Origin of the sequence: Bradyrhizobium sp. 2TAF36 (assembly GCF_052114925.1) — a bacterium.
Lineage (GTDB): Bacteria > Pseudomonadota > Alphaproteobacteria > Rhizobiales > Xanthobacteraceae > Bradyrhizobium > Bradyrhizobium barranii.
Window position 1 is genome coordinate 1 of record NZ_JBFRFR010000084.1, and the last position, 57,671, is coordinate 57,671.

The window sequence follows — 57,671 nt, forward strand, 5'->3', positions numbered from 1 at the left end:
GTGACGGTGAGATCGTCGGCCGGYAGCGTCGGGTTGATCAGCCGGCAGCCGTCGAGATCGAGCAGCACCAGCGCGGAGATTTCGTCGCGGTTGATGCCGGCGATGACGACGTCGCGCACCAGCGGCGCGCAGGCCGCGACGAAGCGCGCACGCAGCGGGCCGACACTGACCCAGGTGCCGCTGCCGAGCTTGAAGTCTTCGCTGACGCGGCCGTCGAAATCGAAGCCGGCGTTGAGGTCATCGGGATCGACKGGCTTGAGCGCGTYGCCCATCTTGTAGAATCCTTCCTCGTCGAAGGATTTTGCGGTGATGTCGGGCTGGCGCCAATAGCCGGGCATCACGTTCGGCCCCTTGGCGCGCACTTCCATCTTGCCGTTGTTCGGCACCAGCTTGGCGTCATTGCCCGACACGGGCAGCCCGACATGGCCGGAGCGGCTGGTGCGCGGATTGACCGACATGAAGAACGGCGCGGTCTCGGTGGCGCCAAGGCCCGTCAGCATCGGCACGCGGTAGCCCTTCTCCTTCACCGCGAGCTCGTCGAGGCTGTTCCAGACGAACGGCGACAGCGCGGCGCCCGAGAAGAACATCGCGTGCAGCCGGTCGAAGAATTTTGCGCGCAGGCCCTGGTCGTCGCGCAAATACGGCAGCAGCGATTCATAGCCCTTGGGCACGTTGAAATAGACCGTCGGCGAAATCTCCTGGAGATTGCGCACGGTCTCCTCGATGCCGCCCGGCACCGGCTTGCCGGCGTCGAGATACATCGAGCCGCCATTGTAGAGCGTCAGCCCGATATTGTGGTTGCCGCCAAAGGTGTGATTCCAGGGCAGCCAGTCGATGATGACCGGGGGCTCGTCCTTGAGGAAGGCGAGCGTCTCGCGCAGCATCACCTGGTTGGCGCAGATCATGCGCTGGGTGTTGATGACGGCCTTGGGATTGCCGGTCGAGCCCGACGTCAGCAAGAACTTTGCGATCGTGTCGGGGCCGATTTTGTCGTGTATCGCGTCGAGATCGCTGCGAAGCGGCGTCGCCATGAGGTCGGCGAGCAGGGTGACGTCGCGATCGGGCACGCTGCCCCAGGACGCGGCGATCTCGGTGCCGAGCGAGACGTTGGCGGCGAGCGCATTCGCGAATTTGTCGGCGTCCTCGGCGAAAACGAGGCCGGGCGTCAACAGCTTCATCAGGTAAGACAGCTTGCCGTAATCCTTCGACACCAGCGAATAGGCCGGCGACACCGGGCAGAACGGAATTCCGGCATAGAACGCGCCGAACGCGAGCAGCGCGTGGTCGATCGAATTGCCTGACAGGATGACGACCGGCCGCTCCGCCGACAGGCCGCGCGCAATCAGGCCGGAGGCAATGTGCCGGCTGGCGGCGAGCAGCTCGGCGTAAGTGATCTTGCGCCAGCCGCGGCCGCCTTCGCGCTCGGCCATGAAGACGCGGTCCGGCGTCGTCGTCGCCCAATGATGCAGGCGGTCGGTGAGGCGGACCGGATAGTCGCCGAGCGGCTGCTTTGGCCGCAGGTAAATCGTGCCGTCGTCGCGCCGCTCGATGTTGACGACGGGATCGCCGAACGAAATGGGCCGCAGCGGGGAAGTGCTCGCGCCGCGCTCCATGCTGGAAGAGGACGGCTGTCCGCTCATGACTTCGGCTTCACCTTTGCGGTCTTGTGTTCGAGGAATTCGCGGATCCTGCGTTTTGCCTCTTTGTCGCTCTGCGCAACTGTTGCCATCAGCGATTCCATCAGCAGACCGGCCTGCGGATTGGCCTCCGCGATCATCGGCAGCGCCTGGAGCACGGCGAAGTTCGTCAGCGGCGCGTTGGAGGCGACCTTGGTCGCAAGCTCCAGCGCCTTGCCGAGCCCGTTGCCGGCCTCCGTCACATATTGCGTAAAGCCGTAGGAGGCGCCTTCGGTCGCGCTGTAGACGCGGCCGGTCAGCATCATGTCCATCATCCTGGCAACGCCGATCAGCCGYGGCAGCCGCACCGAGCCGCCGCCGCCGACGAAGATGCCGCGCTGCCCTTCCGGCAGGGCGAAATAGGTCGAGGGCTCGGCGACGCGGATATGGGCGGCGCAGGCGAGCTCCAACCCGCCGCCGATCACGGCGCCCCGGAGTGCGGCGATCACGGGCACGCGGCTGTACTGGATGCGGTCGAACACACGGTGCCACATCTGGGAATGGAGGAGGCCGCCGGTCGCATCGTGGTCCTGAAGTTCGGAGAGGTCGAGGCCGGAGGAGAAATGATCGCCGATGCCGTGGATGACGACCGCGCCGATATCCTCGGGCAGGGAGGCAAAGCACTCGCCGATTTCGAGGATAATGCCGTCATTGAGCGCATTGCGCTTGGCCGGCCGGTTCAGGCCCACGGTCAGAACCCGGTCCGCCCGCTCGATCCTCAAAAGCCCGGAGGCGCCCGCGTTAGCGGTCTCGGCGTTTCCCTGTGTCATTTGCGTCCTTGTCAGAATAGTTATGTTGTATAACGAATTCTGGGGGAGTCAAGGAGGGCGGGAGGATATCACCCCTGGCGGGGATTGAATTGCCTGGGTCTCATCCGGCGGTCAGGGGTCTCTACGGTCCTGCAATACGCTGCTGTTGCCGCACCCTCCGTCATTGCGAGCGCAGCGAAGCAATCCAGAGTCTCTCCGCGGAAAGATGCTGGATTGCTTCGCTGCGCTCGCAATGACGAGGTGGCAGCTTTCTCACAGCACCTGATGCACGTCGATCACCACGCGGTCCGCATGGCGTGCGGCTGAGCCGACAAAAATGTACTGCATCAGCCAGCGATATTTTTCGTGCCCCGTCTCGAACTTCGGGACCGTGCGGAAATAGATCAGCTTCGGATCGACCGGCTCACCGCGCTTGAGCTTTTGCAGCAGCTCGACCGGGCCGAAGCGCATGCCCTTGTTCTCGACGTAGACGATAGCGCCGTCATCCGTCTCGAAGGCGTATTTCGCTTCGAGATCGATCAGCTCGTTGGGACGGATGGTCTGGAAGTCGGCGCCGAACGGCAGCACCTTGCCGGTGATCGCGCCCGTGACCTCGCCGCCGATAATCGGGATGATGCGGCGGACCCCAATGCCGGTCTCGCCGGCGGTGACGACGTCGCCGATCTTTGCGGTGACGGTGAAGACGTATTTGGTCTCGAGCGCCGGTGTGGTCATCGTTTCACCTCGTCAGTGCGCCATCATCCGTGTCGGCAGCCAGGTCGCCAGCAGCGGGAACGCGATCAAAATCACCAGCCGCACCAGATCCGTCGCCACGAACGGGATCACGCCCTTGAAGATGGTGGAGAAGGAAACGTCCTTCACCACGCTCTTGATGACAAAGACGTTCATCCCGACCGGCGGATGGATCAGGCCGAGCTCGACGGTCATCACGATGATGACGCCGAACCAGATCGGGTCAAACCCGAGATGCGTGATGACGGGAAAAATGATCGGCACGGTGAGGATGATCATCGCCATGGCGTCCATCAGGCAGCCGAGCACGAGATACATCACCATGATCAGCGCCAGCACGCCGTAGGGGCCGAGGCCGAGACCGGTGAGGAATTCGGTGACCTTCTGCGGCGTCTGCGTCACCGTGAGGAAATAGCCGAAGATCAGCGCGCCGATCAGCACGGTGAACACGGCGGCTGCGGTGCGCGTCGCCTGCAGCAGCGAGGCCAAAATCTTCTCGCGGTCGAGCCGCCCGGTGACAACGCCGATGATGAAGGCGCCCGCGGCGCCGACGCCGCCGGCTTCGGTCGGCGTGAAGCGCGGCAGGAACGGCAGGCCGTAGAGGCCGCCGATGACGAAGACGAACAGCAAGACCGGCGCCCAGATGTCCTTCAGGCCCGCGAAGCGCTCGCGCCACGGCAGCACCTTGCCCTTGGGCAGGAAGTCCGGGCGGAAATGACCGATCAGGAAGATCGTGATCATGTACATGGTCATTGCCAGCAGGCCCGGAATGATGCCGGCGATGAAAAGCTTTCCGATGTCCTGCTCGGTGATGATGCCGTAGACCGCGAGCACGGTGGACGGCGGCAGCATCGCGCCCAGCGTGCCGCCGGCGGCGATCACGCCGGTGGCGAACGACTGCGGATAGCCGAAGCGGCGCATCTCGGGGTAGGCGACGGCGGAGAAGGTCGCGGCGGTCGCGACGGAGGAGCCGCAGATCGCGGCAAAGCCGCCGCAGGCGCCGACGGTGGCGATGCCGAGCCCGCCGCGCAGATGCCCGACGAAACCGTTGGCGGCGCGGAACAGCTCGCGGCTCATGCCGGAATTGCTGACGAAGGAGCCCATCAGCAGGAACATCGGGATGACGCCGAACGTGTAGTCGGTGACCGTGCGCATCGAGGTCTGGCCGACCAGCTTCAGCGCCGCAGTGCCGTTGACGAGATAGGCGAAGCCGGTCACGCCGACGAGGCCCATGGCCATGCCGACGGGCACGCGCAGCAGCATCAGGACGAACAGGGAAACGAAGCCGATTAAGGCGACGGCATCGGTGCTCATGATTACTCCGTCGCCTTCAATTTGGGATCGTGCATGTCTTCGGGATGGAAGATCAGGCGGTAGGTGCGGATCGCGATCAGCAGCACGGCCGCGGCATCACCGATCCACGCGACCGCGAAGAACGGCCAGGTCGGCATGTGCATGTCGAAGGTCTGGACGTTGTCGTTGTAGGTGCCGCGCACCTTGTCGAACAGCGTCCAGGTCTGCACGGTGACGACGAACAGCAGCACCAGCGTTGCGAACACGTCGATCCAGCGCTGGTAGCGCGGCCCGACATTGCCCCAGACGAGGTCGACCGTGATGTGCGTGCCGCGATAGGACGTCGCCGCGATGCCCCAGAAAATGAGGATGCCGAGCAGCATGCGGCCGATATCGAACGAATCGGGGATCGAGTAATTCAGTGTGTTGCGCAGCAGCACCGACAGGAAGATGTCGAGCGCGACGATGCCGACGAAGCCGGCCGCGATCCATTCGATCGTGTCGATGATGCGGTCCATCCAGGAGCGCTTCATGGGAGTTTCCTGTGTGATGTCATTCCTATTCTCGCCCCGGCTGCGGCTCTTCGCCTCTCCCCGCGTGCGGGGAGAGGCCGCATCGCATCGGAGATGCGATGCGGGTGAGGGGGAGTCTCCGCGAGTCCGTCTGTCACCGTCTCTGCGGAAGCAGCCCCTCACCCCAACCCTCCCCCCGTAAGAACGGGGAGAGGGGGAAGAAGAGAGCCGGCCGCGGCCGCAGCTTGGCGCTACTCCGCCAGCGCGTTGTACTTCTTCAGCGACGCCTTCAGCTCACTAAGCGCCGCGTCCGGATCGGCGCCGGCCTTCTTGGCGCCGTCGCCCCAGGTCTTGACCAAGGGATCGGCGGCTTTCTTCCAGGCGGCGGTCTGTTCCGGCGTCAGTTTGTAGACCTCGTGGCCGGCTTCCGCCTTGACCTTGTCGATGCCGGCGTCCTCGAACTTGCCCCAGTGCTCGCCGACCACGCCGGCCATCTCGGTCGAGCAGTTCTTGTCGATCGCGGCCTTCTGCTTGTCGGACATCGCGTTGTACTTGTCCTTGTTGATCACGAACACGAAGGYCGTGGTGTAGAGCGGCGCCTCCATGTCGTACTTGGTCACCTTGTCGATGCCGAACAGCACCAGCGAGCCCCAGGGGAAGGTGACGCCGTCGGCAACGCCGCGCTCGATGATGTCGCGGACCTCAGGCGCAGAGGATTGCACATTGGTGCCGCCGAGCGAGGTGACAAAATTCGCCATGGTGGCGTGCGCGGGACGGATCTTCAGGCCCTTCACGTCCTCCGGCATCACGATCTTCTTCGTCTTGGAATGGAACGACGAAGGCGAGTGGACGAAGGCGAGGCAGTATTTGACGTCCTTCATCTCCTTCTCGGCATATTTGCGGTACCAGGCGTCCAGGCCCATCGAGCCGCCCTTGGCGTCCGAGATCAGGAACGGCAATTCGCCGGCGCCGACGATCGGGAAGCGGCCGGGCTGATAGCCGGGATTGACGTAGGTGACGTCGGCGATGCCGTCGCGTGCCATGTCGTAATGGTCAAACGCCTTGCCGAGCTGCTGGGCGGGAAACACCCTGCCCGTGATGGTGCCGCCGGAATCCTTATTCACCGCGGCCAGCCAGTCTTCCAGGGACTTCTGCAGCGGATGCGAGGCCGGCACCCAGTGCGAGATCTTCAAATCGAAGGTCTTGTCCTGCGCGAACGCGGGGCTCACGCTTGCTGCCAGCAGCAACGCCAGACAGGCTTTCCTCATCGGTCGTCTCTCCCTGTTTCGACGGCGGGCTTCGATGGCCCGGTCTCATTAATTAACATGTTATCTAATTTGTCGGCGCGTTCAAGCCGGAACTGGCGCGGCGCGCCGCCGCGTCATCTACGTCAGCCATGTTGCATGGATTTGTCGCTGCTCGGGCGCACTCCCCTTTTGCCCAACGATTATATGATATAATTATCTTGCGCGGACCGACGCGACAAGCGAGCCGCGGCGAAAACCTACAGGATCGGGAGGAGCAAGTATTGCGGACAAAAGTCGCAATCATCGGGGCCGGGCCGGCCGGATTGTTGCTTGGGCAACTGCTGCACCAATACGGCATCGACAATGTGATTCTGGAGCGGCAGAGCCCGGACTACGTGCTCGGCCGCATCCGTGCCGGCCTCCTGGAGGAGGGAACCGTCGCGCTGCTCGACCGGATCGGCGCCAGCGCGCGGGCGCATGCCGAAGGCCTGGTGCATGAAGGCATCGAGCTCGCCTTTTCCGGGCGCCGTCACCGCATCGACATGAAGGCCGCGACCGGCAAGACGGTCATGATCTATGGCCAGACCGAGGTCACGCTCGACCTGATGAATGCGCGCAAGGCCGCGGGTCTCACCTCGGTCTACGAGGCCAAGGACGTGCAGCCGCACGATTTCGACGGCAGTCGGCCGCGCGTCACCTATGTCAAGGCCGGGGTCACCCACACGATCGATTGCGACTTCATCGCCGGCTGCGATGGCTTTCACGGCGTCAGCCGCGCCAGCGTCCCGGCCACGGCGATTGAGGAGTTCGAGCGGATCTACCCGTTCGGCTGGCTCGGCATCCTCTCGGAGACGCCCCCTGTCAGCCACGAGCTGATCTATTCCAACCATGCCCGCGGCTTTGCGTTGTGCACCATGCGCTCGACCAAGCGCAGCCGCTACTACGTGCAGTGCGCGCTCGACGACCATGTCGACCAATGGYCGGACGACCGCTTCTGGGACGAATTGAAGCGCCGGCTCGACCAGGAGGCGGCCGACAGTCTGGTCACGGGCCCCTCGATCGAGAAGAGCATTGCGCCGCTGCGCAGCTTCGTCGCCGAGCCGATGCGGTTCGGCAGGATGTTCCTGTGCGGCGACGCCGCCCACATCGTGCCGCCGACCGGCGCGAAGGGGCTGAACTTAGCTGCCAGCGATGCGCATTATCTGTCGAACGCACTCCGCGAATTCTACGACGAGAAATCCAACGCTGGCATCGATGCCTATTCCGCCACGGCGCTGGCGCGGGTCTGGAAAGCGGTGCGCTTCTCCTGGTGGATGACCTCGATGCTGCACAAATTCCCCGACACCGGCACCATCGGCGGGCGCATCCAGCTCGCCGAGCTCGACTACGTCACGCAGTCGCAGGCCGCGATGACGTCGCTGTCGGAGAACTATGTGGGGCTGCCGTTTTGACAATAGCTGTCATGCCCCGCGGAGGCGGGGCATCCAGTACGCCGCGGCTTCTCCGTATCACGTCACCGTCTCTGGGATACTGGATCACCCGCTTTCGCGGGTGATGACAATCTTCGTGAGGTAACGAAGGAGGTCATTTCAAACACCCGCGCAAATTCCGTTTAAAACTTTGTAGGCGGTGAAACCGTCATCCACATCGCATTCAATGGCGCCAGCCAGCAACGCGAGACACGCTATGACCGACACCGACATCCCCGACGGCTTCGAGCCGCTTTCCCGCAAGAGTCCGCTCACCGAGCCGTGGGAGCCGCTCTACGCGAAAAAAACCGACAAGGCCGTGATCATCGGCCTACGTCTCGCCAGGCCGCACACCAACGGCCGCGGCCTGATCCATGGCGGCCTCATCGCCGCACTCGCGGACAACGCCATGGGCTATAGCTGCGCGCAGATGACGAACTGGACCACCTCGTTCGTCACGATCTCGCTCACGGTCGATTTCGTCGGCTCCGCCGAGATCGGCCAGTGGCTTGCGATCGAGAGCGACGTGATCAGGACCGGCAAGACGATCTGTTTCGCGCAGAGTCTCGCAAAGGCCGACGACGCCGTGATTGCGCGCGCGAGCGGGACGTTCCGCGTGGTGCCGAAGAAGGGGTGAGCCCCCGCCCTTTCCGTCGTCATGCCCGGGCTTGTCCCGGGCTCGGCGTCCACTCGATATCGCGGCCGTCCTGCACGAAGTGCCAATTGGCGTAGGGGCCGAACGCGATGGTCTGGTGCGCGAGCAATTCCTGTGGCGTCTTCGGCTCGCCGTGGCGCTTCAGGTAGCCCGGCGTCGCCACCGTGATCCGCCGCATCTCGCCGACCTGGCGTGCGACCAGCGAAGAATCGGCGAGATGGCCGATCCGCACCGCGGCATCGACCGCGTCCTCGACGAGATTGACGAGGTTGTCCGAGAGCCTGAGCTCGGCCGTGACCTCCGGATAGCGCTTGAGATAATCGGTCATGACCGGCGAGACATGCAGCCGCCCGAAGCCGAGGGGCGCCGACACCACCAGACGGCCGCTCGGCCGGTTGCGCTCCTCGCGCGCGGAGCCGTCGGCCTCCTCGACATCGGCGAGGATGCGCCGCGCGCGCTCCAGATAGCGCGTGCCGACATCGGTCAATCTCACCTGCCGGGTGGTGCGCTGCAGCAGCCGCGCGCCGAGATGCTCCTCCAACGCCGCGATCAGCCGCGTCACGGCCGATGGCGACAGCTGCAGCTTGCGCGCCGCCGGCGCAAAGCCGCGCAGATCGGCGACGGTGACGAAGACGTGCATGGCTTCGAGGCGGTCCATGGTATTATTGCATATATCGCAATGATGAAGTGTCAAGTGGCCAGATTGTTTTACCCGCCGGAAGGTCCACCTTAGACAGCGAAAGACGCAGGGATGCGCCGGGATTTCAGGAGATGTTCCGATGACGGCAACTCACACCTACGCCAGCGACGTGGCGTTCACGCCGGCGGTGAAATCGATCCAGACACGAAAGGGATCACGCGAAGGCTATGCTCATGCCGAGCAGCGCGGATGGCGCACCGAGGTCGACGAGAACCTTGCGGCGTTCCTGGCTGACGCCAACAGCTTTTATTTCGCGACCGCGTCGGGCGATGGCCAGCCCTACATCCAGCACCGCGGCGGCCCCAAGGGGTTTTTGAAGGTGCTGGACAAGCAGACGCTGGCTTTCACGGACTACGCCGGCAACCGGCAATACATCACGCAGGGAAACCTGTCCGAGAATCCCAAGGCCTATATTTTCGTGATGGACTACGCCCATCGCCGCCGCGTCAAGATCTGGGGCGAGGCGCGCGTCGTCGAGGACGACGAGGCGCTGACGACGTCGCTGATGCCCAAGGGGTACCGCGCGCGCCCTGAGCAGGTGATCCTGTTCAAGATCGCAGCGTGGGACACCAACTGCCCGCAGCACATTCCGCAGAAGTTCGATGCGCCGGATGTCGCGGCAGCGCTGGCGGCGAGGGACCAGCGGATCGCGGAGCTGGAAGCGGAGGTCGCGGCGTTGAAGGGAAAAGCGAGTCTGCCTTCAAGCGAAAGCTAGCGCAGCTCGCACGGTACACCCTCTCCCCCTGCGGGAGAGGGTGGCTCGCGGCGTAGCCGCGAGACGGGTGAGGGGTGTCTTTCCGCAGGCGATGGTCCCACGTCGTCATTCGTGGAGAGAACCCCTCATCCGGCGCGCTTACGCGCGCCACTTTCTCCAACGAGGGAGAAGGAAGAGGAGCCAGCCAGAAATTAGATCACGCTCGCGCCTTCGTGCTGGAAGCCGAGATAGCTGGCCGCGACCCGCTCGTTCGCCGCGATGTCGCTGGCCTTGCCGCTGAGCACGAACTCGCCGAGCTCCATGACATAGGCCTGGTCGGCGATCTTCAGCGCGGCCTGTGCGTTCTGCTCGACCAGCAGCACGGAGACGCCGCTGGCGCGGAGCTCGGTGACGATGCGGAAGATGTCGGCGACGATGATCGGGGCGAGGCCGAGGCTTGGCTCGTCCAGCATCAAGAGCTTCGGCTCGCCCATCAGCGCGCGGCCCATCGCGAGCATCTGCTGCTCGCCGCCGGAGAGGGTGCCCGCGAGCTGCTTGCGCCGCTCCTTCAGCCGCGGAAACAGCGTGTAGACGCGCTCCATCGAGGCTTTCGCCTTGCTGCGCTCGATGCGGAAGGCCCCGAGCTCGAGATTGTCCTCGACATTCATGGTCACGAACAATTCGCGGTGCTCGGGGACGAGGCCGAGCCCCATCGCGACGCGGTCCTCGATGTCGAGCCGTGACAGATCCTGCCCGGCGAAGGCGACACGGCCTTTGAGCGGCAAAATGCCCATGATGGCGGAGAGCAGTGTGGTCTTGCCGGCGCCATTGGCCCCGACGATGGTGACGATCTGGTTGGCGCCGACCTCGAGCGAGACCGAACGCACGGCCTCGACCTTGCCATAGGCGACATGTGCGTCGGCGACGGACAACAGCGCGCTCATGCCGCCACTCCGAGATAGGCCTTGATCACTTCGGGATTGGTCTTGATCGTGGCGGGCGTGCCTTCCGCGATCTTGGTGCCGAAATCGAGCACCACGATGCGGTCGGCGAGGTTCATCACGAAGCCCATGTCGTGCTCGACAAGAAGCACGCTCATGCCTCCGTCGCGCAATTCGCGCAGCAGCGCGGCAAGGCGCTGCTTCTCCATGTGGCGCAGGCCGGCGGCCGGCTCGTCGAGCAGCAGCAGCATCGGATCGACGCACAGCGCACGCGCGATCTCGACGATGCGCTGCTGGCCGAGCGAGAGCGAGCCTGCGAGCTGATGCATCTGCTCGGCGAGGCCCACGCGCTCGATCTGGCGGGCGGCCTCCGCGAGCAGCTTCGCTTCATCGGCGCGGTCGAGCCGCAGCATCGAGGAGATCGGTCCGGAATGGCCGCGCAGATGCGCGCCGATCGCGACGTTCTCCAGCACGGTCATATCAGGGACGAGCTTCACATGCTGGAAGGTGCGGGAGATGCCGAGCTTGACGATCTCCTGCGGAGGCGCCCTGTCGACCTTCTTGCCGAGCACCGAGATCGAGCCTGAGGTCGCCGACAGCACGCCGGTGATCAGGTTGAATGTCGTGCTCTTGCCGGCGCCGTTCGGTCCGATCAACGCGACGATCTCTTTCGCCTGCACGTCGAAGGAGACGTTGTTGACCGCAATCACGCCACCGAACTGCTTTCGTGCCTTCTCGACCTGGAGCAGGACGCCGGACTGGCCGGATGCGCGGGTGCGCTGCTCCAGTTTCAGCGAGGTGTCTGGCTTCCTGCCGCGGGTAGGCTCGGGCAGGAACGACATCAGCCAGGGCCAGACGCCGCCGGGCGCAAGCTGGAGCAGCGCCACCAGCAGGATGCCGAAAACGATGGTCTCGACCTGCCCGGAGCCGGGCAGGATCAGCGGCAAATAGCTTTGCAGCACCTCCTTCAGGACCACGACGATCGCCGCGCCCAGCACGCCGCCCCAGACATAGCCGGCGCCGCCGACCACCGCGATGAAGAGATATTCGATGCCGGCCTGCGCGCCGAACGGCGTCGGGTTCACGGCGCGCTGGAGATGCGCGTAGAGCCAGCCGGAGAGGCCGGCGAGCACCGCGGCGTGGATGAACACCAGGAGCTTTGCGCGCGGCGTGTGCACGCCGAACGCTTCGGCCGCGACGTGTCCGCGGCGCAGCGCGCGGATGGCGCGGCCGGTGCGGGAATCTAGCAGGTTCATCGTGAGCAGGGCCGAGAGGATCACGGCAACCCAGATCGCGTAATAGATCGAGCCGGGCGAGAGCATCTTGAACGAGCCGATCGACAGGGGCGGGATCGCCGAGATGCCGTCGTTTCTCCCCAGGAACTCCAGCTTGCTGAAGAGATAGAACAGGCCCAGCCCCCAGGCGAGCGTGCCGAGCGGCAGATAGTGCCCGGAGAGACGGACGGTCACCAGCCCGAGCAGCACCGCCAACGATCCGCTGACCAGCAGCGACAGCGGCAAGGTCAGCCACGGCGACAGGCCATAGGCCGTCGACAGCACCGCGGTGGTGTAGGCGCCGAAGCCGACGAAGGCCGCCTGGCCAAACGAGGTCAGGCCGCCGACGCCGGTGAGCAGCACGAGGCCCATCGCGACGAGGGCGGCAAGGCCGATATTGTCGAGCAGCACGATCCAGAACGGCGGCATGCCCGGGAGATGCGGGATCGCCGCCATGAGAAGCGCGAAGACGAGGATGGGAAGCCGGCTCTGCATGCGCGTCAGTCCTTCTCTTCCTCGACCGCGGGCGCGGCGAGCGAGCGCAGCAGCAGCACGGGGATCAGCAGCATGAAGACGATCACTTCCTTGTAGTTGGAGGCGTAGAAGGACGAGAACGCCTCGACGATGCCGACGACCAGCGCCGCGACGGCGGTGAGGGGGTAGCTGACGAGGCCGCCGATGATCGCGGCGACAAAGCCTTTCAGGCCGATCAGGAAGCCGGAGTCGTAATAGAGCGTCGTGATCGGCACGATCATGATGCCCGACAGCGCGCCGATGACGGACGCCAGCAGGAAGGCGATCTGACCGGACAGCGTGGTGCGGATGCCGGCAAGGCGGGCGCCGAGCCGGTTCACGGCGGTCGCGCGCAGCGCCTTGCCGTAGAGCGTCAGCCCGAAGAACAGCCAGAGCCCGACGATGAAGGCGATGGTGATGCCGTAGACGGTAATGCTCTGGCCGGTGAAGCGCAGCGCGCCGGCGGTGAAGGAGCCTGATAGCACGGCGGGTCCGCGCTGGCCTTCGGCGCCGAAGAACAGCAGCCCCAGTCCCTGGAGCGCGAGGTGGACACCCACCGATGCGATCAGCAGCACCAGCACGGAGGTGTGCGCCAGCGGCTGGAACGCGATGCGGTAGAGATAGAGGCCGATCATCGCCACGATCACCAGCGACAGCGCGATGCACACCGCCACCGGCGGCTTCTGGGCGGCGAAGTAGACGGTCAGCGCCAGCACGATGGCCGGCAGCACGACGTTGGTGACGAGGCTGCGCGCGATCAGGCGGCCGTGCAGCGCCTTGCGCGCCGCGAACAGGTCGAACACGAACGCGCCGATGCCCAGCGCCAGCGCGAGCTTTGCCGTGCCCGGCATCTGGCCCGCGGCCAGCGAGGCATAGGTCAGCGCGCCGTAGGTGACGAATTCGCCCTGGGGAATGAGGATGACGCGCGTGACGGCGAACACCAGCACCAGCGCCAGGCCGAGCAGCGCATAGATCGCGCCATTGGTGATGCCGTCCTGTACCAGGAACAGCATGATGGTGGTATTCAAGACCGGACGCTCCCCCTCAAAGATCGGGACCGGGCTCCGCAATTGCGGTGGACGGTCCGCTCACAGCCATTGAAACGCTGACGATATTTGATATGGTCCATAACAATTATCAAATATAACTTCAAGGGTGGGCGGACGACCCGCCCCGAATTTAGCGGGATCACGAGCACGAGGCGATGACCGTTTCCAAAGCCGCTGAAAAGTCTTCTGAAAAGCCCGGCGACGCGGCCAAGGGCCGCAAGGACGCGGCCGAGGCGCAGCCTGAAGCCCTCCAGCTTGGTGAGCTCTCCGAGCAGCTCGGCTACGTGCTGAAGCGGGCGCAGCTCAAGGTGTTCGAGAACTTTTTACGCTGCATGGCCTCGCTCCAGCTCACGCCGGCGCAGTTCTCCGTGCTGCTGCTGGTCGAGAAGAATCCGGGCCGCAACCAGACCGAGATCGCCTCGACCCTCGGCATCCTGCGCCCAAACTTCGTGGCGATGCTCGACAATCTGGAGAGCCGCGACCTTTGCGCGCGGATCCGCTCCACCAACGACCGCCGCTCGCACATCCTGGTGTTGACCGACAAGGGCAAGGCCGTGCTGACCCGGGCGAAAAAGCTCGTCGCCACCAAGCACGAGTCCCGGCTGAACGAGCTGCTCGGGCAGGCCAACCGCGAAGCCCTGATCGGGATGCTCTCGAAGATCGCGAACGAGTTTTGAGGCCCGGCTGTCATCGCCCGGCTTGACCGGGCGATCCAGTACTCCGAGGCGTTTGTGATCGAGCCGATAGGCCGCGGCGTACTGGATTCCCCGCCTGCCGCCTACGCTAAAGCTTCGGCGCCCCTGGACCTCAACCCCGGCGAAGCCTTGGCGTAGCCGGGTCGCGGGGAATGACAGCGAGACCTGGGAGGCGCCTCAATCCACCAAAATCACCCTGATATCGTTCACGTTCGTCAGCGTCGGTCCCGGCATCAGCAGATCGCCGGTCGCCTCGAAGAACGTCGTCGCGTCGTTGTTGTCCAGATACGCCTGCGGCTGAAGCGCCAGCGCCTTCATCTTCGCGAACGTCGCAGCATCAATCAGCGCGCCGGCGGGATCGGTGGGATGGCCGGCGCCRCCATCGGCGCCGTCGGTGTCGCCGGCGAGAGCGGAGATGTCAGGCGTGTCCTTCAGCAGGCCGGCGAGCGCCAGCGCGTATTCCTGGTTGGGGCCGCCGCGCCCATTGCCGCGCACGGTAACGGTGAGTTCGCCACCGGAGAGGATCGCAAGGCGCTTGCCTTGCGCGCGTGCTTCAAGCGCGAGCCTGGCGTGATCGGCGGCGACCTCGCGGGCCTCGCCTTCGAGATCGGCGCCGAGATCGATGGTCTCGTAGCCGGCTTCCTTGGCGAGCTTCACCGCGGCGTCGAGCGATTGCTTGGGCCGCGCGATCAGCTCGAAATGCGCGCGCGCGAAGGCGGCATCACCCGGCTTGCAGCTTTCGTTGGCGGGATCGTCGAGCGCGCGGCGGACGGCGTCGTCGATGGCGAGCTTGTACTTCGCGACGATCGCGCGCGCATCCGCCAGCGTGGTCGGATCGGGCACGGTGGGGCCGGAAGCAATGGCGGACGGATCGTCGTGCGGCACGTCGGAAATCGCCAGCGTCACGATCTCGGCGGCATTCTTGCCGGCGCGCGCCAGCCGGCCGCCCTTGATCCGCGACAAATGTTTCCTGACCGTGTTCATCTCGCCGATCGGCGCGCCCGAGCGGAGCAGCGCCTTGTTGACCGCCTGCTTCTGCGCGAAGCTGATGCCGTCCGCCGGGGCGATCCAGTTCGCCGAGCCGCCGCCGGTGAGCAGCACCAGCAGCAGATCGTCGGGCCCGGCCTCGCCAGCGAGCGCGAGCGTATCGGCGGCGCCCTTCAGGCCGGCTTCATCGGGAACGGGATGGCCGGCCTCGACCACGCGGATGCGGCGCGTCGGCACGCCGTAGCCGTGGCGCGTGGTGGCGATGCCGACGAGGCGCTCCGGCGCGAGCTTGAGCGTGTCGAGATAGTGCCGCTCGGCTGCCGCGGCCATCGCAGCCGCGCCCTTGCCGGCGGCGAGGCAGATCACGCGCCCTTTCGGCGCGGGCCGCAGATGCGGCGCCAGAATCGAGCTGGGATGGGCGGCGGCAACGGCGGCGTCGTAGAGCGCGCGGAGCAGGGGACGTCGGTCGGTCATGGCGAAGGCCTTCAGCGAACTGAAATGATGGCGACAAAATCGCCGGCTCCCTGCCTACCGCATCGGGCGCCAAAGCGTAAGCAGGCTTTACCATCATTCGATTGTGCAATCGCGTGATCATAATCCGCGCGCAAGCAAAAGCCCCCTGCGATGGCTGCGCAGGGGGCTCTCTGTCGTTTGGGGTTAGCCGCCGACGTCGGCGCTGATCACGTCTCCGAACAGCTCCCACTTCTCGCCCTTGAACTTCTCGAGTTGAAGCTGGCTGATCGGCGCGAAATCGGTCGGCGAGGTGTTGACCTTCACGCCCGGCAGCAGCGCCTCGGTGCGGAAGTCCTTCACGTTCGCCGCCTGCTTCATGATGTTCTCGCGCGTGAGATTGTCACCGCACTGCTTCAAGACCTGGACCAGTGTCTGCGCCACGGCATAGCCGACGATCGTGCCCTTATCGAGCTTGTCGCCCTCGGGGAAGTATTTGGTCATGAACGCCAGAAACTCCTTCATGCCGGGATCGTTGTTCCACGCGGGATCCGACACGTCCTTGAGATAGTCGGCCGAGATGATGTCCTGACCGTTCTCGAAGCCGGCCGGCTTCATCACGCTGCCGACGGAGGCCGAGACGTTGTTGAGGAAGTGCAGCGGCTTCCAGCCGATCTCGGCATTCTTCTTGATCGCTTGCGCGGCGAATTTCGGCGTCGTGATGTTCATGAAGACGTCGGCGCCGGTCGACTTCAGCTTGACGATGTGATTGTCGATGGTCGGCTCGGAGGTCTCGTAGCTCTCTTCGATGACGATCATCGAGGCGGCCTTGGACCCTAAGCCGTCCTTGAGGCCCTTGAGGTAGTCCTTGCCGTAATCGTCGTTCTGGTAAAGCACCGCGATCTTGGCGTCCGGCTTGTTCTTGAGCAGCCACTTCGCATAGATCTGCGTCTCGCTCTGGTAATTGGGCTGCCAGCCCATCGTCCAGGGGAAGTTCTGCGGATCGTTCCACTTGGTGGCGCCGGTCGCGACGAACAGCTGCGGCACCTTCTTCGAGTTCATGTATTTGTGGATCGCCGAGTTCGGCGGCGTGCCGAGCGAGTTGAAGATGAACAGCACCTCGTCGCTCTCGACCAGCTTGCGGGCCTGCTCCACCGTCTTCGGCGGCGAGTAGGCGTCGTCATAGGAGATGTAATTGATCTTGCGGCCGTTGATGCCGCCCTCGTCGTTGATCTTCTTGAAATAGGCGGCTTCGGTCCGCCCGATGATGCCGTAGGCGGAAGCCGGTCCGCTGTAGGGCATGATGTTGCCGATCTTGATTTCGGTGTCGGTCGCGCCGGTATCGTATTTCTTCTGGGCCGATGCAGTGGAGGCCGAGGCCGCAATGAGCGCAAGCGCCAGTGACGCGGCCGCAAGTTTGCCGGTGACAGCGGGCATTCCTATCTCCCTATTTTCTTGGTGTGTGTGCGTCCCTTTTCTTGGCTTGATGATTTTTGGCGGCGCGGAGGCAATTCAATACGATTTACCGGGAGCCTTCAACAGAAAGCCCCGGCGGCTGTGTCGCAGGGGCTGCTCCTTTAGTAGTCAAGGACCGGCGCGCGCTCGTGTGCGACTGCGAGACGGCGCCGCTGTCTTGAGTTGATTAATCAATCGTAGGCGATTTTGAGTTGCACGGCTTCAGTGGCCGAGCTCGCTCGAGATGATGTCGCCGAACAGCTCCCATTTCCTGCCCTTGAACCGCATCATCTGGAGCTGCTCGATCGGGGCGAAATTATCGGCGGAGGTGTTGATCTTGATGCCGGGCAGCAGCGTGTCGGGCTCGAAATCCTTCAAGGAAGCGGCCTGCTTCATGACGTTCTCATGGGTGAGCTCGTCGCCGCACATCTGCAGCACCTTCACCATGGTCTGGGCCGCGGCATAGCCGAACACCACGCCGGCATCGAGCTTGTTGGCCTTGGGGTCGTACTGCGCGAGGAAGTTATAGAACTTCTTCATGCCGTCATCGGCATTCCATTGCGGGTCGGAGCCGTCCTTGGTGTAGCTCGCCGACAGGATGCCTTGYGAGATCTCCAGGCCCGCGGGCTCGAGCACGCCGCCGACCGAAGCCGAGACGTTGGAGATGATGTGGACCGGGTGCCAGTTGATCTCGGCCGCCTTCTTGATCGCCTGCGCGGCGAATTTCGGCGTGGTGATGCTGAGAAAGACGTCGGCGCCCGAGGCCTTCAGCTTCACGACGTGCTCGTCGATCGCGGGCTCCGACGTGTCGTAGCCGTCTTCGAGCACGATCATCGACGCCTTTGCGCCGAGGCCGTCCTTCAGCCCCTTCAGATAGTCCTTGCCGAAATCGTCGTTCTGGTAGAGCACGGCGATCTTCGCGTCCGGCTTCTCCTTCATGATGTATTTGGCGTAGATGCGCGCCTCGCTGGCGTAGCTCGGCTGCCAGCCCATGGTCCACGGATATTGCTTCGGATCGTTCCATTTGGAGGCGCCGCTCGCCACGAACAGCTGCGGTACCTTCTTCTCGTTCATGTATTTGCGGATGGCGCCGTTGGTGGAGGTGCCGAGCGAGCCGAAGATCAGCAGCACGCCGTCGCTCTCGACCAGCTTGCGCGCCTGCTCCACCGTCTTCGGCGGCGAATAGCCGTCGTCGTAGGAGATGAACTTGATCTTGCGGCCGTTGATGCCGCCCTCAGCATTGATCTTGTTGAAATAAGCTTCCTCGGCCTTGCCGATCGCGGCATAGGCGGAGGCCGGCCCGCTATAGGGCATGATGTTGCCGATCTTGATCTCGGTATCGGAAGCGCCGCTGTCGTATTTCTTTTGCGCCAGTGCCGGGCTGCTCACCGCAGTGCACAACGCGAGCGCGGCCGAAACGGCCGCAACTTGAAATCGAACGACAGTCATCTTTCTCCACCCGGAATGGATCGGCGCCGCATTGAACAAGATTGACGTCTGACGTCAACAAAAAGCCCCCGCGGTCGCCCGCGGGGGCTTTGTCAGATTTGACTAGACTTGAACTGACCAGACTTGGACTATTGCGTCAGCGTCACTCGGAAGCGACGTCGCCGCTGATGATCTCGCCGAACAGTTCCCACTTTTCGCCCTTGAAGCGCTGCATCTGGAGCTGCGAAATCGGGGCGAAGTCGGTGGCGCTGGTGTTGATCTTGACGCCGGGCAGCAGCGTGTCCGGTGCAAAATCCTTCAAGGAAGCGGCCTGCTTCATCAGGTTGGCGCGGGTGAGGTCGTCACCGCACATCTCCAGCGTCTTGACCAGGGTCGACGCCGCGCCGTAGCCGTAGACCATGCCGGTGTCGGTCTTGTCGGCGCCAGGCATGTACTTGTCGACGAACTCGTTCCACTTCTTCATGCCGGGATCGTTGTTCCACTGCGGGTCGGTGGAATCCTTGGCATAGGCCGCCGACAGCACGTCCTGCGAGGCCTCGAAGCCGGCCGGCTTCATCACGCTGCCGACCGAGATCGACACGTTGGTGAGGATCTGGAGCGGCTTCCAGCTGAGCTCGGCGGTCTTCTTGATGGTCTGGGCCGCGAACTTCGGCGTCGCGTAGATCAGCAGCACGTCGGGATTGGCGGCCTTGATCTTGACGATGTGGCCGTCGATCGACGGCTCGGAGATCTCGTAGCTCTCCTCCATGATGATCATGGACGCGCCCTTGGCGCCGAGACCGTCCTTGGTGCCCTTGAGGTAGTCTTTGCCGAAATCGTCGTTCTGGTAGAGGATCGCGACCTTGGCGTTCGGCTTTTCCTTCATCAGCCATTTCGCGTAGATCTGCGCTTCGCTCTGGTAGGAGGGCTGCCAGCCGATGGTCCAGGGGAAGTTCTTCGCGTCGTTCCACTTGGTGGCGCCGGTGGCGACGAACAGCTGCGGGATCTTCTTGGCGTTCAGGTACTTCTGGATCGCGGTGTTCGAGGGCGTGCCGAGCGGATTGTACACGGCCAGCACTTCGTCGCTCTCGACCAGCTTGCGGACCTGCTCGACGGCCTTCGGCGGCGAATAGGCGTCGTCATAGGTGACGAAGTTGATCTTGCGGCCGTTGATGCCGCCCTTGTCGTTGATCATCTTGAAATAGGCTTCTTCGGTCTTGCCGATGATGCCATAGGCCGACGCCGGACCGCTGTACGGCATGATGTTGCCGATCTTGATCTCGGTATCGGACGCGCCGGTGTCGTATTTCTTCTGGGCAAGTGCTGCGCCGGAGGTGAGGGTCGCGACCGCCGTTACGAGTGCGGTGGTTCGCAGTATTCTTCCGAAAAGCAATTGGGTCTCCTTGGTTAAAACAACAGTCTGGATGGACGTTTCAGTTCTTCCTGAGCCGACCGGCGAGTTGCTGGCCCAGGATCGCGACTTGCCTTGCGCCATGCGGCACGAGGTAGATGACGAGGAACAGGAGCACGCCGAACACCGCGCCGGAGAGGCCCTTGGAGATGCCCTCCGCGATGTTCGGCACGAAGATGATGAAGGCAGCGCCGACGATCGAGCCGGGCAGCCAGCCGACGCCGCCGACGACCATGCCGAGGAACAGCGAGATTGCGAGCGTGATGGTGTAGCTGTCGGGCGCGACGAACTGCACCGCAATGGCGCCAAGCGAGCCGGCGATGCCGGTGATGGCAGCGGAGACGCCGAAGGCCAGCGTCTTGTACAGCGCGACGTCGACGCCCATCGCGGAGGCCGCGATCTCGTTGTCGCGGATCGCCATGAAGGCGCGGCCCGAGCGGGAGCGCAGCAGGTTCACCGAGAAGATGTAGATCGCAATCACGACCACGAGCGTGAAGTAGTACAGCCACATGTCCTGCGACATCGGCAGGCCGAACGGCGCATCCGGCTTGGTGACGACGAGGCCCTGCACGCCGCCGGTCCAGTGCTCGAGGAAGTTCAGCTTGAGGAGCTGCGGCATGGCGGTGGCGAGCGCGAAGGTCGCAAGCGCGAGGTAGACGCCGGAGAGCCGCAGCGCCGGCTGCCCGAACAGGAAGCCGAAGCCGAAACAGACGACGCCGGCGATCGGCAGCGTCAGCGCGTAATTGACGTTGAAGTGCTCCATCAGCACCGCTGTCGTATAGGCACCGACCGCGTAGAACGCGCTCTGGCCGAGCGAGAACTGGCCGCTTCCGCCGGTCAGGATGTTCAGCGCCAGCACCGCGAGCCCGTAGATCAGGAGCATCGTCATCTGGAAGATGATGAAGTTCTTGACGAAAACGGGTGCGATCAGCAGTGCCGCGAGCACCACCAGCGAGGTGCCGGTGCCCAGCGTCATGGCCCGCTTCGGAACAGCCTCGACCGCCTCGTGGCCTTCTGCAACGACTTCTTCTGCAGCGCTCATGATCAAACTCGCTTGACGATGTGCCGGCCGAACAGGCCAGCGGGTTTGACGACCAGGACGGAGATGATCAGCGCGAGCGCGATCGGGAGCTTCAGCTCATTGCCGACGCCGGGGATGTAGGTGCCGGCGAGGTTCTCGAAGATGCCGACCAGGAAGCCGCCGACCACGGCGCCGAACGGGCTGGTGAGACCGCCGAGCACGGCGGCGGCAAAGCCGTAGATCAGCACGCCGCCCATCATGTTGGGCTCGAGGAACACGACGGGGGCGATCAGCATGCCGGCGATCGCGCCGATCGCGGTCGCCATGCCCCAGCCGAGCGCGATCATCCAGGACGTGTTGATGCCGACGAGGCGGGCCGATTCAGGCACCGAGGCGGCCGCGCGCATGGCCAGGCCGATGCGCGTGTACTGGAAGAAGAAGTAGAGGCCGAGCAGCAGCAGCACCGTGACGCCGATCATGCCGGCCTGGTGGGTCGAGATCAGCTGGCTGCCCAGGAACGGCGCGGAGCCGAACGGGGTCGGGTACTGCTTGATGGTGAAGTCCCAGATCAGGCCGGCCGAGGAGTTGATGATCGCAAACAGCGCGATGAAGCCGGCGACGTTGGTCAGCACCGGCGCTTTCGCCAGCGGCTTGAACAGGATGCGCTCGATCGCGATGCCGGCGACGAAGGAGAGCGCGAGCGTGAGGATGAAGGCGGCCCAGTAAGGCACGCCCCATTGCATCAGCTGCCAGGAGATGAAGGTCGAGAACATCGCCATCTCGCCCTGCGCGAAGTTGAGATGGTCGATCGCCTGGTAGATCATGACCACGGCGAGCGCCATGCAGGCGTAGATCGCGCCCGTGGCGATGCCGGCCAGCACTTGGTTGGTGAACAGTTCCATCGTGCCGGCTCCYCAGTAACCCAGATAGGATTTGCGGATTTCTTCGTTGTTCGCGATGTCCTTGGCATTGCCCGACATCACGATGCGTCCGGTCTCGATCACATAGGCCTGGTCGGCGAGCTCGAGCGCGAGCTGGGCGTTCTGCTCGACCACCAGGATCGACACCTTGTCCTCGCGATTGATCTTGCCGAGGATGCCGAACAGGTCGCGCACGACCAGCGGCGCCAGTCCGAAGGACGGCTCGTCGAGCAGCATCAGGCGCGGCCGCAGCATCAGCGCGCGGGCGACCGCGAGCATCTGCTGCTCGCCGCCCGAGAGCGTGCCGGCCTGCTGGGTGTGGCGCTGCTTCAGCACCGGGAAATGCGCGTACATGCGCTCGATGTCGGAAACGATGCCGGCGCTGTCCTTGCGGGTGATGGCCCCGAGCTGGAGGTTCTCCTCGACCGTCATGGTCGTGAAGGTGCCGCGGCCCTGCGGCACGTGGGCGATGCCGAACCGCACGATGCTCTCGGTGGAGCGGTTGCTGAGCGGCTTGCCTTCGAACTCGATCGCGCCGGTGGAACGCACCATGTTGCAGATCGCGCGCAGGGTGGTGGTCTTGCCGGCGCCATTGGCGCCGAGCAGCGTCGTCAACGATCCTTCGTTGAGCGAGAAGGACAGGCCATGGAGCGCCTGGACCTGGCCGTAATAGGCGCGCAGGTCCTTGACGTTGAGCAGCGTCGTCATTGGTCCTTGCTCCCGAGATAGGCCTTGATGACGTCGGGGTCCGCCTGCACCTGGGCCGGCGTGCCTTCCGCGAGCTTCTTGCCGAAATTCAGCGCGACGACGTGGTCGGCGATCGACATCACGAGGCCCATGTGGTGCTCGACCAGCAGCACGGTCATGTGGCGGTCGTCGCGGATGCGGCGGATGAGGTCGCCGAGCAGATAGACTTCCTCGTGGTTGAGGCCGCCGGCCGGCTCGTCGAGCAGCAGGATCTTCGGGTCGGCCGCGAGCGCGCGCGCCAGCTCGACGCGTTTCTGCGTGCCAAAGGGCAGGCCGGACACGATGGTGTGGGCGACGTCCTCGAGCTTGAGATAGGCGAGGATCTCCTGCACCTTCTTGTTGACCTCGGTCTCGCTGCGCCGGACCCAGGCGAGCCTCAAGGAGTCGCTGATGATGTCGCTGGAGGTCTTCGAATGGGCGCCGACGCGGACGTTGTCCATCACCGAGAGGTTCGGAAACAGCGCCACGTTCTGGAAGGTGCGGCCAATGCCGATCTCGGCGATCCGGTGCGGAGGCCGCGACAGGATGCTCACGCCTTCCATCAGGATGTCGCCCGACGACGGCTGATAGAGCCGCGAGAGGCAATTGAAGAGCGTGGTCTTGCCGGCGCCGTTGGGGCCGATCAATCCGAGGATCTGGCCCTTGTGCATGTCAAAGGACACGCCGTTGAGCGCGATGATGCCGCCGAACACGACGCTGACGTCGCGAACCGCGAGCAGGGGCGATGTCCCCCGCGCGAGCTGTGCCTGCGTCATCTCGTCTCGCCCACACACGTCAGTGGGCGAAGGGGCGATGCGAACCGCTCCCGGTGATGACAAAGGCTATCTGAACCCCTCGGCCACACGCGCAACTTTTCCTCCTGATTTCAGCTTTTTGCTGACTTCTTTTTTGGATTGCGGCATCAGTCCCCCGAGTGCCGCTTCAATGTTCCTTACCATCGCCAGCAGACGCGGTCCAATGTCGTTGATCAAACGCTCTTCCGTGAAGCGGAATGCGGGCGCGCCGCAATTGAATGCGTAAGGTCCGGTTCCGTCGTTGAGCTTGAGCGCGACGCCGGCGGCACCGATGTCGTCGTGCCAGTCGCCGACGGACATCGCGAAACCGTATTTCGCAACGGTCTCGCCGGAACGTTCCAATCCGTCGCGCATCTTCGGCCACCGGCTGCCGTAATGTTCGCGCAGGATGCGGGACACCTCGGCGCGCCCCTCGTCATCGAGCGCCCAGAAATAGGCGCGGCCCATCGCGCTGGTTGCAATCGGCACGCGGGAGCCGACGTCAAGTTGAACGCCGACCGTCTCGCTGCCGCGACTTTGCCCGAAATAGATCATGCTGTGACGGTCGCGGCCGCCGATCGCGACGGCGCCGCCGGTCGCGCGCATCAATTCCTCGCGAAATGGCTCGGACAAATGCCGAACGCCGAGATTGGATAACGCCGCATAACCGAGCGCCATCGCGGCGGGCGCGAGCTGATACTTCTCGAAACGGGGAACCGGTGTCAGATAACCGAGCTTCGTCAACGTGTAGGTCAGGCGCGAAACGGTCGGCTTGGGCAGGTTCGTCCGCGCGGCGATCTCCTGGTTGCCGAGAAGTCCGTCGCTGGGTTGGAATGCGCGCAAAACATCTAGTCCGCGGGAAAGCGCGACGACGAAATTCCGATCGGTCGCAGTCTTCTTGCCTGTACGCTTCATCCCTGATCTGCTTCTTGCGCGGAGTCGTTGACAACGTCCGTGCTTCAAAATAACCCTGCCGTCAAGATGCGGAATTAAATTCCGCACCGCGAAATCGAACAAAAGTAAATCCCCACCAAGGAGGGAAGCCGTGAGCGAAGTGGTCAAGCTTGAGCGTCATGACGAAGTCGGGATCGTCACGGTCAACAGTCCTCCGGTCAATGCGCTGAGTGCCGCAGTGCGTGGCGGTATTCTCGAATGCATCAAGGCCGCGATCGCCGATCCCGCGATCAAGGGCATCGTGCTGACCTGCGCCGGCCGCACCTTTATCGCCGGCGCCGACATCACCGAATTCGGCAAGCCGCCGAAGCCGCCCGCCCTCAACGACGTCCTGGCCGAGATCGAGAACTCGCCCAAGCCGGTCGTCGCCGCGATCCATGGCACCGCGCTCGGCGGCGGCCTCGAGGTCGCGCTGGCCTGTCATTTCCGCGTGGCCGTGAAGGAAGCCAAGCTCGGTCTGCCCGAGGTGAAGCTCGGTCTGCTGCCGGGCGCCGGCGGCACCCAGCGCCTGCCGCGCGCGGTCGGGCCGGAACTCGCGGTCAAGATGATCGTCGGCGGTGATCCGATCGGTGCTGCCGAAGCGCTCAAGAACGGCCTGATCGAGGAGATCGTCGAAGGTCCGGCCTCCGGCGGCGAAGCCTTCGTGCGCAAGCTGCTCGCCGAGAAGCGTCCGCTGCGGCGCCTGCGCGACGACGATTCCAAGCTCGCGGCGGCCAAGGCCGACCGCTCGATCTTCACCAATGCGGTCGCTGCCTTGACCAAGAAGGCGCGTGGCCTGGAGGCGCCGTTCGCCGCCGCCGACGCCGTCGGCTACGCCATCGACCTGCCGTTCGACGAGGGGCTGAAGAAGGAGCGCGAGGGTTTCCTCAAGCTCGTCTCCAGCGACCAGTCCAAGGCGCAGCGTTATGCCTTCTTCGCGGAGYGCGAGGCCAGCAAGATCGCCGGCGTCCCTGAAGGCACCAAGTCGCGGCCCGTGAACCGCGTCGCCATCCTCGGTGCCGGCACCATGGGCGGCGGCATCGCGATGTCCTTTGCCAATGCTGGCGTGCCCGTCACCCTGATCGAGACCGGCGAGGAGCAGCTCAAGCGCGGCATGGGCATCATGCAGAAGAACTGGGAAGCGACCGCCGCGCGCGGCGGCATCCCGGCCGACGCGCCCGCCAAGCGCATGGCGCTGATCAACGGCGTCGTCGGCATCGAGAACGTCGGTGATGCTGACCTGGTGATCGAGGCCGTGTTCGAGACCATGGCGGTGAAGAAGGAAGTGTTCGGCAAGCTCGACCAATACGTCAAGCCCGGTGCCGTACTCGCCTCCAACACCTCCTACCTCAACATCGACGAGATCGCGAAGTCGACCAAGCGGCCGCAGGACGTTCTCGGCATGCACTTCTTCTCGCCCGCCAACGTCATGAAGCTGTGCGAGATCGTGCGCGCCGACAAGACCGCGCCGGATGCGCTGGTCACCGCCGTGACCATCGCGCGCAAGATCGCGAAGGTGCCGGCCGTGGTCGGCGTCTGCGACGGCTTCGTCGGCAACCGCATGCTGGCGCAGCGTGGCAAGCAATCGGAGAAGCTGCTGTTCGAAGGTGCCTTGCCGCAGCAGGTCGATGCCGTGGTTACCAAATTCGGCATGCCGATGGGGCCGTTCGCGATGGGCGACCTCGCCGGCCTCGACATCGGCTGGCGCTCGCGCAAGGACCGCGGCATCAAGTCGGAGATCGCGGACGCACTCTGCGAAGCCGGCCGCTTCGGCCAGAAGACCGGCAAGGGCTACTACAAGTATGAAGCAGGAAGTCGCTCCGCGCTGCCCGATCCGGAGGTCGAAAAGCTGATCGACGAGACGCTGCTCCGTCTCGGCCGCAAGAAGCGCGTCGTCAGCGACAAGGAGATCCTCGAGCGTATGATGTACCCGATGATCAACGAGGGCGCGAAGATCCTCGAAGAGGGCATCGCGGCGCGTCCTTCCGACATCGACGTGGTCTGGCTCTACGGCTACGGCTGGCCGATCTACCGCGGCGGCCCGATGTTCTGGGCCGACACCGTCGGCCTCAAGCACATCGCCGATCGTCTCTCCTTCTACGCCAAGGAGACCAACGATCCGAGCCTCGAGCCTGCGCCGCTGCTGAAGAAGCTCGCGGCCGAAGGCAAGACGTTCGCGTCGCTGGCCGCGGCGTCGAAGGCGGCGTGATGGCCGCTTCATCTCAACCCTCGTCATTCCGGGATGCGCCGCAAGGCGCAGGCCCGGAATCCATAACCCCAGCTGGTGGTTATGGATTCCGGGTTCGCGACTTTGTCGCGCCCCGGAATGACAGTCTCTGTTAGTTGCTCGCTCAACCAATCAAGAATAATGACCCATCCCGGCGAACAGTTTTATCCCGAGGGCGTGCGTTGGGACGACACCATCGTCCAGGGCTCGCTGCCTGACCTGCTGTCGAACGCCGCCGCTGATTACGGCCCGCGGACCGCGCTGGAATTCCGCGATCGTCCGATCAGCTATACCGAGCTCGCCGCCATGGCCGAGCGCGCGGCAGCGGCGTTCCTGCGCGCCGGCTGCGGCAAGACCAGTTCCGTGGCCCTGTTCCTCGGCAATACGCCGGACCATCCGGTCAATTTCTTCGGCGCGCTCAAGGCCGGTGCCCGCGTCGCGCATCTTTCCCCGCTCGACGGCGAGATCGCGCTGACGCACAAGGTCTCGGATTCCGGCTCGCGCCTGCTCGTCACGTCCAACCTCGCGGCGCTGCTGCCGAACGCGCTGAAGTTCCTGGAGAAGGGCCTGATCGATCGCCTCGTCGTCTGCGAGGACGACGATTGGGGCAAGGTCGGCACGCCGCAGGCGCCGATCCCCGATGATCCCCGCATCGTCACCTTCAAGAGCTTCGTCGAGGGCGCCACCGCGCCGGCTGAGTGGCCGTCCGTGACCGCCGACGACGTCGCGCTGCTGCAATATACCGGCGGCACCACCGGCCTGCCCAAGGGCGCGATGCTCACCCACGGCAATCTCACCTCCGCGGTGTCGATCTACGATGTCTGGGGCAAGCCGTCGCGTGCGGCGCGCGGCGACGTGATCGAGCGCGTGATCTGCGTGCTGCCGCTGTTCCACATCTATGCGCTCACCGTCGTGCTGCTGTCCTCGCTCAGCCGCGGCAATCTGATCTCGCTCCACCAGCGTTTTGATGTCCAGGCGGTGATGCGCGACATCGAAATCAAGCGCGCGACGTACTTCCCGGGCGTGCCGACGATGTGGATCGCGATCGCGGCGCTGCCTGATCTCGACAAGCGCGACTTCTCCTCGCTCGCCGTCATCGGCTCCGGCGGCGCGCCGCTGCCGGTGGAGATCGCGAATTTCTTCGAGCGCAAGGTCGGCAAGAAGCTGCGCAGYGGCTGGGGCATGACCGAGACCTGTTCACCCGGCACCGGCCATCCGCCCACAGGGCCGGATAAGCCCGGCTCGATCGGCCTGATGCTGCCCGGCATCGAGATGGATGTGGTCTCGCTGGAGGACCCCACAAAAGTTCTGCCGCCGGGCGAAGTCGGCGAAATCCGCATCAAGGGCCCGAACGTCACCAAGGGCTACTGGAACAAGGCGAAGGAATCCGCGGAGTCCTTTTCGGACGGCCGCTTCCTCACCGGCGACATCGGCTATGTCGACACCGACGGCTATTTCTTCCTGGTCGACCGCAAGAAGGACATGATCATCTCCGGCGGCTTCAACGTCTATCCGCAGATGATCGAGCAGGCGATCTACACCATTCCAGGCGTGCACGAGGTGATCGTGCTCGGCATTCCCGACCAGTATCGGGGCGAGGCCGCCAAGGCTTTCATCAAGCTCAAGCCGGACGCCAAGCCGTTCTCGCTCGACGAGCTGCGCGCGCAGCTCGCCGGCAAGGTCGGCAAGCACGAGCTGCCGGCAGCCGTCGAGTTCGTCGACGATCTGCCGCGCACGCCGGTCGGAAAATTGTCGCGCCACGAATTGCGCCAGCAGCAGAAACCATCACAATCCACCCAACACCCATCAGGAGGTCGCTCTTGACCGACGCCGTTATCGTTTCCACCGCCCGCACGCCGATCGGCAAGGCCTATCGCGGCATGCTCAACGCCACCGATGGCGCAACGCTGCTCGGCCACGCCATCGGCGAGGCCGTTGCCCGCGCAAAAGTCGATCCGAAGGAGGTCGAGGACGTTGTGATGGGCGCGGCGCTGCAGCAGGGCGCGACCGGCGGCAACATCGCGCGCAAGGCGCTGCTCCGCGCAGGTCTCCCCGTGACTGTCGCCGGCACCACCATCGACCGGCAATGCGCCTCGGGCCTGCAGGCGATCGCGCTCGCCGCGCGCTCGGTGATCTTCGACGGCGTCGAGATCGCGGTCGGCGGCGGCGGCGAGTCGATCAGCCTGGTGCAGAACGACAAGATGAACGGCTTCCACGCCCAGGACCCGGCGCTGCTCAAGATCAAGGGCGAGGTCTACATGCCCATGATCGACACCGCCGAAGTCGTCGCCAAGCGCTACGGCATCTCGCGCGAGAAGCAGGATGAGTATTCGCTGGAGAGCCAGCGCCGCACCGCCGCTGCCCAGCAGGGCGGCAAGTTCAAGGACGAGCTGGCGCCGATCACGACGCAGATGGCGGTCACCGACAAGGCGACCGGCGCCGTCTCGATGAAGGAAGTGACGCTGTCGCAGGACGAAGGCCCGCGCCCCGAGACCACCGCTGAGGGCCTCGCCGGCCTCAAGCCCGTGCGCGGCGAAGGCTTTTCGATCACCGCCGGCAATGCCAGCCAGCTCTCCGACGGCGCCAGCGCCTCGGTCATCATGAGCGACAAGGAAGCCTCAAAGCGCGGTCTCAAGCCGCTCGGCATCTTCCGCGGCTTCGTCTCCGCCGGCTGCGAGCCGGACGAGATGGGCATCGGCCCGGTCTTCGCCGTGCCGCGCCTTCTGAAGCGCCACGGGCTGACGGTCGACGACATCGGCCTCTGGGAGCTCAACGAAGCTTTCGCGGTGCAGGTGCTGTATTGCCGCGACAAGCTCGGCATCGACCCCGAGAAGATCAACGTCGATGGCGGCGCGATTGCGGTCGGCCATCCCTACGGCATGTCGGGCGCGCGCCTCACCGGCCACGCCTTGATCGAAGGCCGCCGCCGCAAGGCGAAGTATGCGGTCGTCACCATGTGCGTCGGCGGCGGCATGGGCGCGGCCGGGCTGTTCGAGGTGTTGCAGTAATTTCACCGTCGTCCTGACGGCGACGAAACAAAGAAGCTCACAGGAGGATCCGATGGATCTCGCATTCACTAGGGAAGAGCAGGCGTTTCGCGAGGAAGTGCGATCATTCTTCCGCGACAACGTACCGCCGGATACGCGGCGCAAGCTGGTCGAGGGCCGTCACCTCTCGAAGGACGAGATGGTGACGTGGTGGCGCATCCTCAACAAGAAGGGCTGGGGCGTCAGCCACTGGCCGAAGCAGTATGGCGGCACCGGGTGGACCTCCGTGCAGCACTACATCTTCAACGAGGAGCTGCAGTCCTATCCGGCGCCGCAGCCGCTCGCCTTCGGCGTCAGCATGGTCGGTCCTGTGATCTACACCTTCGGCAACGAAGAGCAGAAGAAGCAGTATCTGCCGCGCATCGCCAATGTCGACGACTGGTGGTGCCAGGGCTTCTCCGAGCCCGGCTCCGGCTCCGATCTCGCCTCGCTCAAGACCAAGGCCGAGCGCAAGGGCGACAAGTGGATCATCAACGGCCAGAAGACCTGGACCACGCTCGCCCAGCACGCCGACATGATCTTCTGCCTCTGCCGCACCGACCCCTCCGCCAAGAAGCAGATGGGCATCTCCTTCATCGTCTTCAGCATGAAGTCGAAGGGCGTCACCGTGCGTCCGATCCAGACCATCGACGGCGGCGTCGAGGTCAACGAGGTGTTCTTCGACGACGTCGAGGTGCCCATCGAGAACCTGATCGGCGAAGAGAACAAGGGCTGGGACTACGCCAAATTCCTGCTCGGCAATGAGCGCACCGGCATTGCCCGGGTCGGCGTCTCCAAGGAGCGGCTGCGCCGCATCCGCGATTTGGCCGGCAAGGTCGAATCCGGCGGCAAGCCGATCATCCAGGACGCCGCATTCCGCGAGAAGCTCGCCGCCTGCGAGATCGAGCTGAAGGCGCTCGAGCTGACGCAGCTCCGTGTCGTCGCCGACGAAGGCAAGCACGGCAAGGGCAAGCCCAATCCGGCGTCCTCGGTGCTGAAGATCAAGGGCTCCGAGATCCAGCAGACCACGACCGAGCTGCTGATGGAAGTGATCGGTCCGTTCGCAGCACCCTACGACGTGCACGGCGACGACGGCTCGAACGAAGCCATGGAGTGGACCGCCCAGATCGCGCCGAGCTACTTCAACAACCGCAAGGTCTCGATCTACGGCGGCTCCAACGAGATCCAGCGCAACATCATCGCCAAGGCGGTGCTGGGGCTGTGAGTCAACAATGACGGTGTCGTCCCCCGCGAAGGCGGGGGACCCAGTACGCCGCGGCGGTCGTGAGTACGGCAGGCGGCTGCGTCTACTGGATCCCCGCCTTCGCGGGGATGACGTCTGAGGATGAGGCGACGGCAGGGCAATTCCCGCCGATTTGGAGAGAAACATGGATTTTGATCTGAACGAGGAGCAACGGCTTCTCAAGGAAAGCATCGACGGCCTGCTGACCGATTCCTACGATTTCGAGAGCCGCAAGAAGTACATGAAGGAGAAGGGCGGCTGGAGCCAGGCCGTCTGGGGCAAGCTCGCCGAGCAGGGCCTGCTCGGTCTGCCGTTCACGGAGGCCGATGGCGGCTTCGGCGGCGGCGGTGTCGAGACCATGATCGTGATGGAAGCGCTCGGCAAGGCGCTGGTGCTCGAGCCGTATCTGGCAACGGTCGTGATCGGCGGCGGCTTCCTGCGCCACGCCGGCTCCGATGCGCAGAAGGCCGCGCACGTGCCTGGGATCATCGACGGCAGCAAGACGCTCGCCTTTGCCCAACTCGAGAAGAACTCGCGCTACGATCTCTTCGATGTCTCGACGACGGCGAAGAAGAAGGGCGACGGCTGGGTCATCGACGGCGAAAAATTCGTCGTGCTCAACGGCGAGAATGCGGAGACCCTGATCGTCACCGCCCGCACCAAGGGCGACCGCCGCGACAAGTCCGGCATCGGCGTGTTCCTGGTGCCGGCGAGCGCCAAGGGCGTGACCAAGAAGTCGTACCCGACCCAGGACGGCCTGCACGCCGCCGACATCACCTTCACCGGCGTCGAGGTCGGCGCGGATGCGGTGCTCGGCAATCCCGACGACTCGCTCGCGCTGATCGAGCGCGTCGTCGACGAAGCCCGCGTCGCGCTCTGCGCCGAGGCGGTCGGGCTGATGGACGAGTCGCTCAAGACCACGGTCGAGTACATCAAGACGCGCAAGCAGTTTGGCGTCGCGATCGGCTCGTTCCAGTCGTTGCAGCACCGCGCGTCCGACATGTTCGTCGCCGCCGAACAGGCGCGATCGATGTCGATGTTCGCGACCATGGCCGGCGATTTCGAGGATGCCAAGGAGCGTTCCAACGCCATCGCCGCCGCCAAGGTGCAGATCGGTAAGTCGCTGAAGTTCGTCGGACAGCAGGCGATCCAGCTCCACGGCGGCATCGGCATGACCATGGAGGCGAAGATCGGCCACTACTTCAAGCGCCTCACCATGATCGAGAACAGCTTTGGCGACACCGACTACCACCAGCGCCGCGTCGCGGATGGGAGCGGGTTGATCTGAGTTGATCGAGGCCACGCGAAGACTGTCATGCCCCGGCTTGACCGGGGCATCCAGTCCTCCGCGGCGGCAGTTCGTTCACCCAACTTCAGCCGCCGAGTACTGGATCGCCCGATCAAGTCGGGCGATGACATCGAGTAAATGGAATCAGCGGAGCCCAACAACAATGAAAAACACCCCGTTCGATCTCACCGGCAAGGTCGCAATCGTCACCGGCTCCAGCCGCGGCATCGGCCGCTCTTCCGCGGAGCTGCTCGCAAAGCTCGGCGCCAAGGTCGTGGTGTCATCGCGGAAAGCGGAAGCCTGCAAGGAAGTCGCCGACGGCATCATCGCGGCTGGTGGTGATGCCATCGTCATTCCCTGCAACATCGCGCGCAAGGCCGAGGTCGAGGCGCTGATTTCGGGCACGATCACGCACTACGGCAAGATCGACATCCTGGTCTGCAACGCCGCGGTGAATCCGTATTACGGCCCGCTGCTCGACATCACCGACGAGGCCTTCGACAAGATCATGGGCAGCAACGTCAAGAGCAACATCTGGCTCTCCGCGCTGGCGATCCCGCAAATGGCGGAGCGCGGCAACGGCTCCGTCGTCATCATCTCCTCGATCGGGGGCCTGCGCGGCTCGACCGTGATCGGCGCCTACGGCATCTCCAAGGCCGCCGACTTCGCGCTGTGCCGCTCGCTCGCCGGCGAATGGGGCCCGAAAGGCGTCCGCGTCAACTGCATCGCGCCCGGCCTCGTCAAGACCGATTTCGCCCGCGCGCTGTGGGAAGACGAAGCCAACCTCAAGCGCCGCACCGCCACCACGCCRCTCCGCCGCATCGGCGAACCCGACGAAATCGCCGGCGCCGTCGCCTACCTCGCCTCCGACGCGTCCAGCTTCATGACCGGCCAGACCATCGTCATCGACGGCGGCGTGACGACGGCTGCGGTGTAGCCTTCTTCCCCTCTCCCCTTGCGGGAGAGGGTGGCTCGCCGCGTAGCGGCGAGACGGGTGAGGGGTTTCTCTCCATGTGCAACCCTCTTACCGCTGAATTCGCTGAAGCATACCCCTCATCCGGCGCTTCGCGCCACCTTCTCCCGCAAGGGGAGAAGGAAGGGGAGCCGCGCGCGTTGATCCAATCTTGACCTTGCCGCCCTAATCCGCTCCCTTTGGCGCGACACAATGACCCCCTCTCAGGGAAACGCCAGGGTAAGCCGTCATGTCTTTCGTCCTCGCCATCGACCAGGGCACCACCTCGTCGCGCGCCATCGTTTTTCGCAGTGACATCTCGATTGCCGCCCGTGCGCAGCAGGAGTTTCCGCAGCATTTTCCGGCCTCGGGCTGGGTCGAGCACGAGCCGGAGGACATCTGGACCTCGACCGTCATGGTCTGCCGCGACGCGATCGAGCAGGCCGGCATCACCGCGAAGGACATCGCCGCGATCGGCATCACCAACCAGCGCGAGACCACCGTGGTGTGGGACCGCGCCACCGGCCAGGCCGTGCACCGCGCCATCGTCTGGCAGGACCGCCGCACCGCCGACATCTGCGCGAAACTGAAGCACGACGGCCGCGAGCCCGTGATCTCGCAGAAGACCGGCCTGATCATCGACCCCTATTTCTCCGGCACCAAGGTCGCCTGGATTCTCGACCACGTCCCCGGCGCACGGGCGCGTGCCGCGCGCGGCGAGCTGATGTTCGGCACCGTCGACTGCTATCTGCTCTGGCGCCTCACCGGCGGCAAGGTGCACGCCACCGACGCCACCAACGCCTCGCGCACGCTGCTGTTCAACATCCACACCGGCCAGTGGGACGACGAGCTCTTGGAGATCATCGGCGTGCCGCGCTCGATGCTGCCCGAGGTGAAGGATTCCTCCGCCCGCTTCGGCGAGAGCACGCCGGACCTGTTCGGCGGCGCGATCGCGATCTCAGGCATTGCCGGCGACCAGCAGGCCGCGACCATTGGACAAGCCTGCTTCCGCCCGGGCATGATGAAGTCGACCTACGGCACCGGCTGTTTTGCCCTGCTCAACACCGGCACCACGCCGGTGGTGTCGAAGAACAAGCTGCTCACGACCGTCGCCTATCAGCTCGACGGCAAGCGCACCTACGCGCTCGAAGGCTCGATCTTCGTCGCAGGCTCGGCGGTGCAGTGGCTGCGCGATGGCCTCGGCATCATCAAGCACGCCGCCGAGACTGGACCGCTCGCTGACCAGTCCGATTCCATGCAGAGCGTCTATCTGGTCCCGGCCTTCGTCGGCATGGGCGCGCCCTACTGGAATCCGCGCGTGCGCGGCGCGCTGTTCGGCCTCACCCGCAACACCGGCCCGGCCGAGCTCGCGCACGCCGCGCTGGAGAGCGTGTGTTACCAGACTTTCGACCTCTGGGCCGCGATGCGCGCGGACTGGCCGAGCTCGGAAGTCGCGAGCGTCGTGCTGCGCGTCGACGGCGGAATGACCGCCTCCGACTGGACCATGCAGCGCCTCGCCGATCTCTTGGACGCGCCGGTCGACCGTCCTGTGATCCAGGAGACGACGGCGCTGGGCGCGGCCTATCTCGCCGGCCTCCAGGCCGGTGTCTATCCCGAGCCGACGAAGTTTGCCGACAATTGGCGGCTCGAGCACCGCTTCAAGCCGAACATGAGCCAGGCGACGCGCGAGCGGAAGCTCGCCGGCTGGGCGCGCGCGGTGAAGGGCGTGCTCGCGAGTGACGAAGGAGAGGGATAGGCGGATGTCGTAGCCCGGATGGAGCGAAGCGCAATCCGGGGTTTTCTCCACGAGTAAGATTCCCGGATTACGCTTCGCTCCATCCGGGCTACGGACTAAAATAACAACAACGGGAGAAGACAATGAACACGGATCTCAACCGGGTCATCCAAAAACTTTGCGGCGCAGCGATCTGCGCCGCGCTGCTGACCTCGACAGCCATCGCGCGCGAGAAGGCGAACCCGCTSGGAAGCGCGCGGCAGCTCAAGACCGACGTCGCCGGCCTCGACGCCCCCGCCCAGATCCTGGTCGACGTCTGGGGCATCCCGCACATCTATGCCGGCAACGAGCACGACCTGTTCTTCCTGCAAGGTTTCAACGCCGCGCGCGACCGGCTCTGGCAGATCGATCTCTGGCGCAAGCGCGGCCTCGGCCTGCTCGCAAAGGATTTCGGCCCGGCCTATGCCGAGCAGGACAAGGCGCTACGGCAGTTCCTCTATCGCGGCGACATGAACGCGGAGTGGGCGGCCTACGGTCCCAAGGCGAAGACCTATGCGGACGCGTTTGTCGCCGGCGTCAATGCCTATGTCGCCGATGTGCGCGCAGGAAAACGTCCGCTGCCGATCGAGTTCAGGATCGCCGGCACTATGCCTGATCCGTGGACGGCGGATGACGTCGTCCGCATTCGCAGCCACGGCCTGACGCGCAATGTCGCCTCCGAGGTCAAACGCTCGCTGGTCGCCTGCGCGGCCGGCCTCGATGCCGATCGTTTCCGCGTCAAGCTCGAGCCGGCATGGACCACGAAAGTCCCCGATGGTCTCGACCCCTGCAGCGTGCCGAAGGCCGTGCTCGCGGCCTACGATCTCGCGACGCGCCCGGTGGCCTTCGCGGCGCCGAAGGACAAGCAGGCCGCACTCGCGCACGATCCCGACAAATACCTCACCGAGGCCGACCAGCAGCGCGACACTATCGGCTCCAACAATTGGGTGATCGCGGCCTCGCGCACGGCGACGGGCCGCCCGATCCTCGCCAACGATCCGCATCGCGAGCACAGTGTGCCTTCGCTGCGCTACATCGTCGGCCTCAATGCGCCGGGCCTCTCCGTGATCGGCGCCGGTGAGCCGGCGCTGCCCGGCATCTCGATCGGCCACAACGGCACCATCGCCTTTGGCCTCACCATCTTCAACGTCGACCAGGAAGACCTCTACGTCTACGAGCTCAATCCGCAAAACCCCAACCAGTACCGCTACGGCAATGGCTGGGAGGACATGCGCATCGTCCACGAGACCGAGCAGGTCAAAGGCGAGGCCGATCGCGACCTCGAGCTGAAGTTCACCCGCCACGGTCCCGTCATCTTCGTCGACGATGCGAACAAGCGCGCCTTTGCGGTCCGCTCGATCTGGTTCGAGCCCGGTACCTCGGCCTATTTCGGCTCGTCCGACTACATGACCGCGAAGGACTGGAACGGCTTCCTCACCGCCATGCGGCGCTGGGGCGCGCCGTCGGAGAACCAGGTCTATGCCGACACGCGCGGCAATATCGGCTGGGTCGCCGCCGGCAAGACACCGCGTCGCGCCAACTTCGACGGCCTGATGCCGGTGCCGGGCGACGGCCGCTATGAGTGGCAGGGCTTTCTCTCGCTCGACGAATTGCCGAAAGCCTATCAGCCCAAGCAGGGCTTTCTCGCCACCGCCAACCAGATGAACCTGCCGGCCGATTACCCGATAGCCGAACGCAAGGTCGGCTTCGAATGGTCCGACAGCGCGCGCTGGCAGCGCATCACCGAGGTGCTTGCGGCCAACAGCAAGGTCACGCTCGCCGACGCCATGGATTTGCAGAACGACGACACCGCGATGCTGGGGCGGCGCCTCGTCAAGCTGTTGCAGCCGCTCACCTCCGACGATCCCAATGTGAAGAAGGGTCTCGAGCTGCTCAAGCCATGGGACGCGCGCGATGCCGCCGACAGCGCGGCGGCTGCCGTGTTCGAGGTCTGGATCGCCAATCATCTTGGGCCGGTGCTGCTGAAGACCACGGCGCCCAAGGCCGCCGATCTGATCGCGCCGGAGGCGTCGAGCATTTCGGCGCTGGTCGCCTATCTGGAATCTCCCGATGCGTCGTTCGGCGCCGATCCCGCTGCCGCGCGCGACCAGATCCTGCGCGACAGCCTCGGCGCCGCGGTGGCTGACGTCACGGGCAAGCTCGGGCCGGATGCCTCGACCTGGCGCTGGGGCCGGCTGCATGTCGCGAAATTCGACCATGCGCTGATGCCGCTCGCCGACAAGGCGACCGCCGCGCAGCTCTCGGTCGGCCCGCTCGCCTATGGCGGTGCCGCCAATGTGCCGCGCGCGGCCACCTACCGCCGCGCCGATTACCAGCTGTTCGCCGGCGCATCGTTCCGCATGGTGCTCGACGTCGGCAATTGGGATGCGAGCCGCACCATCAACACGCCCGGCCAATCCGGCGATCCCTTCAGCGCCCATTACCGCGACCTCGCTCCGCTCTGGGCCACGGGCCAATATGTCCCGCTGCTCTACAGCCGCCCGGCCGTCGAAGCCGCAACCGCGGAAGCGATCATTTTGACGCCGCGATGAGCGAGGCTTCACCTCTCCCCGCTTGCGGGGAGAGGTCGGAACGCCCCCGGCGATGCGAAGCATCGTCCGGCGCGTTCCGGGTGAGGGGGTACAGGTCTATCGACAGATAACGCCCGCGGAGAAAGCCCCTCACCCCAACCCTCTCCCCGTAAGAACGGGGAGAGGGGGCGCATTCCCGCTTCGATCAGCACCATGACGTCACCGAGAGGCCACCCATGATCATCCCCGACGGCTATTCCGACATCCCCGCCGGCAAGATCGCCGCGGTCGTCACCCATCTGGAGATGACCGCACCTCCCGCGCGCCGCGACGATCCTCCAGGCAGTTGGACCTTGCGCAAGGTCGACGCGCCCGCGCTTCACTGGTATCGCGATCTCCATCGCCGCGTCGGCGAGGAGTGGCTGTGGTTCTCGCGTGCGCGCCTGAATGACGGGGAGCTTGCCGCAATCGTCCACGCGCCGGGCGTCGAGGTCCATGCCCTGGTCGTGGACGGTCGCGATGAAGGCCTGCTCGAGCTGGACTTTCGCGAGGCCGGCCAGTGCGAGCTGGTCTATTTCGGTGTCACCGCCGGATTGATCGGGACGGGCGCCGCCCGCTTCCTGATGAACCGCGCGCTGGAGCTCGCATGGTCACGCGAGCTCGCCCGCGTCTGGGTGCACACCTGCACCTTCGATCATCCCTCGGCCGTCGCGTTCTACCAGCGCTCCGGCTTCCGCCCGTTCCGCCGCCAGATCGAAATCGCGGACGACCCGCGTCTCGATGGCACGGCGCCGCGGACGGCGGCGAAGCACGTGCCGATCATCGAATAGCGGCCATTGGCGTGAAGCGTGCGCTCGTGGGCGACGACGGGGAGGGTGACTTAGCTTCGTGTTATCGCTAAGAAGCTACGGTCTGGATTGGAATCATGCAGCAGTATTCGGCATATCTCCCAAAGTACGAGAAGAGCCACGCGTTAGTTATTGGTATTGACGCTTATCAGCGTGTTGGTCCGCTTTTGCATGCGGGAAACGATGCGAAGGCTGTTGCCGACGCCCTCGTCGATAAGTTTGGATTCCCGGTCAATAACGTGAGAGTTCTCTTAGACGCGGAGGCAACACGCGAAAACATTCTACGAGAGTATCTTACTTGGACAGACTCGGCCAGGATCGGACCTGACGATCGTATGGTCGTATTCTTCGCTGGACATGGCCACACTGCAACCGGACGAAGGGGCGAGATCGGCTATTTGGTCCCAGTAGATGGCGATGTAAGCGATCTTTCGACACTGGTTAGATGGGATGAATTAACGCGCAATTCCGACCTTATAGCCGGAAAACACATGCTGTTCTTGATGGACGCCTGTTATGGCGGACTAGCGTTGACCCGTTCGACGATTCCGCCGGGAGGCATGCGCTTTCTAAAAGATATGCTCCAAAGATACTCTCGGCAGGTCTTGACCGCAGGAAAGCCAAATGAGGTGGTTTCCGATGCCGGGGGGACAAGGCCGGGACATTCGATTTTCACGTCATACTTGCTTGACGGTTTGGACGGCGGTGCCAGCGTCAACGGCGTACCAGTCACCGGCCATGGTTTGATGGCGTACGTCTACGACAAGGTTGCGGGCGATCCTCGATCTTACCAGACACCGCATTTTGGTTTTTTAGATGGAGATGGAGATTTCATCTTTGATACATCTATCCTTGCTTCGGTAGAGGAGGATGGATCGTCGAATAAGCAGCCGGACATAGATATCTTTATTAAGACGCCTAACGTAGTTGCTCCTGGCCTGCAGAACGAAGATGCGGCCTCTGCGATTCTAAAGCGACTGATGGCGAATCCGAATGAAAGGATTCGGCTCAACGATTTTATAAATAGCCTCTTGAGGGAGGCTTCCACAAAACTATCGCAAAGTCATTTTTCTGCTAATACGGAAATCACCAACGACGAATTCGCAGCAAGAATCCAGCGATACGAAGATGCAGTTCATGACCTTACTACTGTGGTCATTCTGCTCGCACGGTGGGGCGACGCGGAACAGATAGGGTTGCTCGGACAGATATTTTCACGAATCGCGGATATTGAGCGGTCGAATTCGGGCTTCACTGTGTGGCTGAAGCTACAGTGGTATCCTTTGTTCTTTCTCATCTACGCGGCGGGGATGTCAGCCCTTGCTGCCAAACGCTTTGATGTATTGTTGGCCGCGCTCAACGCGACTGTATATTCGGAGGAGCGCATCTCGGGTGAGGCAATGGTGCCTGTTATTTTCCCGACGGTGGACAGCCTCACCGAGATAATCGATGACTTCAAGCGCTTGCCTGGGATGGAGAAGAAGTTCGTTCCCCGAAGCGAGCACATCTACAAGAAACTGCAACCACCCCTTGAAGACGAGCTTTTGCTTGGGCGAGGCTACGATTCGTTGTTTGACGATTTTGAGATACTCCTAGCCTTAGTTTACGTAGATATGCGAGGCGTTGAAGCTGGCGATAACAATTGGGGGCCGATTGGCCGCTTCGGATGGAAGGAGCGTGGGCGTTTGGCGCAGGACTTGGTCTATTCGAAATTTGTTGAGCGCGCAAAGGCACAAAAAGATCGGTGGGCTGCTCTTGATGCTGGTTTCTTTCAAGGCTCCAGCGAACGGTTTTCGGAAGTTGCGGATGCGTACGCAAAATTTCTTTCTCGAATAAACATGTGGTAGTTGCGACGGACGAACTCTCATACCTAACCCGTTTCATCCAGGCTGCACGATCAAAATACCTTCTGCGTCCCGCGCGCCAGCGAGAACCCGCTGCATTGCATGGATGGTCGGATCGAGCCCGGCCATGACGAGTGAGCAAAAACCATGTTCCTGGTCGGCCAATACGACTCCCCCTTTGTCCGCCGCGTCGCGATCGCGCTCCGATTCTATGGGCTCGCCTTCGAGCACCGGCCCTGGTCAACCTTCGGCGATGCCGACAAGATCGCGCCGTACAACCCGCTGCGGCGCGTGCCGACGCTGGTGCTCGACGATGGCGAGGCGCTGATCGAGAGCACGATCATCCTCGATTATCTCGATGAGCTCGTCGGGCCGGAGAAGGCGATGCTGCCGCGCGGCGGCGCCGAGCGACGAAAGCATTTGCGCATCTGCGCACTCGCCTCCGGTCTCGGCGACAAGGCGGTGAGCCTGCTCTATGAGCGCGTGCTGCGGAAGGAGCAGCTTGCGTTGTGGGTCGAGCGCTGCCAGGCGCAGATCGGCGACGTGCTCGGCGTGCTGGAGGCCGAACGCGCCGGGGTGACGACGCCGTATTGGCTGGCCGGCCGGATCGGCCACGCCGACATTGCGGTTGCCTGCGTCGTGCGCTTCACCCGTGAAGCGCATCCGCTTCTGTTCGAGCCGTCGCGCTATCCGGCGCTGTCGGCACATGCCGAACGCTGCGAGGCGCTGGCACCGCTCAAGGAGATCGTGCAGCCGCTGGCCCCGCCGAAGGGGTGAAAGCGCGGCGTCCTATCGCCTGTTGCAGGGCTTGATCTCACCCGCCGCGGACTTCAGGACGATCGGATTTGGCGACAGCCTTATGCCGAAGAACAATTGAGAGCCGGACACCTTGTCGTCCGATCCCTGGTGGGCGTCCAGCTCGAGCTTCGCCGCGATCTCGGATGTCAGCTTGGCCCGCTCCTCCATCGAAATCGTGTTGTGATATTTGATCTCGTAGACGACGTCGGCCTCCAGCACGGACCGCGTCTGGCAGACGACTCCGCCGCTCGAAAGGTTCAGGGCAATCGCGTCCTCGCATTCGGCCTTCAGCAATGCATTGCGGGTCGATATCAGCGACTCGTCGGAAATCAGGAGAATGTTGGCGTTCTCGAGCTTGAGGTGAATTGAATCAACCTGCTGCATTCCGGCGACCGTCGACAGCTTGTCCCTGACCTGCGCGGACACGTCGAGATTCTTCTCGAGCGACTGCTTCAGGTCCCGGTCCACGGTCGGTGATTTCCGGATCTTGTCGGCCAGCAGCGTGGGGTCGATATCGCATGTCGGATGCAGCTCCAGCCGGCCATCGCTCAGATATTCAATCGTGTTGATGGTGCCGGGACCGCCGAACGTGCTCGGCGGGACCACCTCGAAATATCCGGTCTCGGAGAGGATGGCCGTGATCGTGTGTTTCTTTCGCGGGAACCCGACCCAGGCTGCAACCATCACCAGGCCGATCGCGACAAAGACGAGGCTACCAAGCCAAAGCCATTTGCGACTTGCTACTTTCGCGGGCAGCACAACTGGTTTCGTTCGCCGCATGGCACGTAGCCTTTCGGACAGTCAGCCGCGGCAATCGTAGGCAGCACGACAAGGGCGATCGCGGCGACGAACAGTGCAATGAACTGGTTCATATGCTCGATCCCAAGCAAACCATCGGTTTGAAGGTAGTAGACCGATAGAGTATCGAATCAAGGTTGAGCGGACAAGTGAACGAGTTCACACCGCCCGGTTCCTGCGCGAAATTGCCGGTGAGCCGAATTCCGGACCGCGACTCGTCCTGGTGGTGTGTCAGAAAGGAGCAGGCCGCTCTTTGCGTCGCGCACTGCCGGTTGTTGCGAGGCGCAGGCGCCGTCCAGGGAGATCGTGCAGCCGCCGGCGCCGCCGAAGGAGCGAGGTCTCTACCCTCCCCTGGAGGGGGAGGGTCGTTCGCCCGAAACCCGAGCCGGGGGGGGGGAACACACACGTTTCGGTAAGGCCGAAATTCTTCAAGCCTTTCAACCCCACCTCTACTGTGCATGGGGTTGTTTTTCACTTTTTTAGTCTTGGGAAGCCAAGGCGGGCTGGGAAGCGAAGGCGGGCCTACCCCGCCCCCGCGCGCTTCTTCTGCCAGACGAGATGCACCGCGCAGGTGCAGCCGGGCGGATGCGAGGCGAGGTCCTTCGACGTCTCGTCGTTCGCGGGCGTTGCCACGAAGGCCTTGTCGGTCTGCTGCGACGGGATGTAGTTCAGCACCGGCGCGAGCCAGCGCTCGGTCTCGGCCACCGTCATGCCCTTGCGCGCGGCATAGTCCTCGACCTGGTCACGCTCGATCTTGCCGACGCCGAAATAATAGCTCTCGGGGTTCGCGAAATAGAGCCCGGACACGGATGAGCCCGGCCACATCGCAAAGCTCTCGGTCAGCTTCACGCCGGCAGTCGCTTCCGCGTCGAGCAGCTCGAACAGCGTCGCCTTCTCGGTGTGATCGGGTTGCGCGGGATAGCCGGGCGCGGGGCGGATGCCCTGGTACTTTTCGAGGATCAGATCGTCGCAGGAGAGTGCTTCGTCCGGCGCGTAGGCCCAGAACTCGCGGCGCGCGCGGGCGTGCATGCGTTCCGCAAAGGCCTCGGCGAGGCGGTCGGCCAGCGCCTTGCACAGGATCGAGGAGTAGTCGTCATTGGCCATCTTGAAGCGGTCGGCGACCACGTCCTCGCCGATGCCGGCCGTGACGACGAAGCCGCCGACATAGTCGGGCACGCCGGCGGGCGCGACGAAGTCGGCGAGCGCGGCGTTGAACCGGCCCTCGCGCTTCTCGAGCTGCTGGCGCAGCGTGTGCAGCGTCGCGATCTGCTTGGTCCGGCTTTCGTCGGCATAGAGCACGATGTCGTCGCCTTCAGCGTTCGCCGGCCAGAAGCCGACCGTCGCACGCGCCCGGAACCATTTTTCCCTGACGATCAGGTCGAGCATTTTGCGCGCATCGTCATAGAGCGAGCGCGCGACTTCGCCGACCTTGGCGTCATCGAGGATGGCGGGGAAGCGGCCGGCGAGCTCCCAGGTCTGGAAGAACGGCGTCCAGTCGATATAGGGCACGAGCTCGGCGAGATCGTATTCGTCAAAGCTGCGGGTGCCGAGGAAGGTCGGCTTCACCGRCTTGTTCTTGGCAAAGTCGACCGGCACGCGGTTGGCGCGCGCGGTCGCGAGCTTCAGGCGCTTCTTGTCCGCCTGCGCGCGCAGATGCGCGTCCGAGATTTTCGCGTATTCGGCGCGCACCTCGGCGGCGTAAGCCTCGCGCTTCTCGGGCGAGAGCAACGAGGAGGCGACGCCGACGGCGCGGCTTGCGTCATTCACATGCACGACGGGACCGGCGCGATAGCTCGGGTCGATCTTGACGGCCGTGTGCACACGGCTCGTGGTGGCGCCGCCGATCAGCAGCGGCAGCTTCAAACCTTCGCGCTGCAATTCGCCGGCGAAGAACGCCATCTCGTCGAGCGAGGGCGTGATCAGGCCTGATAGCCCGACGATGTCGGCCTTCTCCGCCTTCACGGTCTCGACGATCTTGGCGGCCGGCACCATCACGCCGAGGTCGATGACCTCGAAATTGTTGCACTGGAGCACGATGCCGACGATGTTCTTGCCGATGTCGTGGACGTCGCCCTTKACGGTCGCGAGCACGATCTTGCCGGCGGAAGAGGAGCCTTCGGTGCCGATGCCGTTGGCGAGGTTGCGCGCCTTCTCTTCCTCCATGAACGGCATCAGCCACGCCACCGCCTGCTTCATCACGCGCGCGGACTTCACCACCTGCGGCAGGAACATCTTGCCGTCGCCGAAGAGGTCGCCGACCACGTTCATGCCGGCCAYCAGCGGTCCCTCGATCACGTCGAGCGGACGCTTGGATGCCTTGCGGGCCTCCTCGGTGTCCACTTCGATGAACTCGGTGATCCCATGCACCAGCGAATGCGACAGCCGCTTCGCCACCGGCCATTCGCGCCAGGCGAGGTCGGCTTCCTTGGTCTGGGTCTTGTTGCCGCGGAATTTCTCCGCAAGCGCCAGCAGGCGCTCGGACGCGCCGGGGTCGCGATTGAGGATGACGTCCTCGCACACCTGGCGCAGCTCGGCATCGATGTCGTCATAGACGATCATCTGTCCGGCATTGACGATGCCCATGTCCATGCCCGCCTTGATGGCGTGATACAGGAACACCGAGTGCATCGCCTCGCGCACCGGCTCGTTGCCGCGGAACGAGAACGACAGATTGGAAACGCCGCCGGAGATATGCGCGTGCGGCAGGTTCTGGCGGATCCAGCGCGTCGCTTCGATGAAGTCGACGCCGTAATTGTTGTGCTCCTCGATGCCGGTCGCGATCGCAAAGATGTTCGGATCGAAGATGATGTCCTCAGGCGGGAAGCCGACGCGGTCCACCAGGATGTCGTAGGCGCGCTTGCAGATCTCGGTCTTGCGCGCGAACGTATCGGCCTGGCCGACTTCGTCGAACGCCATCACCACCACCGCTGCGCCATGGCGCCGGGCGATCTTCGCCTCGTGAATGAACTTCTCCTCGCCTTCCTTCATCGAGATCGAATTGACGACCGGCTTGCCCTGCACGCATTTCAGGCCGGCCTCGATCACCGAGAATTTCGAGGAATCGACCATCACGGGGACGCGGGCGATGTCCGGTTCGGCGGCGACGAGGTTGAGGAAGGTCACCATCGCGGCTTCCGAATCCAGAAGCCCTTCGTCCATGTTGACGTCGATGATCTGCGCGCCGTTCTCGACCTGGTCGCGGGCGACCTGCAGCGCGGCGGTGTAGTCGCCAGCGGTGATCAGCTTGCGGAAGCGAGCGGAGCCGGTGACGTTGGTGCGCTCGCCGACGTTCACGAACGGGATGGCGTCCGTCAGGATGAATGGCTCGAGACCGGAGAGGCGCAGCCGCGGTTCGATTTCCGGCACGATGCGCGGCTTGTGCGGGGCGACGGCCGCCGCAATCGCCGCGATATGGTCCGGCGTGGTGCCGCAGCAGCCGCCGACGATGTTGACGAGGCCGTCGCGCGCGAATTCGCCGACCAGGCGCGCCATGTACTCCGGGGTCTCGTCGTACTGGCCGAATTCGTTGGGCAGGCCGGCGTTCGGATAGGCGCACACCAGCGTGTCGGCGACGCGGCCGATGTCGGCGATGTGGGCGCGCAGATCTTCCGCGCCGAGCGCGCAGTTGAAGCCGATGGTGACGGGCTTTGCGTGTCGCACCGAATTCCAGAATGCCTCCGGCATCTGGCCCGACAGCAGGCGGCCGGATTTGTCGGTGATGGTGCCCGACACCATCACGGGCACGTCGATGCCGCGCTCTTCGGTGATTTCGGCGATCGCATAGAGCGCCGCCTTGGCGTTCAGCGTGTCGAAGATGGTCTCGACCAGCAGCAGATCGACACCGCCGTCGAGCATGCCGTTGATCTGCTCGCCATAGGATTTGCGCAAATCGTCGAACGTGACGGCCCGGTAGCCGGGGTTGGAAACGTCGGGCGAGATCGAGGCGGTGCGGTTGGTCGGGCCGATGGCACCGGCGACGAAGCGGGGCTTGCCGTCCTCGGCCTTGACGCGCCTTGCGGCGTTGCCGGCGAGGCGGGCGCCTTCGCGCGCCATCTCGTAGACGATGTCGGTGAGGTCGTAATCAGCCTGCGCGATCGAGGTCGTCGAGAAGGTGTTGGTCGCGACGATGTCGGCGCCGGCGCGCAAATAGGCGGCGTGGATGTCCTCGATCGCCTGCGGCTGGGTCAGGATCAACAGGTCGTTGTTGCCGCGCAGGTCGCGGTGGAAATCCTTGAAGCGCTCGCCGCGGAAGGCGGCCTCGTCGAACTGCAGGTTCTGGATCATCGTGCCCATGGCGCCGTCAAGCACGAGGATGCGCTCGCGCGCGGCATTGAGCAGGGCAGTTCGCTTCGGAGAGGGAGTTACGGTCATTGTCTTCTTACGCCGCCTTCTGCGCGCTCTTGGCGCGGATGCCGAGCAAATGGCTGATCGCGAACACGAGATCGGCGCGGTTCATGGTGTAGAAATGGAAGGTGTCGACGCCGCGCTTGGCCAGCTTCTGCACCTGGCCGGCTGCAACGGTCGCTGCCACCAGCTTGCGGGTCTCGGCGTCGTCGTCGAGGCCGTCGAATTTCTCCGCCAGCCAATTCGGCACGGAGGTGCCGGCGCGGGTGACGAAATTGCGGGCCTGCTTGAAGTTGTGCATGGGCATGATGCCGGGCACGATCGGGATGTCGATGCCCCGGGCACGGACGCGGTCGAGGTAGCGGAAGTAGAGGTCGTTATCGAAGAACACCTGCGTGATCGCGCGCGTCGCACCCGCATCGACCTTGGCCTTCAGCGTGTCGATGTCGGCGTCGAAGTCGCGCGCTTCAGGGTGCTTCTCGGGATAGGCGGACACGGACACTTCGATGTCGCCGTGCCGCTTCTTGATGCCCGCAACGAGGTCGGCAGAACTCTGGTAGCCGTCGGGATGGCTGGAATAGGGCGTGCCGATGCCGCCGGCGGGATCGCCGCGCAGGCCGACGATGTGGCGGACGCCGACCTCGTGATAGCGGTCGACGATCTCGTCGATCTCCCCGCGCGAGGCGCCGACGCAGGTCAAATGCGCGGCCGGCAGCAGCGCGGTTTCCTTGAGGATGCGGGTGATGGTCGAATGGGTGCGCTCGCGGGTCGAGCCGCCGGCCCCATAGGTCACGGAGACGAATTTCGGGTCGAGCGGGGCGAGCCGGTTGATGGTCTCCCAGAGATTGCGCTCCATCTCTTCCGTCTTGGGCGGAAAGAACTCGAAGGAGATCGCAGGCCGCTTCGAGGAGAGGTGCCCGGTTTGGAGGTGCCCGTCTTGCCCTTCGGCTCGGGCAGGCGTCGTCAGATCAGTCATCGCACCACTCACTCCAGGGGCTCGTCCGGCTTTCGGCGGCCGGCAGTCAGGTCTCGATTGGATGTGGGCAAGATAAGCCAAAGCGGTCGCACTCGACAGCCCATCGGTGATGGGAAGTGGCCCACTTTCACCGGTAACGGTGGAAATATTGAACGGATGAGGGTGTGAGGGGGAAGTGCGTAGATTTGACAAAATATTATATAAATCAATAAATTGCAGCTGTTTTGGCGGCGAGCAGGAGCAAATAAGGGGTGTGGGCAGTGTGAAGATGGTGTTGCTGCACCAAATCTTGTCCCATCACCTCAACCAGCCTTGCCGTGCGGGCTCGCTGCCTGCACACGCCAGACCTGCGCAGTCTGCCCATTGCCGCCGCGCCGGCCTTCACTACCTTAGCGCGCCATGATCCCGCTCTCAGTCCTCGACCTCTCCGTCGTCACCACAGGTACAAAACCCGCCGCGGCGCTGCGCAACAGCATCGATCTGGCGCGCCATGTCGATGGGCTTGGCTATGTCCGCTACTGGCTCGCCGAGCATCACAACCTCGCCTCGGTGGCGAGCCCGGCGCCCGACCTGATGATCGGGCAGATCGCGGCGGTGACGAAGCACATCCGCGTCGGCTCCGGCGGGGTGATGCTGCCCAACCACGCCCCGCTCGTGGTGGCCGAGCGCTTCAAGATGCTGGAGGCGCTGTTTCCCGGCCGCATCGATCTCGGTCTCGGCCGCGCCCCCGGCACCGACGGCGCGACCGCCTACGCACTGCGCAGCCGGCTCGACCGCCGCGAGGGCGACGACTTCCTGGAGCGGCTGCACGAACTGATTCTGTGGGAGACCCGCGAATTTCCCGCAGGGCACCCCTACAACAACGTGGTCGCGATGCCCGACGACACCAAGCTGCCGCCGATCTGGCTGCTCGGCTCCAGCGATTATTCCTCGGAGCTCGCCGCGCAGGTCGGCATGGGTTTCGCCTTCGCCCATCATTTCGCATCCCATGACGCGATCGATGCGATGGTGCATTACCGCAACCGTTTCCAGCCCTCGGCCTGGAGCGCGAGCCCGCGCGCGATCCTCGCCGTCGCCGTCATCACGGCCGACACGGATGAGGAGGCCGAAAAGCTCGCCACCTCGTTCGATCTCAACCGCCTGCGCCGCGACCGCGGGCAATATCTGCCGCTGCCGAGTGTCGAGGAGGCGCTGGCCTATCCCTATACGGACGCCGAGCGCATTTCGATCTCGCGCAACCGTTCGCGCCTCTTCGTCGGCAATCCGGCGACGGTGCAGAAGAAACTGCAGCCGTTGATCGATGCGAGCAAGCCGGACGAGTTGATGGTGATTACGGCCGTGTACGACCACGACGCGCGTAAGAAGTCGTATTCGCTGCTGGCGGAGGCGTTCGGGCTGAAAGCGGCCGCGTAAAGCTCTCGTGCCCCGGACGCGGCGCAGCGCGAAGCGGTGCGCTGCAGAGCCGGGGCCCATCGCGCTCCGGGTATCGTGGCCCCTGGGTCGCCGGCTCGCGCTTCGCGCGTCCAGGACACGCAATCAATCCTGTTGCGTTTCGCTGAACGTCGCGCGGAAGGGGTGTCCCGGATACACGCCGACGATGCGGAATTCGCGCGAGAAGAATTTCAGCTCCTCGATCGCGAACGCCAGTCCCTTGTCTTCAGGGTGGCCGTCGACGTCCGCATAAAACTGCGTGGCGAAGAAATTGCCGTCGACCATGTAGCTTTCGAGCTTGGTCATGTTGACGCCGTTGGTGGCAAAGCCGCCGAGCGCCTTGTAGAGCGCGGCCGGCAAGTTGCGCACGCGAAATACAAAAGTCGTGACCAGCGGCCCCGAGCCCTGCGTCGCCCATTTCGGCTCGCGCGCCAGCACCACGAAGCGCGTGGTGTTGTGCGCCTCGTCCTCGATGTCCTCGGCCAGGATGTCGAGGCCGTAGATCTTTGCCGCAAGCCGCGAGGCGATCGCGGCAACGGCCTTGTCGTTGCGCTCGGAAATGTCGCGGGCGCTGCCGGCGGTGTCGGCGTGCACGATCGGCTTGATGCCGAGCTTGCGGATGATGCGCCGGCACTGGCCGAGCGCATGCACGTGGCTCTCGACGCTCTTGATGTCCTCGAGCTTGGTCCCCTTCACCGCCATCAGCTGATGGCGGACCGGTAGAAACCATTCGCCGATGATGAAGAGGCCGGAGGCCGGCAGCAGATGATGGATGTCGGCGACGCGCCCCGCGACCGAATTCTCGATCGGGATCATGCCGAGATCGGCCTCGCCCGACGAGATCGCCGACAGCGCGTCCTCGAAGGTGGCGCAGGGCATCGGCTCGGCGTCGGGATAGGCCTCGACGATGGCGATGTGGGAATTTGCCCCAGGTTCGCCCTGGAATGCGATTTTCAGCTTGCTCATGATCGGCCTTGTAACAGCGGCTCAGGATTTGGAAAGGATGCTGCGGGCGGTCTCGAGGTCCGCCGGCGTATCGACCCCGCGGGGCACGGTGTCGACGATGGTGAAGTCGATCCGCATCCCGGCCTCCAGCGCCCGGAGCTGCTCGAGCTTCTCCTGCAATTCCAGCGGGGATGGCGGCAGCGAGACGTAGCGTTCCAGCGCGGCGCGGCGATAGGCGTAGAGGCCGATATGGTGGTAGCGCGGTCCGTCGCCGGTCGGAGCGGTCGCGCGGGTGAAATAAAGTGCGCGCATGCGTTTCCCGCCGAGCGAGGTTCCGATCGCCTTTACCACGCTCGGCGCGAGGTCCTCCTCCTCGGTATGGATCTGCGAGGCCAGTGTCGCGATGTCCACGGCCGGATCTTGCAGCGGCGACAGCACCTCGCGGATGTTGTCGATCGTGATGGTCGGGAAATCGCCCTGGAGATTGACCACGATCTCGGCCTTGCCTGAGGGATCGAGCTTCTGCATCGCCTCGTGGATGCGGTCCGAGCCAGAGGGGTGCTCCGGGCGGGTCATCACGGCTTCGCCGCCATGGGCGGTGACCACGGAGGCGATCTCGTCCGTATCGGTCGCGACCGCGACCCGGCCGATGCCGGCGGCCTCTGCCCGCCGCATCACGTGCACAATCATCGGCAGGCCCGCGATGTCTGCGAGCGGCTTGCCGGGCAGGCGGGTGGCGGCCATGCGGGCCGGGATCAGCACCAGGATGCGGGGATCGATCATCGGGTCAAGGGCCTGGAAACGAGAGGTTTTCCGCGTCGAGAAATGGGGTGGGGACGGGCTGAAAGCCGGGTCGCTTATACGGGTTGCCAGACCCCGGGCAAACCGATATCTCAATGGCAAAACTCGGGGAAACAACAAGGAACGTTTGATTCTCCCGAGGCTCGTCCTGGCGGCCGCTCGGCCGCTATTTCCTTACTGTGGTGTGGGGCCTGGCCGGAAATGGACTCTTTCGAACTCAATAAGATTCTCGGTGCCGTGCTGGGCACCTGTCTCATCCTGCTGGTGACGAGCTTCGCCGCCCAGGCGCTGTTCACGCCGAAGCCGCTGGCGAAGCCTGGTTTCGAGATTGCCGTGAAGGAAGATGCTGGCCACGGCAAGGAAGGTGGCGCCGCTGCTGCGCCCTCCGAGCCGATCGAAAAGCTGCTCCAGACCGCTTCCGTCGAAAAGGGCGCTTCGGCTGCCAAGAAGTGCGGCGCCTGCCACACCTTCGAGAAGGGAGGCCCGAATCGCGTCGGTCCGAACCTCTATGGCGTCGTCGGCGAAGCCAGGGGCGAGGGCCGCAACGGCTTCAACTTCTCGGCCGCCATGAAGGCCAAGGGCGGCACCTGGTCGTTCGACGACCTCAACAAGTTCATTGCCAACCCGAAGGGCTTCATCCCGGGCACCGCGATGGGCTTCGCCGGCATCCCGAAGGACTCCGAGCGCGCCGACGTCATCGCCTATCTGAATTCGCTGTCAGAGCATCCTCAGCCGATCCCGACGGCGTCGAAGTAAGGCCGTCAAAAACCGATCTTGAATGTGCGGCCAGGCTGAAAAGCCTGGCCGTTCGCTTATCCGGGCCTCGCGGTGAGTTTATCGGGGCGTTTGGCCGCATCCGACAGGCCGCCCGGGCTTCCAACATGAGGAAAAAGCAACATATTCCGTCGAAACCTCGCCTATATTGAGCACTTAAAGGGGTAACCTCCTTCAAGACCAGGAATGTTGATTTGGCCATTACCCGACGCGATCTCCTGCTCACCGGCACTGCCGCCGTAGCGCTCCCCGCCCTCGGTTCCGTAGGGGGCCTTCCCGTCATCAGCACGGCCGCGGCGCAATCCGCCAGTGAGGCGCCCTGGCGGCACGCGCTGTCGCTGTTCGGACAGGTCAAATATCCCGCCGACTTCAAGCGCTTCGATTACGTCAATCCGGAAGCGCCCAAAGGCGGTGTCGCGCGCCAGATCGCCGTCGGCACTTTCGATAATTTCAATATCGTAGTGGCGGGAGTGAAGGGGCAGGTCGCCGGTGCCGTCGCGTTCATCTACGAATCCCTCACGACGCCGTCGCTCGACGAAGTCTCGACCGAATACGGCGCGCTGGCCGAGGCCGTCAGCCACCCGGCCGACTTTTCCTTCGTCACCTATCGTTTGCGGCCGCAGGCCAAATGGCATGACGGCAAGCCGGTCACTGCGGACGACGTGATCTTCTCGCTGGATGCCTTCAAGAAGCATCACCCGATGTACTCGGCCTATTACAGCCATGTGGTGAAGGCCGAGAAGGTCGGTGAGCGCGAGGTGAAGTTCGTGTTCGACGCACCGGGCAACCGCGAGCTGCCGCAGATCGTCGGGCAGCTCACGGTTTTGCCGAAGCATTGGTGGGAGGGGACCGACGCGCAGGGCCGTAAGCGCGATGTCTCCGCGACCACGCTCGAAACACCGCTCGGTTCCGGCCCCTACAAGGTCAAGGAATTCGTGGCGGGACGGTCGATCGCGCTGGAGCGCGTCAAGGATTATTGGGGGCGCGATTTCGCCACCAATGTGGGCCGCAACAATTTCGACGAGATGCGCTACGAGTATTTCCGCGATGCCACCGTGGCGATCGAGGCTTTCAAGGCCGATCAGGTGGACTGGCGCACCGAGAACAGTGCGAAGAACTGGGCGACAGCCTACGACTTCCCGGCCGTGACCGAAAAGCGGGTGATCCTCGAGGAGTTCGCCAATCRCAGCTCGGGTGTGATGCAGGCTTTCGTGCCGAACCTGCGCCGCGCCAAATTCAAAGATCCTCGCGTCCGTCGCGCGCTCAACTATGCGTTCGACTTCGAGGAGATGAACAAGCAGATCTTCTACGGTCAGTACAAGCGCGTCAGCAGCTATTTCGACGGTATCGACGAGCTCATGGCGACCGGGTTGCCGCAAGGCAAGGAGCTCGAGATCCTCGAGACCGTCCGCGCCGAGGTCCCGCCGGAAGTGTTCACGACGCCCTACACCAATCCGGTCGGCGGCAGTCCGGAAGCCGTGCGCGACAATCTTCGCGAGGCGCTGCGCCTGTTCAAGGAGGCCGGTTACGAGGTGCGCGACCGCAAGCTGGTCGACGTCAAGACCGGTGCGCAGTTCACCCTGGAGCTGCTGAATCAGGATCCGAGCTTCGAGCGGGTCACGCTATTCTACAAGCCGTCTCTGGAACGGCTCGGCATCGCGGTCAGCGTGCGCACGGTCGACCCGACTCAATACGAGAACAGGACTCGGGACTGGGATTTCGACGTCGTCACCAACTCATGGGGCGAGTCGCAGTCGCCCGGCAACGAGCAGCGCGAGTTCTGGTCGTCCAAGACGGCCGACATCGCGGGGTCGCGCAATATTGCCGGCATCAAGAATCCGGCGGTCGACAAGCTGATCGAGCGGCTGATCTACGCCACGGGTCGCGACGATCTCGTCGCGGCAACCAAAGCGCTCGACCGCGTGCTGCTGTGGAATAACTACGTCGTTCCGCAATGGACCTATTCGAAGATCCGCACCGCGCGCTGGGATCGCTTCGGCCGGCCGGCGGAATTGCCCAAATACGGTCAGTCCGGCTTCCCGTTCATCTGGTGGTACGACGCAGACAAGGCGGCACGGATCGCAAAGAAGTCGTGAAGGACATCCCCCGCATGACGCAGATGTCACGCCGCCATGTGCTGGTCTTGGGTGTCGGCGGCACTCTCGGTGCGTCCCTCGGCGCGCTGACGTTGCCCGGCGCGCGCGCATCCGAAGCGGGGACCGAGGCGCACGGCATCTCGGCGTTCGGCGATCTCAAATATTCCGCCGACTTCCACCATTTCGACTACGTCAATCTCGATGCGCCGAAGGGCGGCATGTTCTCGCTCATTCCGTCGGTGCGCGCCTACAACCAGTCCTACCAGACCTTCAACTCGCTCAACGCCTTCATCCTGAAGGGTGACGGCGCGCAAGGCATGGACATGACGTTTGTGCCGCTGATGGCGCGTGCAAATGACGAGCCTGACGGAATGTACGGCCTTGCCGCCAAATCCGTGCGAATATCGCCTGATAGGCTGGTCTATCGCTTCACCATGCGGCCCGAGGCGAAATTCCACGACGGCAGCAAGCTCACCGCCCACGACGCGGCGTTTTCGCTGACATCGCTGAAGACCAAGGGACATCCGCTGATCATCGTGCAGATGCGCGACATGGTCAGTGCGGAAGCGATCGACGACGCGACGCTCGTTGTGACCTTCGCCAAGGGGCGCGCCCGCGACGTGCCGCTTTATGTCGCGAGCCTGCCGATCTTCTCGAAAACGTATTATGCGTCGCGCGCCTTCGACGAAACGTCACTCGATATCCCGCTCGGCTCTGGCCCGTACAAGGTCGGCAAGTTCGAGGTCAACCGCTATATCGAGTATGAGCGCGTCAAGGACTGGTGGGCCGCCGACCTGCCGGTTTGCCGCGGCAGCTACAATTTCGACGTCGTGCGCTATGAATTCTATCGGGATCGCGATGTCGCGTTCGAGGGGTTCACCGGCAAGAACTATCTTTATCGGGAGGAATTCACCTCGCGCATCTGGGCGACGCGCTACGACTTTCCGGCGGTGAAGGACGGGCGCGTCAAGATGGAGGTGGTCCCCGACGACACGCCGTCCGGTGCACAGGGCTGGTTCATCAACACGCGACGCGACAAGTTCAAAGATCCGCGCGTGCGCGAGGCCTTGATCAATGCCTTCGACTTCGAATGGACCAACAAGACCATCATGTACGGCGCCTATGCCCGCACGGTGTCGCCGTTCCAGAACTCGGACCTCATGGCAAGCAACGGGCCTCCGTCGCCGGAAGAGCTGAAGCTGCTGGAGCCGTTTCGCGGCCAGGTGCCCGACGAAGTGTTCGCCGCACCGTTCGCGCCTCCGATCTCGGACGGCTCTGGCCAAGATCGCAGCTTGTTGCGCAAGGCTCAGCAACTTCTGACCGAGGCTGGCATGCCGATCAAGGATGGCAAGCGGGTGCTGCCGAATGGTGAGGTCTTCAGGATCGAGTTCCTGCTGGACGAGCCTTCGTTCCAGCCGCACCACGCGCCCTACATCAAGAACCTGGGCACGCTCGGTATCGAAGCGAGCGTGCGCCTCGTCGATGCCGTGCAACACAAGGCGCGCCAGGAAGATTTCGACTTTGACATGACGATCCAGCGTTTCAGCATGTCGGCGACGCCGGGCGACGCGATGCGATCGTTCTTCTCCTCTCAGGTCGCGGCAACCAAGGGCTCGTACAATCTTGCGGGCGTCGCCAGCCCGGCGATCGATGCCATGATCGAGAAGATCATGGCGGCCGACAACCGCGAGGATTTGACCGTCGCCTGCCGCGCCTTCGACCGCCTGTTTCGCGCCGGCCGTTACTGGGTGCCTCAATGGTATAACAAGACGCACCGGCTCGCTTATTGGGACCAATTCGCTCATCCGCAGAAGCTGCCACGTTACGCCAACGGCGTCGGCGCTCCCGAAATCTGGTGGCACGATAATGCCAAGGCGGCCAAGCTCGAGCAGGCGAAATAATCATGAGCGCCTATATCGCCCGCCGCATCCTCCTGATGATCCCGACCCTGCTCGGGATCCTCTTCGTCTCCTTCGTCGTCGTGCAATTCGCGCCGGGCGGCCCGGTCGAGCGCGTCATCGCGCAGCTCTCGGGCGCCGACACCGGCGGCAGCTCGCGCATCTCGGGCGGCGGTGATTTCGCTCAGCGCGCGCCCGGTCAGCTGGGCGCTGGTGGCGACGCCATCAATTCGAAATATCGCGGCGCGCAGGGCCTGGACCCTGACTTCATCAAGAAGCTGGAGAAGCAATTCGGCTTCGACAAGCCGGCCCCCGAACGCTTCGCACTGATGGTGTGGAATTTCGCCCGCTTCGATTTCGGCAACAGCTATTTTCGCGATGTCAGCGTGCTCCAGCTGATCAAGGAAAAGCTCCCGGTCTCGATCTCGCTTGGCATCTGGCTGACGCTCTTGACCTACCTGATCTCGATTCCGCTCGGCATCCGCAAGGCGGTCAAGGACGGAACGCGCTTCGACACCTGGACGTCGAGCGTACTCGTGCTCGGCTACGCGATTCCCGGCTTCCTGTTCGCGATCCTCCTGATCATCCTGTTCGCCGGAGGCTCGTTCTTCAACTGGTTCCCATTGCGCGGACTGACGTCGGACGGCTGGTCGCAATTTCCCTGGTACTGGAAGATCATCGATTACTTCTGGCATTTGACGCTGCCGCTGATCGCCATGGGGCTCGGCGCGTTCACCACCATGACGTTCCTGACCAAGAACTCGTTTCTGGACGAGATCCGCAAGCAATACGTGATGACCGCGCGCGCAAAGGGCTGCAGCGAGAATCGGGTGCTCTATGGCCACGTCTTCCGCAACGCGATGCTCATCGTGATCGCGGGCTTTCCCAGCACCTTCATTCACGCTTTCTTCTCGGGCTCGCTTCTGATCGAGACCATCTTCTCACTGGATGGGCTCGGACTGCTCAGTTTCGAGAGCGTTCTCAACCGCGACTATCCCGTGGTGTTCGGCACGCTCTTCATCTTTTCGCTCGTCGGCCTCGTGATCAACCTCATCTCTGACCTGACCTACATGTGGATCGATCCGCGGATCGATTTCGAGGCACGGGAGGTCTGATGACACTGACCGCCCCGACCCCGATCGAAACCACCGCAAAGTCGCCGCTCGGCGATGCCGTGCCGATCACGCGCAAGCCGTTCGTGCCATCGCCGCTCAACCGGCGGCGCTGGCAGAATTTTAGGGCGAACCGGCGAGGTTACTGGTCGTTCTGGATCTTCATGATCCTGTTCGTGGTGTCGCTGTTTGCCGAGCTGATTGCCAATGACCGGCCGTTCCTGATCAAGTACGACGGCCATCTCTACTGGCCGGCCTTCGTCACCTATTCCGAGACGACCTTCGGCGGCGACTTCGAAACGGCGGCCGACTACCGCGATCCCTATTTGCAGAAGCTGATCAAGGACAAGGGCGGCAGCATCGTCTGGCCGCTGATCCGCTATTCCTACGACACACACAATCTCGATCTGCCGACGCCGGCGCCGTCGCCGCCGACCTGGATGTTGACGGAGGCGCAGTGCAAGCCTGTCGTCGAGAAGAAGGGCCTCAAGAGCTGCAGGGACCTCGAATACAACTGGCTCGGCACCGATGATCAGGGTCGCGACGTGGTTGCGCGCCTGATCTACGGTTTCCGCATCTCGGTGCTGTTCGGCCTGTGCTTGACCATTGTCTCCTCGGTTGTCGGCATCGCTGCCGGCGCGGTGCAGGGCTATTTCGGCGGCTGGGTCGATCTGCTGTTCCAGCGTTTCATCGAGATATGGACTGCGATCCCTTCGCTCTACCTCCTGCTGATCCTCTCGTCGGTGCTCGTGCCCGGCTTCTTCGTGCTGCTCGGCATCCTGCTCCTGTTTTCCTGGGTGTCGCTGGTCGGGCTCGTGCGCGCGGAATTCCTGCGCGGGCGCAATTTCGAGTACATCCAGGCCGCGCGTGCCCTTGGCGTGTCGAACGCCGTGATCATGTTCAAGCATTTGCTGCCGAACGCGATGGTCGCGACGATGACGTTCCTTCCGTTCATCGTCTCCTCGTCGGTCATGACGCTCACGGCCCTCGATTTCCTCGGCTTCGGACTGCCGCCCGGCTCGCCGTCGCTCGGCGAACTGCTGTCGCAGGGCAAGTCCAACGTGCAGGCGCCCTGGCTCGGCTTCTCCGGCTTCTTCTCGGTCGCGATCATGCTGTCGCTCTTGATCTTCATCGGCGAAGCCGTGCGCGACGCCTTCGATCCGCGCAAGACGTTCAAGTGAGGGCGTGATGGACGCGATCAACCAGCCCCTGCTTGCCGTCCGCGACCTCTCGGTGGCCTTCCACCAGGGCGGCGCCACGACGCTCGCGGTCGACAAGGTCTCGTTCCAGATCAAGCGCGGCGAATGCGTCGCGCTGGTCGGCGAGTCCGGTTCCGGCAAGTCTGTCAGCGCGCTCTCGATCCTGAAGCTCCTGCCCTATCCGAATGCCTCGCATCCCTCGGGCAGCATCCGCTTCAAGGGGCGGGAGCTGATCGACCAGTCGGAGCGTGAGATGCGCGAGATTCGCGGCAGCGATATCTCTATCATCTTCCAGGAGCCGATGACCTCGCTCAATCCGCTGCACACGATCGAGGCGCAGATCGGCGAGATCATCCAGCTCCACAATCCGACCAGCAATGCCGAGGCGCGCAAGCGGACGCTGGAACTGCTGACGCAGGTT

General features: G+C 64.0%; 44 protein-coding genes and 2 pseudogenes (1 of these 46 running past the window's edge). 22 read left to right on the forward strand and 24 right to left on the reverse strand.

All coding sequences use genetic code 11. The annotated features are described in order from the left end of the window. The 6 genes from AB4Z51_RS36180 to AB4Z51_RS36205 all read right to left on the reverse strand — a co-directional run. The coding region (locus AB4Z51_RS36180; protein ID WP_441498994.1) for a feruloyl-CoA synthase at positions 1 to 1,640 on the reverse strand (1,640 nt) is incomplete at its 3' end. Next, positions 1,637 to 2,446, reverse strand: coding sequence for a crotonase/enoyl-CoA hydratase family protein (locus AB4Z51_RS36185; RefSeq protein WP_071916743.1), 810 nt, complete (start codon positions 2,444 to 2,446; stop codon positions 1,637 to 1,639). The genes AB4Z51_RS36185 and AB4Z51_RS36180, both read right to left, overlap by 4 nt. Positions 2,447 to 2,698: 252 nt before the next feature. After that, the gene (locus AB4Z51_RS36190) at positions 2,699 to 3,160 is read right to left on the reverse strand and encodes a DUF3237 domain-containing protein (RefSeq protein WP_441498995.1); all 462 of its coding nucleotides are present in this window, start codon (positions 3,158 to 3,160) and stop codon (positions 2,699 to 2,701) included. 12 nt (positions 3,161 to 3,172) lie between these two features. Then, on the reverse strand, positions 3,173 to 4,492 hold the full coding sequence (locus AB4Z51_RS36195) for a TRAP transporter large permease (RefSeq protein ID WP_071916741.1): 1,320 nt from the start codon (positions 4,490 to 4,492) through the stop codon (positions 3,173 to 3,175). Between the two features lie 2 nt (positions 4,493 to 4,494). Next, positions 4,495 to 5,004 (reverse strand): TRAP transporter small permease, encoded by a 510-nt coding sequence (locus AB4Z51_RS36200; RefSeq protein WP_014498282.1) that lies wholly within the window; start codon positions 5,002 to 5,004, stop codon positions 4,495 to 4,497. Positions 5,005 to 5,234: 230 nt separating this feature from the next. Next, positions 5,235 to 6,251: a TRAP transporter substrate-binding protein gene (locus AB4Z51_RS36205; protein ID WP_441498996.1), complete on the reverse strand. Its 1,017-nt coding sequence runs from the start codon at positions 6,249 to 6,251 to the stop codon at positions 5,235 to 5,237. Positions 6,252 to 6,511: 260 nt separating this feature from the next. Here AB4Z51_RS36205 and pobA point away from each other — a divergent pair, with 260 nt between their 5' ends. Continuing rightward, positions 6,512 to 7,681 (forward strand): 4-hydroxybenzoate 3-monooxygenase, encoded by a 1,170-nt coding sequence (pobA, locus tag AB4Z51_RS36210; RefSeq protein ID WP_441498997.1) that lies wholly within the window; start codon positions 6,512 to 6,514, stop codon positions 7,679 to 7,681. A 235-nt stretch (positions 7,682 to 7,916) separates the two neighbouring features. Further along, complete coding sequence (locus AB4Z51_RS36215; protein WP_354175973.1) at positions 7,917 to 8,336, forward strand: PaaI family thioesterase; 420 nt, start codon at positions 7,917 to 7,919, stop codon at positions 8,334 to 8,336. A 37-nt stretch (positions 8,337 to 8,373) separates the two neighbouring features. On the opposite strand, the pseudogene AB4Z51_RS36220 reads toward AB4Z51_RS36215, so the two are convergent. Then, positions 8,374 to 9,012, reverse strand: a pseudogene (locus AB4Z51_RS36220) (LysR family transcriptional regulator); the annotation flags it as partial. Positions 9,013 to 9,133: 121 nt separating this feature from the next. On the opposite strand from AB4Z51_RS36220, the gene AB4Z51_RS36225 reads away from it, so the two are divergent. Continuing rightward, entirely contained in the window at positions 9,134 to 9,769 is a 636-nt protein-coding gene (locus AB4Z51_RS36225) for a pyridoxamine 5'-phosphate oxidase family protein (RefSeq protein WP_231143878.1), read from the forward strand. Positions 9,770 to 9,960: 191 nt separating this feature from the next. On the opposite strand, the gene AB4Z51_RS36230 is transcribed toward AB4Z51_RS36225, so the two are convergent. The 3 genes from AB4Z51_RS36230 to AB4Z51_RS36240 are packed head-to-tail and all read right to left on the reverse strand — an operon-like array spanning position 9,961 to position 13,504. Continuing rightward, positions 9,961 to 10,692: an ABC transporter ATP-binding protein gene (locus AB4Z51_RS36230; protein ID WP_282519957.1), complete on the reverse strand. Its 732-nt coding sequence runs from the start codon at positions 10,690 to 10,692 to the stop codon at positions 9,961 to 9,963. After that, on the reverse strand, positions 10,689 to 12,458 hold the full coding sequence (locus tag AB4Z51_RS36235; RefSeq protein WP_441498998.1) for a branched-chain amino acid ABC transporter ATP-binding protein/permease: 1,770 nt from the start codon (positions 12,456 to 12,458) through the stop codon (positions 10,689 to 10,691). Before AB4Z51_RS36235 ends, AB4Z51_RS36230 begins: the two co-directional genes overlap by 4 nt. A gap of 5 nt (positions 12,459 to 12,463) precedes the next feature. After that, positions 12,464 to 13,504 (reverse strand): branched-chain amino acid ABC transporter permease, encoded by a 1,041-nt coding sequence (locus AB4Z51_RS36240; protein WP_441498999.1) that lies wholly within the window; start codon positions 13,502 to 13,504, stop codon positions 12,464 to 12,466. Positions 13,505 to 13,680: 176 nt separating this feature from the next. Between AB4Z51_RS36240 and AB4Z51_RS36245 the strand changes: the two genes are divergently transcribed. Continuing rightward, entirely contained in the window at positions 13,681 to 14,202 is a 522-nt protein-coding gene (locus AB4Z51_RS36245) for a MarR family winged helix-turn-helix transcriptional regulator (RefSeq protein ID WP_166345314.1), read from the forward strand. A 195-nt stretch (positions 14,203 to 14,397) separates the two neighbouring features. Here the strand turns inward: AB4Z51_RS36245 and AB4Z51_RS36250 are convergent, their stop codons facing one another. From AB4Z51_RS36250 to AB4Z51_RS36290, 9 genes and pseudogenes are all read right to left on the reverse strand, one after another. Further along, a complete protein-coding gene (locus AB4Z51_RS36250; protein ID WP_441499000.1) occupies positions 14,398 to 15,681 on the reverse strand; it encodes a glycerate kinase type-2 family protein in 1,284 nt (427 codons plus the stop codon). A gap of 183 nt (positions 15,682 to 15,864) precedes the next feature. After that, positions 15,865 to 17,094 carry an ABC transporter substrate-binding protein gene (locus tag AB4Z51_RS36255; protein ID WP_063980937.1) on the reverse strand — a complete coding sequence of 410 codons (1,230 nt, stop codon included), beginning with the start codon at positions 17,092 to 17,094 and terminating at the stop codon, positions 15,865 to 15,867. A 240-nt stretch (positions 17,095 to 17,334) separates the two neighbouring features. Beyond that, a complete protein-coding gene (locus AB4Z51_RS36260) occupies positions 17,335 to 18,561 on the reverse strand; it encodes an ABC transporter substrate-binding protein (RefSeq protein ID WP_441499001.1) in 1,227 nt (408 codons plus the stop codon). Between the two features lie 142 nt (positions 18,562 to 18,703). After that, positions 18,704 to 19,933 carry an ABC transporter substrate-binding protein gene (locus AB4Z51_RS36265; RefSeq protein WP_071916729.1) on the reverse strand — a complete coding sequence of 410 codons (1,230 nt, stop codon included), beginning with the start codon at positions 19,931 to 19,933 and terminating at the stop codon, positions 18,704 to 18,706. Positions 19,934 to 19,973: 40 nt separating this feature from the next. Then, complete coding sequence (locus AB4Z51_RS36270) at positions 19,974 to 20,993, reverse strand: branched-chain amino acid ABC transporter permease (protein ID WP_028151939.1); 1,020 nt, start codon at positions 20,991 to 20,993, stop codon at positions 19,974 to 19,976. A gap of 2 nt (positions 20,994 to 20,995) precedes the next feature. Beyond that, the gene (locus AB4Z51_RS36275; protein ID WP_063980940.1) at positions 20,996 to 21,874 is read right to left on the reverse strand and encodes a branched-chain amino acid ABC transporter permease; all 879 of its coding nucleotides are present in this window, start codon (positions 21,872 to 21,874) and stop codon (positions 20,996 to 20,998) included. Positions 21,875 to 21,889: 15 nt separating this feature from the next. Then, positions 21,890 to 22,600, reverse strand: a pseudogene (locus tag AB4Z51_RS36280) (ABC transporter ATP-binding protein); the annotation flags it as partial. After that, positions 22,597 to 23,394: an ABC transporter ATP-binding protein gene (locus tag AB4Z51_RS36285; protein ID WP_166345288.1), complete on the reverse strand. Its 798-nt coding sequence runs from the start codon at positions 23,392 to 23,394 to the stop codon at positions 22,597 to 22,599. The pseudogene AB4Z51_RS36280 and the gene AB4Z51_RS36285, both read right to left, overlap by 4 nt. A gap of 66 nt (positions 23,395 to 23,460) precedes the next feature. Next, complete coding sequence (locus tag AB4Z51_RS36290; RefSeq protein WP_063980942.1) at positions 23,461 to 24,327, reverse strand: IclR family transcriptional regulator; 867 nt, start codon at positions 24,325 to 24,327, stop codon at positions 23,461 to 23,463. Between the two features lie 130 nt (positions 24,328 to 24,457). Between AB4Z51_RS36290 and AB4Z51_RS36295 the strand changes: the two genes are divergently transcribed. The 11 genes from AB4Z51_RS36295 (at position 24,458) to AB4Z51_RS36345 (ending at position 40,855) form a co-directional block, all read left to right on the forward strand. Further along, positions 24,458 to 26,554 carry a 3-hydroxyacyl-CoA dehydrogenase NAD-binding domain-containing protein gene (locus tag AB4Z51_RS36295; RefSeq protein WP_441499002.1) on the forward strand — a complete coding sequence of 699 codons (2,097 nt, stop codon included), beginning with the start codon at positions 24,458 to 24,460 and terminating at the stop codon, positions 26,552 to 26,554. A gap of 159 nt (positions 26,555 to 26,713) precedes the next feature. Next, complete coding sequence (gene pimA / locus AB4Z51_RS36300) at positions 26,714 to 28,396, forward strand: dicarboxylate--CoA ligase PimA (RefSeq protein ID WP_441499003.1); 1,683 nt, start codon at positions 26,714 to 26,716, stop codon at positions 28,394 to 28,396. Continuing rightward, positions 28,393 to 29,580 carry an acetyl-CoA C-acyltransferase gene (locus tag AB4Z51_RS36305; protein ID WP_441499004.1) on the forward strand — a complete coding sequence of 396 codons (1,188 nt, stop codon included), beginning with the start codon at positions 28,393 to 28,395 and terminating at the stop codon, positions 29,578 to 29,580. Before pimA ends, AB4Z51_RS36305 begins: the two co-directional genes overlap by 4 nt. Positions 29,581 to 29,632: 52 nt before the next feature. Then, positions 29,633 to 30,823: a pimeloyl-CoA dehydrogenase large subunit gene (pimC, locus tag AB4Z51_RS36310; RefSeq protein ID WP_208088861.1), complete on the forward strand. Its 1,191-nt coding sequence runs from the start codon at positions 29,633 to 29,635 to the stop codon at positions 30,821 to 30,823. Positions 30,824 to 30,986: 163 nt separating this feature from the next. Further along, positions 30,987 to 32,129 (forward strand): pimeloyl-CoA dehydrogenase small subunit, encoded by a 1,143-nt coding sequence (pimD, locus tag AB4Z51_RS36315; protein WP_441499005.1) that lies wholly within the window; start codon positions 30,987 to 30,989, stop codon positions 32,127 to 32,129. Positions 32,130 to 32,292: 163 nt separating this feature from the next. Next, complete coding sequence (locus AB4Z51_RS36320) at positions 32,293 to 33,066, forward strand: SDR family NAD(P)-dependent oxidoreductase (protein WP_354118853.1); 774 nt, start codon at positions 32,293 to 32,295, stop codon at positions 33,064 to 33,066. Positions 33,067 to 33,331: 265 nt separating this feature from the next. Continuing rightward, positions 33,332 to 34,837, forward strand: a complete 1,506-nt coding sequence (glpK, locus tag AB4Z51_RS36325; protein ID WP_354244597.1) for a glycerol kinase GlpK — start codon at positions 33,332 to 33,334, stop codon at positions 34,835 to 34,837. A 122-nt stretch (positions 34,838 to 34,959) separates the two neighbouring features. Next, on the forward strand, positions 34,960 to 37,407 hold the full coding sequence (locus AB4Z51_RS36330; RefSeq protein WP_441499006.1) for a penicillin acylase family protein: 2,448 nt from the start codon (positions 34,960 to 34,962) through the stop codon (positions 37,405 to 37,407). Between the two features lie 215 nt (positions 37,408 to 37,622). Further along, the gene (locus tag AB4Z51_RS36335; RefSeq protein WP_441499007.1) at positions 37,623 to 38,216 is read left to right on the forward strand and encodes a GNAT family N-acetyltransferase; all 594 of its coding nucleotides are present in this window, start codon (positions 37,623 to 37,625) and stop codon (positions 38,214 to 38,216) included. A 95-nt stretch (positions 38,217 to 38,311) separates the two neighbouring features. Beyond that, positions 38,312 to 40,081 carry a caspase family protein gene (locus tag AB4Z51_RS36340; protein ID WP_441499008.1) on the forward strand — a complete coding sequence of 590 codons (1,770 nt, stop codon included), beginning with the start codon at positions 38,312 to 38,314 and terminating at the stop codon, positions 40,079 to 40,081. A 144-nt stretch (positions 40,082 to 40,225) separates the two neighbouring features. Then, positions 40,226 to 40,855 (forward strand): glutathione S-transferase family protein, encoded by a 630-nt coding sequence (locus tag AB4Z51_RS36345; protein ID WP_441499009.1) that lies wholly within the window; start codon positions 40,226 to 40,228, stop codon positions 40,853 to 40,855. A 12-nt stretch (positions 40,856 to 40,867) separates the two neighbouring features. On the opposite strand, the gene AB4Z51_RS36350 is transcribed toward AB4Z51_RS36345, so the two are convergent. The 3 genes from AB4Z51_RS36350 to metF form a co-directional block, all read right to left on the reverse strand. Beyond that, positions 40,868 to 41,656, reverse strand: coding sequence for a hypothetical protein (locus tag AB4Z51_RS36350; protein ID WP_441499010.1), 789 nt, complete (start codon positions 41,654 to 41,656; stop codon positions 40,868 to 40,870). Between the two features lie 540 nt (positions 41,657 to 42,196). Then, entirely contained in the window at positions 42,197 to 46,045 is a 3,849-nt protein-coding gene (gene metH / locus AB4Z51_RS36355) for a methionine synthase (RefSeq protein ID WP_441499011.1), read from the reverse strand. A gap of 7 nt (positions 46,046 to 46,052) precedes the next feature. After that, a complete protein-coding gene (gene metF / locus AB4Z51_RS36360) occupies positions 46,053 to 46,994 on the reverse strand; it encodes a methylenetetrahydrofolate reductase [NAD(P)H] (protein WP_208088852.1) in 942 nt (313 codons plus the stop codon). Between the two features lie 399 nt (positions 46,995 to 47,393). On the opposite strand from metF, the gene AB4Z51_RS36365 reads away from it, so the two are divergent. After that, positions 47,394 to 48,407 (forward strand): LLM class flavin-dependent oxidoreductase, encoded by a 1,014-nt coding sequence (locus AB4Z51_RS36365; protein ID WP_208088851.1) that lies wholly within the window; start codon positions 47,394 to 47,396, stop codon positions 48,405 to 48,407. A 123-nt stretch (positions 48,408 to 48,530) separates the two neighbouring features. Here the strand turns inward: AB4Z51_RS36365 and AB4Z51_RS36370 are convergent, their stop codons facing one another. Both AB4Z51_RS36370 and AB4Z51_RS36375 read right to left on the reverse strand, forming a co-directional pair. Continuing rightward, entirely contained in the window at positions 48,531 to 49,391 is an 861-nt protein-coding gene (locus AB4Z51_RS36370; protein WP_354175945.1) for a prephenate dehydratase, read from the reverse strand. Between the two features lie 21 nt (positions 49,392 to 49,412). Further along, positions 49,413 to 50,153, reverse strand: coding sequence for a 3-deoxy-manno-octulosonate cytidylyltransferase (locus AB4Z51_RS36375; RefSeq protein WP_208088849.1), 741 nt, complete (start codon positions 50,151 to 50,153; stop codon positions 49,413 to 49,415). Between the two features lie 219 nt (positions 50,154 to 50,372). On the opposite strand from AB4Z51_RS36375, the gene AB4Z51_RS36380 reads away from it, so the two are divergent. The 6 genes from AB4Z51_RS36380 to AB4Z51_RS36405 form a co-directional block, all read left to right on the forward strand. Further along, positions 50,373 to 50,927 (forward strand): c-type cytochrome, encoded by a 555-nt coding sequence (locus AB4Z51_RS36380; protein WP_071916710.1) that lies wholly within the window; start codon positions 50,373 to 50,375, stop codon positions 50,925 to 50,927. Positions 50,928 to 51,139: 212 nt separating this feature from the next. Continuing rightward, the gene (locus tag AB4Z51_RS36385) at positions 51,140 to 53,041 is read left to right on the forward strand and encodes an extracellular solute-binding protein (protein ID WP_441499012.1); all 1,902 of its coding nucleotides are present in this window, start codon (positions 51,140 to 51,142) and stop codon (positions 53,039 to 53,041) included. Between the two features lie 14 nt (positions 53,042 to 53,055). Continuing rightward, positions 53,056 to 54,942: an extracellular solute-binding protein gene (locus AB4Z51_RS36390; protein ID WP_441499013.1), complete on the forward strand. Its 1,887-nt coding sequence runs from the start codon at positions 53,056 to 53,058 to the stop codon at positions 54,940 to 54,942. A 2-nt stretch (positions 54,943 to 54,944) separates the two neighbouring features. Beyond that, complete coding sequence (locus AB4Z51_RS36395; protein ID WP_028148358.1) at positions 54,945 to 56,054, forward strand: microcin C ABC transporter permease YejB; 1,110 nt, start codon at positions 54,945 to 54,947, stop codon at positions 56,052 to 56,054. Further along, the gene (locus tag AB4Z51_RS36400) at positions 56,054 to 57,232 is read left to right on the forward strand and encodes an ABC transporter permease (RefSeq protein ID WP_063980960.1); all 1,179 of its coding nucleotides are present in this window, start codon (positions 56,054 to 56,056) and stop codon (positions 57,230 to 57,232) included. The genes AB4Z51_RS36395 and AB4Z51_RS36400 overlap by 1 nt, the downstream gene beginning before the upstream one ends. Positions 57,233 to 57,239: 7 nt before the next feature. Continuing rightward, positions 57,240 to 57,671: the beginning of an ABC transporter ATP-binding protein gene (locus tag AB4Z51_RS36405; RefSeq protein WP_441499014.1), read on the forward strand. The gene runs 1,206 nt beyond the window's last position; 432 of the gene's 1,638 nt are visible here — the first part of the coding sequence; the start codon lies at positions 57,240 to 57,242; the stop codon falls past the right edge of the window.

Excerpts from the sequence above, each read along its gene's own strand:
- AB4Z51_RS36190 (WP_441498995.1), bottom strand. The coding sequence starts at position 3,160 with ATGACCACACCGGCGCTCGAGACCAAATACGTCTTCACCGTCACCGCA.
- AB4Z51_RS36195 (WP_071916741.1), bottom strand. The coding sequence starts at position 4,492 with ATGAGCACCGATGCCGTCGCCTTAATCGGCTTCGTTTCCCTGTTCGTC.
- AB4Z51_RS36200 (WP_014498282.1), bottom strand. The coding sequence starts at position 5,004 with ATGAAGCGCTCCTGGATGGACCGCATCATCGACACGATCGAATGGATC.
- AB4Z51_RS36215 (WP_354175973.1), top strand. The coding sequence starts at position 7,917 with ATGACCGACACCGACATCCCCGACGGCTTCGAGCCGCTTTCCCGCAAG.
- AB4Z51_RS36225 (WP_231143878.1), top strand. The coding sequence starts at position 9,134 with ATGACGGCAACTCACACCTACGCCAGCGACGTGGCGTTCACGCCGGCG.
- AB4Z51_RS36230 (WP_282519957.1), bottom strand. The coding sequence starts at position 10,692 with ATGAGCGCGCTGTTGTCCGTCGCCGACGCACATGTCGCCTATGGCAAG.
- AB4Z51_RS36235 (WP_441498998.1), bottom strand. The coding sequence starts at position 12,458 with ATGCAGAGCCGGCTTCCCATCCTCGTCTTCGCGCTTCTCATGGCGGCG.
- AB4Z51_RS36245 (WP_166345314.1), top strand. The coding sequence starts at position 13,681 with ATGACCGTTTCCAAAGCCGCTGAAAAGTCTTCTGAAAAGCCCGGCGAC.
- AB4Z51_RS36255 (WP_063980937.1), bottom strand. The coding sequence starts at position 17,094 with ATGCCCGCTGTCACCGGCAAACTTGCGGCCGCGTCACTGGCGCTTGCG.
- AB4Z51_RS36270 (WP_028151939.1), bottom strand. The coding sequence starts at position 20,993 with ATGAGCGCTGCAGAAGAAGTCGTTGCAGAAGGCCACGAGGCGGTCGAG.
- AB4Z51_RS36275 (WP_063980940.1), bottom strand. The coding sequence starts at position 21,874 with ATGGAACTGTTCACCAACCAAGTGCTGGCCGGCATCGCCACGGGCGCG.
- AB4Z51_RS36285 (WP_166345288.1), bottom strand. The coding sequence starts at position 23,394 with ATGACGCAGGCACAGCTCGCGCGGGGGACATCGCCCCTGCTCGCGGTT.
- AB4Z51_RS36290 (WP_063980942.1), bottom strand. The coding sequence starts at position 24,327 with ATGAAGCGTACAGGCAAGAAGACTGCGACCGATCGGAATTTCGTCGTC.
- pimC (WP_208088861.1), top strand. The coding sequence starts at position 29,633 with ATGGATCTCGCATTCACTAGGGAAGAGCAGGCGTTTCGCGAGGAAGTG.
- pimD (WP_441499005.1), top strand. The coding sequence starts at position 30,987 with ATGGATTTTGATCTGAACGAGGAGCAACGGCTTCTCAAGGAAAGCATC.
- glpK (WP_354244597.1), top strand. The coding sequence starts at position 33,332 with ATGTCTTTCGTCCTCGCCATCGACCAGGGCACCACCTCGTCGCGCGCC.
- AB4Z51_RS36335 (WP_441499007.1), top strand. The coding sequence starts at position 37,623 with ATGATCATCCCCGACGGCTATTCCGACATCCCCGCCGGCAAGATCGCC.
- AB4Z51_RS36340 (WP_441499008.1), top strand. The coding sequence starts at position 38,312 with ATGCAGCAGTATTCGGCATATCTCCCAAAGTACGAGAAGAGCCACGCG.
- AB4Z51_RS36345 (WP_441499009.1), top strand. The coding sequence starts at position 40,226 with ATGTTCCTGGTCGGCCAATACGACTCCCCCTTTGTCCGCCGCGTCGCG.
- AB4Z51_RS36350 (WP_441499010.1), bottom strand. The coding sequence starts at position 41,656 with ATGCGGCGAACGAAACCAGTTGTGCTGCCCGCGAAAGTAGCAAGTCGC.
- metF (WP_208088852.1), bottom strand. The coding sequence starts at position 46,994 with ATGACTGATCTGACGACGCCTGCCCGAGCCGAAGGGCAAGACGGGCAC.
- AB4Z51_RS36365 (WP_208088851.1), top strand. The coding sequence starts at position 47,394 with ATGATCCCGCTCTCAGTCCTCGACCTCTCCGTCGTCACCACAGGTACA.
- AB4Z51_RS36370 (WP_354175945.1), bottom strand. The coding sequence starts at position 49,391 with ATGAGCAAGCTGAAAATCGCATTCCAGGGCGAACCTGGGGCAAATTCC.
- AB4Z51_RS36375 (WP_208088849.1), bottom strand. The coding sequence starts at position 50,153 with ATGATCGATCCCCGCATCCTGGTGCTGATCCCGGCCCGCATGGCCGCC.
- AB4Z51_RS36380 (WP_071916710.1), top strand. The coding sequence starts at position 50,373 with ATGGACTCTTTCGAACTCAATAAGATTCTCGGTGCCGTGCTGGGCACC.
- AB4Z51_RS36390 (WP_441499013.1), top strand. The coding sequence starts at position 53,056 with ATGACGCAGATGTCACGCCGCCATGTGCTGGTCTTGGGTGTCGGCGGC.
- AB4Z51_RS36395 (WP_028148358.1), top strand. The coding sequence starts at position 54,945 with ATGAGCGCCTATATCGCCCGCCGCATCCTCCTGATGATCCCGACCCTG.
- AB4Z51_RS36400 (WP_063980960.1), top strand. The coding sequence starts at position 56,054 with ATGACACTGACCGCCCCGACCCCGATCGAAACCACCGCAAAGTCGCCG.